Source organism: Ruegeria discodermiae, assembly GCF_030758345.1.
Classification (GTDB): Bacteria; Pseudomonadota; Alphaproteobacteria; order Rhodobacterales; family Rhodobacteraceae; genus Ruegeria_C.
On the sequence record NZ_JAVAMO010000001.1, the window covers coordinates 1,172,589 to 1,228,030 of the forward strand.

The 55,442-nt window shown below is 62.1% G+C and carries 54 protein-coding genes and 1 riboswitch (2 of these 55 cut by a window edge); of the genes, 25 read left to right on the forward strand and 29 right to left on the reverse strand.

Features of this window, described 5'->3' with window-relative positions:
- The 3 genes from Q5Y75_RS05975 to Q5Y75_RS05985 form a co-directional block, all read left to right on the forward strand.
- Nucleotides 1–581, forward strand: the 3' portion of a protein-coding gene (locus tag Q5Y75_RS05975; RefSeq protein WP_306195275.1) for a pyrimidine 5'-nucleotidase. It extends 64 nt beyond the left edge of the window; the window shows 581 of its 645 coding nt (coding positions 65–645); its start codon lies off the left edge, out of view; its stop codon occupies nucleotides 579–581.
- Nucleotides 582–670: 89 nt separating this feature from the next.
- Nucleotides 671–919 carry a hypothetical protein gene (locus tag Q5Y75_RS05980; RefSeq protein WP_306195277.1) on the forward strand — a complete coding sequence of 83 codons (249 nt, stop codon included), beginning with the start codon at nucleotides 671–673 and terminating at the stop codon, nucleotides 917–919.
- A gap of 73 nt (nucleotides 920–992) precedes the next feature.
- The gene (locus Q5Y75_RS05985; protein WP_306195278.1) at nucleotides 993–2,189 is read left to right on the forward strand and encodes a UbiH/UbiF family hydroxylase; all 1,197 of its coding nucleotides are present in this window, start codon (nucleotides 993–995) and stop codon (nucleotides 2,187–2,189) included.
- On the opposite strand, the gene Q5Y75_RS05990 is transcribed toward Q5Y75_RS05985, so the two are convergent.
- A complete protein-coding gene (locus tag Q5Y75_RS05990) occupies nucleotides 2,186–3,313 on the reverse strand; it encodes an aminotransferase class V-fold PLP-dependent enzyme (RefSeq protein WP_306195280.1) in 1,128 nt (375 codons plus the stop codon). The genes Q5Y75_RS05985 and Q5Y75_RS05990 overlap by 4 nt on opposite strands.
- A gap of 305 nt (nucleotides 3,314–3,618) precedes the next feature.
- Here Q5Y75_RS05990 and hutC point away from each other — a divergent pair, with 305 nt between their 5' ends.
- Complete coding sequence (hutC, locus tag Q5Y75_RS05995; RefSeq protein ID WP_510769688.1) at nucleotides 3,619–4,278, forward strand: histidine utilization transcriptional repressor HutC; 660 nt, start codon at nucleotides 3,619–3,621, stop codon at nucleotides 4,276–4,278.
- Here the strand turns inward: hutC and Q5Y75_RS06000 are convergent.
- Entirely contained in the window at nucleotides 4,223–4,735 is a 513-nt protein-coding gene (locus Q5Y75_RS06000; protein WP_306195284.1) for an Lrp/AsnC family transcriptional regulator, read from the reverse strand. The two genes, hutC and Q5Y75_RS06000, sit on opposite strands and share 56 nt — an antisense overlap.
- Complete coding sequence (locus tag Q5Y75_RS06005) at nucleotides 4,732–5,187, reverse strand: Lrp/AsnC family transcriptional regulator (RefSeq protein ID WP_306195286.1); 456 nt, start codon at nucleotides 5,185–5,187, stop codon at nucleotides 4,732–4,734. The genes Q5Y75_RS06000 and Q5Y75_RS06005 overlap by 4 nt, the downstream gene beginning before the upstream one ends.
- A 132-nt stretch (nucleotides 5,188–5,319) precedes the next feature.
- Here Q5Y75_RS06005 and ilvC point away from each other — a divergent pair, with 132 nt between their 5' ends.
- Entirely contained in the window at nucleotides 5,320–6,342 is a 1,023-nt protein-coding gene (gene ilvC / locus Q5Y75_RS06010) for a ketol-acid reductoisomerase (protein WP_306195287.1), read from the forward strand.
- A 149-nt stretch (nucleotides 6,343–6,491) separates the two neighbouring features.
- A complete protein-coding gene (locus Q5Y75_RS06015; RefSeq protein ID WP_306195289.1) occupies nucleotides 6,492–7,409 on the forward strand; it encodes a DMT family transporter in 918 nt (305 codons plus the stop codon).
- Here the strand turns inward: Q5Y75_RS06015 and glmM are convergent.
- The 9 genes from glmM to Q5Y75_RS06060 form a co-directional block, all read right to left on the reverse strand.
- Nucleotides 7,406–8,767 (reverse strand): phosphoglucosamine mutase, encoded by a 1,362-nt coding sequence (gene glmM, locus Q5Y75_RS06020; protein WP_306195291.1) that lies wholly within the window; start codon nucleotides 8,765–8,767, stop codon nucleotides 7,406–7,408. The genes Q5Y75_RS06015 and glmM overlap by 4 nt on opposite strands.
- A 39-nt stretch (nucleotides 8,768–8,806) precedes the next feature.
- Nucleotides 8,807–9,805 carry a dihydropteroate synthase gene (folP, locus tag Q5Y75_RS06025; RefSeq protein WP_306195293.1) on the reverse strand — a complete coding sequence of 333 codons (999 nt, stop codon included), beginning with the start codon at nucleotides 9,803–9,805 and terminating at the stop codon, nucleotides 8,807–8,809.
- Nucleotides 9,802–10,722, reverse strand: a complete 921-nt coding sequence (locus Q5Y75_RS06030; protein ID WP_306195295.1) for a dihydroneopterin aldolase — start codon at nucleotides 10,720–10,722, stop codon at nucleotides 9,802–9,804. The genes folP and Q5Y75_RS06030 overlap by 4 nt, the downstream gene beginning before the upstream one ends.
- A 180-nt stretch (nucleotides 10,723–10,902) precedes the next feature.
- Entirely contained in the window at nucleotides 10,903–11,538 is a 636-nt protein-coding gene (locus Q5Y75_RS06035) for a cell wall hydrolase (RefSeq protein ID WP_306195297.1), read from the reverse strand.
- A 185-nt stretch (nucleotides 11,539–11,723) separates the two neighbouring features.
- The gene (locus Q5Y75_RS06040; RefSeq protein WP_371933226.1) at nucleotides 11,724–14,354 is read right to left on the reverse strand and encodes a putative PEP-binding protein; all 2,631 of its coding nucleotides are present in this window, start codon (nucleotides 14,352–14,354) and stop codon (nucleotides 11,724–11,726) included.
- Nucleotides 14,355–14,363: 9 nt separating this feature from the next.
- Complete coding sequence (glyS, locus tag Q5Y75_RS06045; protein ID WP_306195300.1) at nucleotides 14,364–16,565, reverse strand: glycine--tRNA ligase subunit beta; 2,202 nt, start codon at nucleotides 16,563–16,565, stop codon at nucleotides 14,364–14,366.
- A 7-nt stretch (nucleotides 16,566–16,572) separates the two neighbouring features.
- Nucleotides 16,573–17,775, reverse strand: a complete 1,203-nt coding sequence (gltS, locus tag Q5Y75_RS06050; protein ID WP_306195302.1) for a sodium/glutamate symporter — start codon at nucleotides 17,773–17,775, stop codon at nucleotides 16,573–16,575.
- Nucleotides 17,772–18,302 carry a DUF6446 family protein gene (locus Q5Y75_RS06055; protein WP_306195304.1) on the reverse strand — a complete coding sequence of 177 codons (531 nt, stop codon included), beginning with the start codon at nucleotides 18,300–18,302 and terminating at the stop codon, nucleotides 17,772–17,774. Before Q5Y75_RS06055 ends, gltS begins: the two co-directional genes overlap by 4 nt.
- A 75-nt stretch (nucleotides 18,303–18,377) precedes the next feature.
- Nucleotides 18,378–19,307: a glycine--tRNA ligase subunit alpha gene (locus Q5Y75_RS06060; protein ID WP_306195306.1), complete on the reverse strand. Its 930-nt coding sequence runs from the start codon at nucleotides 19,305–19,307 to the stop codon at nucleotides 18,378–18,380.
- A gap of 218 nt (nucleotides 19,308–19,525) precedes the next feature.
- On the opposite strand from Q5Y75_RS06060, the gene Q5Y75_RS06065 reads away from it, so the two are divergent.
- Both Q5Y75_RS06065 and Q5Y75_RS06070 read left to right on the forward strand, forming a co-directional pair.
- Entirely contained in the window at nucleotides 19,526–21,256 is a 1,731-nt protein-coding gene (locus Q5Y75_RS06065) for a serine protease (RefSeq protein WP_306195308.1), read from the forward strand.
- Nucleotides 21,257–21,433: 177 nt separating this feature from the next.
- Nucleotides 21,434–22,129 (forward strand): carbonic anhydrase, encoded by a 696-nt coding sequence (locus Q5Y75_RS06070; protein ID WP_306195311.1) that lies wholly within the window; start codon nucleotides 21,434–21,436, stop codon nucleotides 22,127–22,129.
- A 19-nt stretch (nucleotides 22,130–22,148) separates the two neighbouring features.
- On the opposite strand, the gene Q5Y75_RS06075 is transcribed toward Q5Y75_RS06070, so the two are convergent.
- The 5 genes from Q5Y75_RS06075 to metZ form a co-directional block, all read right to left on the reverse strand.
- Nucleotides 22,149–23,723: a thiamine pyrophosphate-binding protein gene (locus Q5Y75_RS06075; protein WP_306195313.1), complete on the reverse strand. Its 1,575-nt coding sequence runs from the start codon at nucleotides 23,721–23,723 to the stop codon at nucleotides 22,149–22,151.
- The gene (locus Q5Y75_RS06080; RefSeq protein WP_306195315.1) at nucleotides 23,723–25,171 is read right to left on the reverse strand and encodes a TrkH family potassium uptake protein; all 1,449 of its coding nucleotides are present in this window, start codon (nucleotides 25,169–25,171) and stop codon (nucleotides 23,723–23,725) included. Before Q5Y75_RS06080 ends, Q5Y75_RS06075 begins: the two co-directional genes overlap by 1 nt.
- Nucleotides 25,172–25,222: 51 nt before the next feature.
- Nucleotides 25,223–25,951, reverse strand: coding sequence for a hypothetical protein (locus Q5Y75_RS06085; protein WP_306195317.1), 729 nt, complete (start codon nucleotides 25,949–25,951; stop codon nucleotides 25,223–25,225).
- A gap of 279 nt (nucleotides 25,952–26,230) precedes the next feature.
- A complete protein-coding gene (folE2, locus tag Q5Y75_RS06090; RefSeq protein ID WP_306195319.1) occupies nucleotides 26,231–27,334 on the reverse strand; it encodes a GTP cyclohydrolase FolE2 in 1,104 nt (367 codons plus the stop codon).
- A gap of 185 nt (nucleotides 27,335–27,519) precedes the next feature.
- On the reverse strand, nucleotides 27,520–28,710 hold the full coding sequence (gene metZ, locus Q5Y75_RS06095; RefSeq protein WP_306195321.1) for an O-succinylhomoserine sulfhydrylase: 1,191 nt from the start codon (nucleotides 28,708–28,710) through the stop codon (nucleotides 27,520–27,522).
- A gap of 66 nt (nucleotides 28,711–28,776) precedes the next feature.
- Nucleotides 28,777–28,854: riboswitch (SAM riboswitch) on the reverse strand.
- Between the two features lie 134 nt (nucleotides 28,855–28,988).
- Here metZ and Q5Y75_RS06100 point away from each other — a divergent pair.
- Nucleotides 28,989–29,924 (forward strand): lipase family protein, encoded by a 936-nt coding sequence (locus tag Q5Y75_RS06100; protein ID WP_306195323.1) that lies wholly within the window; start codon nucleotides 28,989–28,991, stop codon nucleotides 29,922–29,924.
- Nucleotides 29,925–29,951: 27 nt separating this feature from the next.
- Nucleotides 29,952–30,647 (forward strand): glutathione S-transferase N-terminal domain-containing protein, encoded by a 696-nt coding sequence (locus Q5Y75_RS06105; RefSeq protein WP_306195325.1) that lies wholly within the window; start codon nucleotides 29,952–29,954, stop codon nucleotides 30,645–30,647.
- Between the two features lie 6 nt (nucleotides 30,648–30,653).
- Here the strand turns inward: Q5Y75_RS06105 and Q5Y75_RS06110 are convergent, their stop codons facing one another.
- Nucleotides 30,654–31,256 (reverse strand): pyridoxamine 5'-phosphate oxidase family protein, encoded by a 603-nt coding sequence (locus Q5Y75_RS06110; protein WP_306195327.1) that lies wholly within the window; start codon nucleotides 31,254–31,256, stop codon nucleotides 30,654–30,656.
- A gap of 72 nt (nucleotides 31,257–31,328) precedes the next feature.
- On the opposite strand from Q5Y75_RS06110, the gene Q5Y75_RS06115 reads away from it, so the two are divergent.
- Complete coding sequence (locus Q5Y75_RS06115; RefSeq protein ID WP_306195329.1) at nucleotides 31,329–32,093, forward strand: AraC family transcriptional regulator; 765 nt, start codon at nucleotides 31,329–31,331, stop codon at nucleotides 32,091–32,093.
- A gap of 25 nt (nucleotides 32,094–32,118) precedes the next feature.
- Here the strand turns inward: Q5Y75_RS06115 and Q5Y75_RS06120 are convergent, their stop codons facing one another.
- Nucleotides 32,119–32,565: a nucleoside deaminase gene (locus Q5Y75_RS06120; protein ID WP_306195331.1), complete on the reverse strand. Its 447-nt coding sequence runs from the start codon at nucleotides 32,563–32,565 to the stop codon at nucleotides 32,119–32,121.
- A gap of 241 nt (nucleotides 32,566–32,806) precedes the next feature.
- Here Q5Y75_RS06120 and Q5Y75_RS06125 point away from each other — a divergent pair, with 241 nt between their 5' ends.
- Together Q5Y75_RS06125 and Q5Y75_RS06130 are read left to right on the forward strand one after the other, a co-directional pair.
- A complete protein-coding gene (locus Q5Y75_RS06125) occupies nucleotides 32,807–33,130 on the forward strand; it encodes a 2Fe-2S iron-sulfur cluster-binding protein (protein ID WP_306195333.1) in 324 nt (107 codons plus the stop codon).
- On the forward strand, nucleotides 33,130–33,918 hold the full coding sequence (locus Q5Y75_RS06130; RefSeq protein WP_306195335.1) for an FG-GAP repeat domain-containing protein: 789 nt from the start codon (nucleotides 33,130–33,132) through the stop codon (nucleotides 33,916–33,918). The genes Q5Y75_RS06125 and Q5Y75_RS06130 overlap by 1 nt, the downstream gene beginning before the upstream one ends.
- A 116-nt stretch (nucleotides 33,919–34,034) precedes the next feature.
- On the opposite strand, the gene purD is transcribed toward Q5Y75_RS06130, so the two are convergent.
- Complete coding sequence (purD, locus tag Q5Y75_RS06135) at nucleotides 34,035–35,297, reverse strand: phosphoribosylamine--glycine ligase (protein ID WP_306195337.1); 1,263 nt, start codon at nucleotides 35,295–35,297, stop codon at nucleotides 34,035–34,037.
- An 85-nt stretch (nucleotides 35,298–35,382) separates the two neighbouring features.
- On the opposite strand from purD, the gene xseA reads away from it, so the two are divergent.
- Both xseA and Q5Y75_RS06145 read left to right on the forward strand, forming a co-directional pair.
- The gene (gene xseA, locus Q5Y75_RS06140; protein ID WP_306195339.1) at nucleotides 35,383–36,870 is read left to right on the forward strand and encodes an exodeoxyribonuclease VII large subunit; all 1,488 of its coding nucleotides are present in this window, start codon (nucleotides 35,383–35,385) and stop codon (nucleotides 36,868–36,870) included.
- A 4-nt stretch (nucleotides 36,871–36,874) separates the two neighbouring features.
- Nucleotides 36,875–37,516, forward strand: a complete 642-nt coding sequence (locus Q5Y75_RS06145; protein WP_306195341.1) for a glutathione S-transferase family protein — start codon at nucleotides 36,875–36,877, stop codon at nucleotides 37,514–37,516.
- A gap of 12 nt (nucleotides 37,517–37,528) precedes the next feature.
- Here Q5Y75_RS06145 and Q5Y75_RS06150 read toward each other — a convergent pair whose 3' ends face one another.
- Nucleotides 37,529–37,924, reverse strand: a complete 396-nt coding sequence (locus tag Q5Y75_RS06150; protein ID WP_306195708.1) for a hypothetical protein — start codon at nucleotides 37,922–37,924, stop codon at nucleotides 37,529–37,531.
- Between the two features lie 158 nt (nucleotides 37,925–38,082).
- On the opposite strand from Q5Y75_RS06150, the gene ftsY reads away from it, so the two are divergent.
- From ftsY to Q5Y75_RS06175, 5 genes are all read left to right on the forward strand, one after another.
- Nucleotides 38,083–39,207 carry a signal recognition particle-docking protein FtsY gene (ftsY, locus tag Q5Y75_RS06155; RefSeq protein ID WP_306195343.1) on the forward strand — a complete coding sequence of 375 codons (1,125 nt, stop codon included), beginning with the start codon at nucleotides 38,083–38,085 and terminating at the stop codon, nucleotides 39,205–39,207.
- Nucleotides 39,200–39,592 carry a GNAT family N-acetyltransferase gene (locus Q5Y75_RS06160; RefSeq protein WP_306195345.1) on the forward strand — a complete coding sequence of 131 codons (393 nt, stop codon included), beginning with the start codon at nucleotides 39,200–39,202 and terminating at the stop codon, nucleotides 39,590–39,592. Before ftsY ends, Q5Y75_RS06160 begins: the two co-directional genes overlap by 8 nt.
- Complete coding sequence (locus Q5Y75_RS06165; RefSeq protein ID WP_306195347.1) at nucleotides 39,589–40,491, forward strand: EamA family transporter; 903 nt, start codon at nucleotides 39,589–39,591, stop codon at nucleotides 40,489–40,491. The genes Q5Y75_RS06160 and Q5Y75_RS06165 overlap by 4 nt, the downstream gene beginning before the upstream one ends.
- Nucleotides 40,492–40,507: 16 nt before the next feature.
- The gene (locus Q5Y75_RS06170) at nucleotides 40,508–41,134 is read left to right on the forward strand and encodes an inner membrane-spanning protein YciB (protein ID WP_306195349.1); all 627 of its coding nucleotides are present in this window, start codon (nucleotides 40,508–40,510) and stop codon (nucleotides 41,132–41,134) included.
- Between the two features lie 74 nt (nucleotides 41,135–41,208).
- Nucleotides 41,209–41,877 (forward strand): Crp/Fnr family transcriptional regulator, encoded by a 669-nt coding sequence (locus tag Q5Y75_RS06175; RefSeq protein WP_306195351.1) that lies wholly within the window; start codon nucleotides 41,209–41,211, stop codon nucleotides 41,875–41,877.
- 263 nt (nucleotides 41,878–42,140) lie between these two features.
- On the opposite strand, the gene Q5Y75_RS06180 is transcribed toward Q5Y75_RS06175, so the two are convergent.
- From Q5Y75_RS06180 to rpiA, 7 genes are all read right to left on the reverse strand, one after another.
- Nucleotides 42,141–43,598, reverse strand: coding sequence for a Do family serine endopeptidase (locus Q5Y75_RS06180; protein WP_306195710.1), 1,458 nt, complete (start codon nucleotides 43,596–43,598; stop codon nucleotides 42,141–42,143).
- A 169-nt stretch (nucleotides 43,599–43,767) separates the two neighbouring features.
- Nucleotides 43,768–43,965 carry a DUF2065 domain-containing protein gene (locus Q5Y75_RS06185; protein WP_306195353.1) on the reverse strand — a complete coding sequence of 66 codons (198 nt, stop codon included), beginning with the start codon at nucleotides 43,963–43,965 and terminating at the stop codon, nucleotides 43,768–43,770.
- 121 nt (nucleotides 43,966–44,086) lie between these two features.
- On the reverse strand, nucleotides 44,087–44,962 hold the full coding sequence (hflC, locus tag Q5Y75_RS06190; protein WP_306195355.1) for a protease modulator HflC: 876 nt from the start codon (nucleotides 44,960–44,962) through the stop codon (nucleotides 44,087–44,089).
- Nucleotides 44,962–46,104, reverse strand: coding sequence for an FtsH protease activity modulator HflK (gene hflK, locus Q5Y75_RS06195; protein WP_306195357.1), 1,143 nt, complete (start codon nucleotides 46,102–46,104; stop codon nucleotides 44,962–44,964). The genes hflC and hflK overlap by 1 nt, the downstream gene beginning before the upstream one ends.
- Before the next feature lie 73 nt (nucleotides 46,105–46,177).
- Nucleotides 46,178–47,536, reverse strand: a complete 1,359-nt coding sequence (gene gor, locus Q5Y75_RS06200) for a glutathione-disulfide reductase (protein ID WP_306195359.1) — start codon at nucleotides 47,534–47,536, stop codon at nucleotides 46,178–46,180.
- Between the two features lie 37 nt (nucleotides 47,537–47,573).
- Complete coding sequence (locus tag Q5Y75_RS06205; protein ID WP_306195361.1) at nucleotides 47,574–48,098, reverse strand: hypothetical protein; 525 nt, start codon at nucleotides 48,096–48,098, stop codon at nucleotides 47,574–47,576.
- Between the two features lie 2 nt (nucleotides 48,099–48,100).
- A complete protein-coding gene (gene rpiA, locus Q5Y75_RS06210) occupies nucleotides 48,101–48,889 on the reverse strand; it encodes a ribose-5-phosphate isomerase RpiA (RefSeq protein ID WP_306195363.1) in 789 nt (262 codons plus the stop codon).
- 244 nt (nucleotides 48,890–49,133) lie between these two features.
- On the opposite strand from rpiA, the gene Q5Y75_RS06215 reads away from it, so the two are divergent.
- From Q5Y75_RS06215 to Q5Y75_RS06225, 3 genes are all read left to right on the forward strand, one after another.
- Complete coding sequence (locus Q5Y75_RS06215) at nucleotides 49,134–49,835, forward strand: glutathione S-transferase family protein (protein WP_306195365.1); 702 nt, start codon at nucleotides 49,134–49,136, stop codon at nucleotides 49,833–49,835.
- Nucleotides 49,836–51,209, forward strand: coding sequence for an L-serine ammonia-lyase (locus Q5Y75_RS06220; protein ID WP_306195366.1), 1,374 nt, complete (start codon nucleotides 49,836–49,838; stop codon nucleotides 51,207–51,209).
- Nucleotides 51,210–51,438: 229 nt separating this feature from the next.
- A complete protein-coding gene (locus Q5Y75_RS06225; RefSeq protein WP_306195368.1) occupies nucleotides 51,439–52,353 on the forward strand; it encodes a DMT family transporter in 915 nt (304 codons plus the stop codon).
- Here Q5Y75_RS06225 and Q5Y75_RS06230 read toward each other — a convergent pair.
- Nucleotides 52,298–52,996 (reverse strand): thiamine diphosphokinase, encoded by a 699-nt coding sequence (locus tag Q5Y75_RS06230; protein ID WP_306195369.1) that lies wholly within the window; start codon nucleotides 52,994–52,996, stop codon nucleotides 52,298–52,300. The two genes, Q5Y75_RS06225 and Q5Y75_RS06230, sit on opposite strands and share 56 nt — an antisense overlap.
- 133 nt (nucleotides 52,997–53,129) lie before the next feature.
- On the opposite strand from Q5Y75_RS06230, the gene Q5Y75_RS06235 reads away from it, so the two are divergent.
- Complete coding sequence (locus Q5Y75_RS06235; protein WP_306195371.1) at nucleotides 53,130–55,007, forward strand: hypothetical protein; 1,878 nt, start codon at nucleotides 53,130–53,132, stop codon at nucleotides 55,005–55,007.
- A 178-nt stretch (nucleotides 55,008–55,185) separates the two neighbouring features.
- Nucleotides 55,186–55,442: the beginning of a GNAT family N-acetyltransferase gene (locus Q5Y75_RS06240; protein ID WP_306195372.1), read on the forward strand. 319 nt of this gene lie beyond the right edge of the window; the window shows 257 of its 576 coding nt (coding positions 1–257); the start codon lies at nucleotides 55,186–55,188; its stop codon lies off the right edge, out of view.

Genomic DNA, 55,442 nt, shown 5'->3' on the forward strand with positions numbered 1-55,442 from the left:
CGCCGCACATGAAGCTCTTCGATCAGATCGAAGTGCTGATGACGCAATATGTGATGGAGGCGCTGTCCGTCTCTCAGGCCGAAGCCGACCGGTTGCGCAGCCACTACTGGCACACTTATGGCACCACGCTGGCAGGGCTGATGCGCGAGCATGATCTGGACCCTGATCCCTACCTGCACGCTGTCCATCAGATCGACACGGGCCATATGGAGCCAGATGCCGAGCTTGCCGCGCATATCGCGGCGCTGCCCGGGCGGCGCATCGTCTATACCAATGGCTCGGCCCCTTATGCCGAACGTGTGCTGGCCGCGCGCGGGCTGAGTGGGCTGTTTGACGCCATCTATGGGGTCGAGCATGCGGAGTATCGCCCCAAACCCGAGCGCGCCGCGTTCGAAGCGGTGTTCACGCAGGACGGGGTAACGCCCGACCGGGCCGCTATGTTCGAGGATGATCCGCGCAATCTGGCCGCGCCCTTCGATATGGGGATGCGCACGGTGCATGTGGCACCCGAACCGCTAGATGCTAACCATATCCATCATCATACGGATAACCTGACGGCATTTCTGGCCCAACTGGTCTGAAGCGGGCCCGCTGCGACACTCTGCGCAGGGGCGGCGGCTTGGCAAAACGCTATGTCACGCCAGACAAAGATACATCCAAAAGGTTCCTAATGAGCAACGTCGCCATTCCCGCCAGGCTGCCCTTCTGGCAGCGCCTGTTCTTTGCCATCCCGGTTCTGGGATGGATGGCCAAAGAGGTCGCCTATGGCGATCCCGAGAACATTTGGTACGCGATCATTGCGGGTGTCAGCGCCTGGGGCTGCGCGATCCTGCTGTTTGGTTTGCCCGGTCTCTACCTGCCGGCGCTGGCCATGGTCCCCGTCATCTGGTTCATCCTGATCCTGATCACGCTGGGCTGACCCGCGAGACAGGATGTCGCTTGGCCTCTTCCCATCGCTCGGATTACAGTCCGCGCGAATGGAGGGCAGCGACATGACCCAGACCTGTGACATCCTGATTTCGGGCGGTGGCATTGCCGGGCTGACGGCGGCGGCGGCCTTTGGGACTGCCGGATTCGAGGTGATCTGCGTCGACCCCACGCCCCCGGTGACAGAGCGCGACGCGGCAGGTTCAGATCTGCGTACCACCGCGTTCCTGCAACCGGCACAGGCGCTGCTGGAGCAATGCGGCCTCTGGGCGCGGCTGTCGGATCATGCCGCGGCACTTCAGATCATGCGGATCGTCGATGCGGGCGGCGAGGTATCTGAACCCCGCATCATCCGTGATTTCAACGCCGCCGATATCTCTGAGCAGCCCTTTGGCTGGAACCTGCCGAACTGGCTGCTGCGCCGCGAGATGACCCTGCGGCTGGATGAGTTGCCGACTGTCGATTTCCGCCCCGGCACCGGCACCAGCACGCTGTTCACCCGCACCAGCGAGGCGCGGGTGGGCCTGAGCGATGGCAGCCGTGTCCGCTGCAAGCTGGTGATCGCAGCAGACGGGCGCAACTCGCCCATGCGCGAGGCGGCAGGAATCGACGTGAAAACCACCCGCTACGGGCAGAAGGCGCTGGCCTTTGCCGTCACCCATCCAAAGCCGCATGACAACGTCTCGACTGAGATCCACCGCTCCGGCGGGCCGTTCACCATGGTGCCGCTGCCGGATTGGCAGGGATCGCCCTCCTCCGCGATTGTCTGGATGGAGCGGGGACCGATCGCGCAAGACCTGCTTGCCCTGCCCGATGAGAAATTCGAGGCGGCGATGACCGAGCGATCCTGCGGCTTGCTCGGGGACCTAAAACTGGCCTCGCGCCGCACCATCTGGCCGATCATCAGCCAGTCGGCGACTCACCTGTCGGGGGAACGGATCGCTCTGATGGCCGAGGCGGCCCATGTGGTGCCGCCCATCGGCGCGCAGGGGCTCAACATGTCGCTCACCGATCTGCGCAGCCTGCTGGATCTGGCCGAGACGCATCGCGGCGATCTTGGCAATGCCGCCATGCTTGAGGCCTATCACAAGGCCCGTATCCGCGATGTGGAATTGCGGGTTACGGGCATCGACCTGCTGAACCGCGCCTCAATGGTCGAGGCGCAGCCGCTGCGCGATGCCCGCGCGATGGGGCTGGACGCGCTTTACGCCCTCCCCGCCATGCGCCGCACGCTGATGCAGATGGGGCTGGGTGTGCGCTAAAGCACCTTGTCCAGCACCCGTTTCAGCCGCGCGATGGTGCCGTCCACATCATAGAGCTTGTCGAGCCCGAACAGGCCCAGCCGGAATGTGCTGAACCCTTCGGGCTCGTCACATTGCAGCGGCACGCCCGCGGCGATCTGCATGCCTTCGGAGGCGAATTTCTTGCCGCTCTTGATATCGGGATCACCGGTATAGCTGACCACCACCCCCGGCGCGCCGAACCCGTCACCGGCCACCGAGGTCACGCCCTTGTCCTTGAGCATCGCCCGCACGCCATTGCCCAGCGCCCATTGCGCCTCGCGCAGTTTCTCAAAGCCATAGTCTCGGGTTTCAACCATCGTATCGCGGAACGCCTTCAGCGCGTCGGTCGGCATGGTGGCGTGATAGGCATGTCCGCCATTCTCATAGGCCGCCATGATCTCGCGCCATTTCTTCAGATCCACCGCGAAACTGTCCGACGTGGTCTCCTGCAAATGCTGTTCGGCCCGCTCCGACAGCATCACCAGCCCGGCGCAGGGCGAGGCGCTCCAGCCCTTTTGCGGGGCCGAGATCAGCACGTCGACACCGGTGGCTTTCATGTCGATCCAGATGCAGCCCGAGGCGATGCAATCCAGCACCATCAGCGCGCCCACCTCATGGGCGGCTGCCGCCAGCGCGGAGACGTAGTCATCCGGCAGGATTACCCCAGCCGAGGTTTCCACATGCGGGGCAAACACCACATCAGGCTTCTGCTCACGGATCGTAGCAACAACCTCTTCGATCGGTGCGGGCGCAAAGGGCGACGGGCTGGTATTGCCGGTCTGGCGTGCCTTCATCACCGTGGCGCTCGCCGTCAGCCCGCCGGTCTCGATGATCTGGCTCCAGCGATACGAGAACCAGCCATTGCGCACCACCAGCACATTGGCGCCGCGCGCAAACTGCCGCGCAACGGCCTCCATGCCATAAGTGCCGCCGCCAGGGATCACCGCCACGCCATCAGCATTATAAACCGATTTCAGCAGATCCGAGATGTCGCGCATCACCTGCTGAAAATCGGCAGACATATGGTTAAGCGAGCGGTCCGTGAAAACAACGGAGAATTCCTCCAGCCCGTTCGGGTCGACGCTATCAAGCAATGCAGGCACGGCAGCTATCCTTCTGATTTTGTCAGCCTTGTAGTTATCGGCTGATTGACGTTAGGGAAACCGGGAAACATGATAAGCAACCGGCCAATCCCACTTTCCCCTATCATCTTGGCAGCGGAAAAAATCTGACAAAAACGTCAAAATCAACCGATAAAAAGGGGCTTCCCCAACGGCATGACGCCAATTAGTGTCAATTTCACTTTACACCATAAGATGTTTGCGAACAGATTAGCACACGCAAAGAAAGATAAGGTCGTAGCCAGTTGCAGGAACGTAAGAGAACCAGCTTTCAAGCGGTTCGCCAGTTGGTACAGAGCAGGATCGAAAAGGGTATTTGGCCGCAGGGCACATTGCTTCCCACCGAGTCGGAATTGGCAGAAGAATTCGGCTGCGCCCGCGCCACGGTGAACCGGGCCTTACGAGAACTCGCCGATGGCGGCTTTGTCGAACGCCGCCGCAAAAGTGGGACGCGGGTGACAACCGCACCCGTCAAGCTGGCGAAGTTCGAGATCGCGCTGGTGCGCAAAATGGTCGAAGAGCAGAACGCGGACTATCGCTATACGCTGGTCAACCGCTCGATCGATCCCGCACCAGCCTGGCTTAGCTCGCGGCTGGGCCTGCTGCCTGACCGCCGTGTCCTGCACGTGCTCTGCATGCATTATGCCAATAACCACCCCTTCCAGTTCGAGGAACGCTGGGTCAATCTGGACGTGGTGCCCGAGATCGAACAGGCCGATCTGTCGCAGGCCGGTCCGAATGAATGGCTGCTGGCCAATGTGCCCTTCACCGATGCCGAGATGATCCTGTCCTCGGTCCCAGCGGATGCGCGGTTGGCCGAGTTTCTGGCGACCTCGGCGGGCACCTCGGTCATGCAGATCGAACGCACCACCTGGAAACAGGGCATTCCCGTCACCTTTGTGCGGATGACCCACCATCCGGGGTTTCAGGTCCGGGCGCGCTACTGACGCCGATCGGGCCGGGCAGTCGTTCTTCGCTCAGCAGAACATTTGCCTCGACATCGCCTGCCCCGGGCAGCGTCATGATCCGGCGGCGCAGCACCCGTTCGAAATCGGCCAGATCGCGCGCTACGACCCGCAGGCGATAATCATAAAGCCCCAGAACATGTTCCACGGTCTGCACTTCGGGGATTGCAGAGACCGCGCGCTCGAAATCCTCCAGGCTGACCTGACCCTTGCGCGCCAGCTTGACCCCCAGAAAAACCGTCACGCCAAACCCCAGCGCTTCGGCATTGAGCCGCAACCGGCGGCCCTTGATTGCGCCGCTGTCCTGCAACCGCTTGATGCGACGCCATGAAGCCGGCTGCGACAGCCCAAAGCGCCGCCCCAACGCGCCAGCGCTTTGGGTGGCATCCTGCGCCAGCGCCTGCAGCAACTTGCGATCGATATCGTCCAACTCGATCATACCGGCAGCGCCTCGTCCCGCTTCACCCGCGCGATATGCATCAGCGCCTCGATATCGGCGATATGCGGCAGGGTCAGAATACGGTCGCGATAGATCTGCTGGTAATGCGACATATCCCGCGCGATGACAGAGAGCCGCACATCGACCCGGCCCAGAAAGGTCTGGATCTCGATCACTTCGGGCACTTTGCGCGCCTGTGCGGTGAATTCATCAAAGGCCCGCGCCTGTGTCTTGTCCAGCGTCACCCGCAGCGACACCTCGACCGCATATCCCAGCGCCGCCCAATCGATGACCGCCTCCTGCCCCTGAATGATGCCGCTTGCCTCCATCTTCTCGATCCGTCGCCAGCAGACGCCCGAGGTAATCCGGCATCGCTCTGCCAGTTCAGAGGTCGACAGGCTGGGATCGGCCTGCAGATGGCGAAGGATGCGTCTGTCGATATCATCAAGCATGAAATTTTCATTATCACTTACGTTTTCGAATGAAAATCTCTCACGATGCAAGAAATTGCAACCAAACGCTCTCACACTGCACGGCAATGTGGCTTAGAACGCCCCCAGACAAACTCATGGAGGAACGCCGAGATGCGCGTCTACTACGATCGTGATTGCGACATTAACCTGATCAAGGACCTGAACGTGGCCATTCTGGGCTATGGCAGCCAGGGCCATGCCCATGCGTTGAACCTGCGCGACAGCGGCGCCAAGAACCTTGTTGTCGCCCTGCGCGAAGGGTCCGCCTCGGCCAAGAAGGCCGAAGCCGAAGGTCTGCAGGTCATGGGCATCGCCGAGGCTGCCGCCTGGTGCGACGTGATCATGTTCACCATGCCCGACGAATTGCAGGCTGAGACCTACAAGAAATACGTGCATGACAACATCAAGCCCGGCGCCGCCATCGCATTCGCCCACGGCCTGAACGTGCATTTCGGCCTGATCGAGCCGAAAGACGGCATCGATGTCATCATGATGGCCCCCAAAGGCCCCGGCCACACAGTGCGTGGGGAATATGTCAAAGGCGGCGGCGTGCCCTGTCTGGTGGCCGTGGACAGCGACGCAACCGGCAAAGCGCTGGAAATCGGCCTGTCCTACTGCTCGGCCATCGGTGGCGGTCGCTCGGGCATCATCGAGACCAACTTCCGCGAAGAATGCGAAACCGACCTGTTCGGCGAGCAGGCGGTTCTGTGCGGCGGTATTGTCGAGCTGATCCGCATGGGCTTTGAAACTCTAGTCGAGGCCGGTTACGCGCCGGAAATGGCCTATTTCGAGTGCCTGCATGAAACCAAGCTGATCGTCGACCTGATCTATGAAGGCGGCATCGCCAACATGAACTACTCGATCAGCAACACCGCCGAGTATGGCGAATATGTCTCGGGTCCGCGGGTTCTGCCTTATGATGAGACCAAGGCAGCTATGAAAGGCATTCTGCGTGACATCCAGACCGGCAAATTCGTGCGCGACTTCATGCAGGAAAACGCCGTGGGTCAGCCCTTCTTCAAAGGCACCCGCCGTCTGAATGACGAGCACCAGATCGAAGTTGTCGGCGAAAAGCTGCGCGGCATGATGCCGTGGATTTCCGCAGGCAAACTGGTGGATCAGGAAAAGAACTGATCTCAGCCCCATATGCTGATTTTCAGACGGGCGGGCCTATTGGTCCGCCCGTTCTGTTCGTATCGCATGCTTCGACATAGAACGAACTATAGACAATTGACCACCATCCCATAGCAGTTCAGCATCCGCCAAACCCCACAGGAGCACAGATGACCCAATCGCCCGAAATCACCGCAAAAAGCTGGCTGATGGTCGCCACGCTGGGGTTGGTCTGGGGCGCGACCTTCATGGTGATCGAACTGGCCCTGCGCGGGATCACCCCGTTCTGGCTGGCCACAGCACGGATCGGCTTTGCAGCGCTTCTGACACTGGTGATCTGGCGTCTGATGGGCGGGCGGATCTGGTTGGGCGAAGGCACCGCCTGGGCGGCGCTTGCGGTGACCGGTCTGCTGAGCACCGCGCTGCCCTTCATGCTGCTCAGTTGGGGGCAGCAATATGTGACCAGCGGGTTCGCAGGCGTGTCGATGGCAGCGGTGGTGCTGATGGTGCTGCCGCTGGCACATGTCTTCGTTCCCGGAGAACGCATGACGCCGCGCCGGGTTTTGGGTTTTCTGATCGGCTTTGCCGGAGTGGTGGTTCTGATCGGCGGGCAGGCGTTTGACACCACCGGTGCTCGGCTGGAGGGCTGGGGCCGCCTCGCCTGCCTGTCGGCTGCTTGCTGTTATGCAACCAGTTCGGTGATGATGCGCAAACTTCCCGCGATCGATCCTTACGCGCTGGCTACATTGCAACTGAGCATCGGGACCTGCATCGTCTTGCCCGCAGCCTTGCTGGTCGAAGGCCCACCGCCGCTGCCTTCCTCCGAAACCCTGTTCTATCTGGCCCTGCTGGGCCTTGTGCCGACGGCAGGCGCAAACCTGTTGCGCGTGCTGGTGATCCGCAGCGCGGGGCCTGTCTTCATGGGGCTGACGAACTATCAGGTACCGCTCTGGTCGGTGATCCTGGGGGCCGTCTTTCTGCACGAACCCCTGCCCCACAGTCTGCTGTTGGCAATGATCCTGATCCTTGGCGGTATGGGGCTCAGCCAGTATGGCGCGCTGAAACGGCTGTTCTTCGCTGGGCGTTAAGCCACCGGAGCGGCGGACCCGACCGCCAGTTCAACCGCATCCACAACCGCCCCGACGCTCGCCTCCAGCAGCGCCTCATCCTCGCATTCGGCCATCACCCGGATCAGCGGCTCGGTGCCCGACTTGCGGATTAGCAGGCGGCCCTGACCGTTCAGCGCCGCCTCAGCGTCGCTGATCGCGGTTTTGACGGCCGCCAATTCCAGCGGTGTCTGGCCCTCGGCAAAGCGCACATTGCGCAGCAATTGCGGCACCGGCTCGAACCGGCGCGCGAGTTCGGATGCCTTTTTGCCGCTGCGCACCATCTCAGCCAGGAAATGCAGCCCCGCCATCAGCCCGTCGCCGGTGGTGGCAAAATCGCTCATCACGATATGGCCGGATTGCTCGCCACCCAGGTTGAAGCCCCCTTCGCGCATGCGTTCCACCACGTAGCGGTCGCCAACCGCTGTGCGTTCCAGCCCGATGCCCAGCCCCGCCAGATGCCGTTCCAGCCCCAGATTGGACATCACCGTCGCCACCAGAGCGCCGCCCGACAGCATTCCGTCGGCGCTCCAGCGTTCGGCCAACAGCGCCATCAACTGATCGCCGTCAGCCACAGTCCCAGCCTCATCCACCAGAATCACCCGATCCGCGTCGCCATCCAGCGTGATCCCCACATCCGCGCCATGGGCCACAACGGTTTCGGCGGCTGCCTCGGGATGGGTCGAACCGCAACCGTGATTGATGTTCAGACCATCCGGCGACACGCCGACCGGGATTACCTCGGCCCCCAGTTCCCACAGGATTTCAGGTGCGGCCCGGTGCGCGGCCCCATTGGCGCAGTCGATCACCACCTTGAGCCCGTCCAGACGCAGCGCGCGGGGCAGCGAGGATTTCACCCGCTCGCCATAGCGGAACCTTGCGTCATCGACGCGGCGCGCGCGTCCGATATTATGCGCCTGTGCCGGTTGCACACCGGCCTCAAGCAGCGCCTCGATCTCTTCCTCGGCCTGATCGGAGAGTTTGAACCCGTCCGGGCCGAAGAATTTGATGCCATTGTCTTCGGCCGGGTTGTGACTGGCCGAAATCATCACGCCCAGATCGGCGCGCATCGAGCGGGTCATCAGACCCACAGCAGGCGTGGGCACCGGCCCCAGCAGCAGCACGTTCATGCCGGTTGAGGTCAGCCCGGCGGTCAGCGCATTCTCGAACATATAGCCCGACAGCCGCGTATCCTTGCCGATCACCACACGGTGCACGCCCTTTGCATCGCGCCGAAAGTAGCGACCTACAGCGGCCCCGAGGCGCAGCGCCAGATCGGCGGTCATCGGGTGGGTGTTGGCCGTACCCCGCACCCCATCTGTTCCAAACAGCTTCCGCATCCTGCCCCTCGCCGATTGTTATTGGTTCTCTGCCGCAAATTAGCGGACCGCAGACCAGAGGCGCAAGGCCTGAGCAGTCTCGGCCACGTCATGCACGCGAATGATCTGCACCCCCTGCGCCAGCGCCGCCAGCGCAACCGCGATAGAGCCCGGCGCGCGCGCATCGGCGCGCGGCTCCTGCGCGATGGTACCGATGAACCGTTTGCGCGATGCGCCCAGCAGGATCGGCACGCCCAGATCTTGAAACAGGCCAATATTGCGCAGCAGCGCCAGATTATGCTCCAGCGTCTTGCCGAAACCGATGCCCGTGTCCGCAACGATCTGTGCACGCGGTATGCCTGTGGTCTCCAGATGGTCGATCCGGTCTTTCAGAAAGTCGAACACATCCAGCAGGACATTCTCGTAATGCGGATCGTCCTGCATGGTTTCGGGATCACCCTGCGCATGCATCACGCAGACCGGAACGCCGCGCGCCGCGCTCAACGGCGCGAGATCGGCATCGAAGGTGAAGCCCGACACGTCATTCACCATACCCGCCCCCGCATCCAGCGCCGCAGCCGCAACCTGCGCCTTACGAGTATCGATGGAAATCAGCGTGTCACTTTCCGAGGCGATGGCAGAGATGATCGGCGCGGTCCGCTCGATCTCGACCTCTGCCGGTACAAAATCTGCGCCGGGACGCGTGGATTCGCCTCCCACGTCCAGAATGCGCGCGCCATGGGCCACCATCTGGCGGGCGGCCGCGCGGGCCGCTTCGACGGTGGCGTGACGACCGCCATCGGAAAAGCTGTCCGGAGTGGCGTTGAGGATGCCCATGATATGGGGCTCATCCATCTTCAGCCCGGCAATGGGCGCGCGCGCATCACTCAGTCGCGCCCGAGTCACATCAGGCAGTTCTCCGACATGCGAGACGCGAGGGGCAGTATCGCGCGACAGGATCTCGACATGGGTAAACCAGAGCGGGCCGCCAGCCAGCGGCAGCGCCTCCGCCGGGCGGGCCTGCCCGTGCTGGACAATCGGCCGGTGATAGTCGGTCACAGTTCTGCCCGTTCCACCGATTGGTGACGCAGCAGCACACCGGCTTCAGTCGGCAGGTCGGCCCCGATCACCAGCATCTCACCCGCCTCGAAAGTGGCGGCAAACCAGGCGGCCAGCGCAACCGCGTCCGAGGGATGCGCCGAGGGGCCATCCACCGCATCCAGAACCACTTTGGAGGGCGCCCAGACACAAATCTGACCATTCTTCATCGCCCAATCCAGCTCGGTCCGGGTCGAGACCACGACACAGCGCGGATCGCGCGCCGCCAGCACCCAGGCGTTCTGTTCGATGGCCAGCAGATCGATCCGCCGCTGGGTCATGGCATGGCCCGTCTGAGGCGCCGCCAGATCGGACGCCCCGACGCACAGGATCAGCGGGCGCGTGCGCGCCTCCAGTTGATCGATCCAGCCCGGCAGATGCGGCGAGGCAATGGCCGCATTTGAAAGATAGACCAGACGCGGATGCGGGCGGTCCTCTTCCAGCGGTTCGTGTTGCACGGTATCGCGGGCGCGCACGATCTCGACCCCAAGCGCACCAGAGCCACGGTCGAGCTTTTCGATCCGAACGAAAGCGCGCACAGCCTGTGGTTCCAGCAGGATACGTTCGGCAACCCGTTCGGCCAGTGTTTCCAGCAGGTTCAGCCGTTCTTCGGCCAGTTCATGCGCGATGGCTTCGGTGACACGATCATAAGACAGGATGCGGTCAACATCATCGTCGATCGGCCCGGTTAGAGGCGTCACCTCGACCACGACGTTGAAGCAGATACGCTGCGTGCTGCCACGTTCGGCCTGAAACGCCCCGATCTCGACCTCGACAATATGGTCGCGCAGGGAAATCCGATCGAGCGGGCCACGCGCTGCCGTGGCTTCGGACCGCTCCGAAGGATGCGCAAAGGCAAGACGAATTTCAGAACTCATATGCAGGCCCTTCGGCTAACGGCAATCGCCAGTGCGCCGGGCTATAGCAGCCCGTGCCGCATGACGCCAAAGGAAATCCGCCCGGCAATGGAATTTGCGACCCGTCGCTTGCGGGTCAGCGCTGCCCGCATTCATAATCCACATCAGCAAGCCGTGACAGCCTGCTGATTTCAAGACATTTTAGTTGCTTGCGGTGCGATAGTTGTGGCGATAGAACAGATGCACACCGATTTTTGCGGTCCGCTTATAGACGCGCGCCCACTTCGGGCTGACAGAGGTGGTGTGGTAGTGCGTCGCGCCATCGGTCAGATCGCCTGACACGCCATCAATCGCGGCGCGCGCAATCTTGCCGACACGCTGGTAAGCCTGCTTTTCCGCGATGACTTCTTTATGCCCGTCACATGTATAGGTGAACTGGCACTGGTATTTGCGGCCCGTGCCCTGATTGATCACACCACAGAGCGTATCGGGAAAGCGACTGCTTTTGACTCGGTTCAGGATGACCTCGGCCACGGCGAACTGGCCTTTCACGGTCTCGCCGCGCGCTTCGAAATAGAGCGCCTCGGCCAGGCACTGCCAATGTTCGTCACCCTGAGGCTCGGGACGCTGGTCCACCCACGCGCGGGAATAGGTCACCTCGACCGGGCGCGCCTTGGGCTGCACATAGTTCAGGTACTTGCGAAATTCGGCTCCGGGCATCGCGCCGAGGGACGCTTGTTCATGTTCAATCAACGAGGACAGCCCCGTATCGGACGCAGAAACAGTAGGCAGCAGCACAGCCACCGCTAAAGCGGCCGTCTTAATTAATCGGTTCATTTCTAAAACCCCACCAGGTTTGTTCGCGCGCTTACCGATCCCCCCGAAAAGCAAGCGCAGGCTGCCCTCTAGCCCAGAGTTCGCCGTAGGTCCAGTTCGCCAAAAATTGCAAGTGCAAAAGCAGTGGATTCTTGCCGATGGCAAGAATCTTCCGACCCCACGTCAGTCTACATCTTGTGGGATTCTTAAGGGTCAGCCCCCACCTGATGAGATATAGCCAATTGCGCTGCAGCCAATCGCGCCACCGGCACCCGGAAGGGCGAACAGGAGACATAATCGAAGCCTGCAGCCCGGCAAAAGGCAATCGATTCGGGATTTCCGCCATGTTCGCCACAGACTGACAGGGTGATTCCCGGTCGCGATTCGCGCCCCCTCTGCACCCCGAGCTGCAGCAATTCGCCCACACCGTCCGTATCCAGAACATGGAACGGATCTTCGGAGAAGACACCCTGATTGACATAGGCCGACATGAACCGGCCCGCATCGTCGCGTGACAGACCATAGGTCATCTGGGTCAGGTCATTGGTGCCGAAGCTGAGGAAGGCGCAATGGGGCGCGATCTCATCGGCACGCAGACAGGCGCGCGGGGTTTCGACCATCACGCCCAGCCGGTAATCGAAATCCCGGCCCTGCTCCGAGGCGACAGACGCCGCGACCGCATCGATCCGTGTCTTGACCAGCTCGACCTCTCGGCAGGCCGAGACCAGCGGGATCATCACCTCGGGCACCACCGGCTCGCCTTCTTGGCTGGCCTCCAGCGTGGCCTCAAAGATGGCACGTGCCTGCATGTCATAGATTTCGGGCACGGTGACGCCCAGCCGCACGCCGCGCAGGCCCAGCATGGGGTTATATTCACTCATGGCGGCCACCCGACGCTCCACATCCGACACTGGCAGGTCCAGCGCCTCGGCCAGTTCGCGCTGGCCCGTTCGGTTGGTGGGCAGAAACTCATGCAGCGGCGGGTCAAACAGGCGGATGCAGACCGGCTTGCCGCCCATGATGCGGAAGAGCTGCACGAAATCCTTGCGTTGGATCGGCAGCAACCGCTCCATCACCGCGGCACGGCCCTTGGGGGTCTGGGCAAAGATCATCTCACGCATCACCGTCAGGCGGCCCGGCTCAAAGAACATATGCTCTGTCCGGCACAGGCCGATGCCTTGCACATTGAAGTTTTGCGCGGTTTGCGCGTCCGCAGGCGTATCGGCATTGGCGCGGATGCCGATATCACATTCCGCCTCGGCCCAGGTCATCAGGGTCTGGAAACTGTCATCCAGCGCCGCCTCAAGCATCTGCGGCTGCCCGGCCAGCACCTGCCCCGAGGTGCCGTCGATGGTCAGCACATCGCCGGTCTGAAAAACGCGCCCGTCCTGCGCCATCAATTGCCGCTTCTTGGTGACGAAACGCAGCCCCGAAGCCCCGACGATGCAAGGCAGACCAAGACCCCGGCCAATCACTGCTGCGTGGCTTGTCATTCCGCCTTTTTCGGTCAGCACAGCCGCAGCAGCGTGCATTCCGCGCACATCTTCGGGCGAGGTCTCGCGGCGCACGAGGATACAGGGCTCGCCCCGCGCGGCACTGGCCTGCGCCTCGGCGGCGGTGAACACGATCTGTCCGGTAGCGGCGCCGGGGCTGGCGGCGATGCCGGTGGTCAGCACGTCGCGTTCGGCGTCCGGATGGACCTGCCTGTGCAGAAGCTCGTTCAGCGCATGCGGATCGACCCGCATCAGCGCCTCTTGCGGCGGGATGATACCGTCCTCAGCCAGCCGCACCGCGATCTGAACCGCCGCGCGCGAACTGCGTGGCACGCGTACGCCATCGAGAATATGCGCATGGCCGTTTTCGATGACGAACTCGACCTGCATCTCTTCGCGCAGCTTGTGGCGCATCAGTTTTGCATGCTGCTGCAGCTCAGCATAGGCCTCAGGCGCAACATCTTCCAGCGAGGGGCCGCGCTCATCACGCGCCAGATACAGCGCGCCGGTGCCCGCCCCCAGCGCATCCCGGCCCTGGCTCTGGCTCAGATAGCGCCCGGTGATCTGCGGCTGGCCTGTGGTCGGATCGACCAGTTGCATCACGCCCGAGCCACATTCACCGCGCCCCAGACCCGGGATCATCTGCTGCACGACAAGGCCCAAACCGGCATCAGCGGGCGCGCCTTTCGCTTGGCGTAAAAGCCGCGCGGTGGTGCCATCCCAGGCGCGCGCCATGGACTGAAGCACCGCCGCCAATTGCTCGCCCGGGTCCTGCGGGAAGGGTTCGTCAGTTTCCTCCTCATAGGCACGCAAAGTGTCGCTCAAACCCTGCTGGCCGTCTTCCAAGAGATCGTCAAACACATCCGGGTCCAGTCGCGCCACGTGCAGCGCATAGGTCTGCACAAAGCGCAGATAAAGCGCCGCCGCCGCATCCGCCCCCATTTTGTCGCTCAAATCCACATAGCGGGCATCGTTCATGCCCACATTCAGAACCGCCCCTGGACCGCCCCAATCGGGATCCTCAGAGGACGGGCGCACGCAGAGCAAGACCGTGGGATCGAACTGTTCGAGAATGCGTTCAATATCAGGCACATGGCCATCTGCGATCGCCTGCACGGTTTCAAAGGACAGGGCAACCGTGCGCGGTACCGGCATATCCAGCCGCACCAGCCGCTGCAAACACTTCGCCCGCCCGCCATGGGTGATGGTCGCCACCGGCGCATCTGGTGTGATCAACGTGGTATGCGGATTATTCTGCACTGCGGCACCTTTTTGTTTTGCCGCAGCATAAGAAGGAATTGGATCGACGCAAGGGAGAGGTTGGGGATGCGTATTTCTACGCATCACCAGCTGTTACCCCTCGATCCGGGTCAGATCGGCCACGCTGGAGCAGATCGCACGGATCTGGCTGAGCAGGTTCAGACGGTTGCGGCGCAGCACGTCATTGTCAGTATTGACCTGTACGTCTTCGAAAAACGCATCAACCGGCGCGCGCAACTCGGCCATGGCTGCCATCGCTGCCGGGAAATCCTCAGCCTCCAGCGCGGGGGCGATTTTCGCCTGCCCGGCATCAAGCGCGGCAAAGAGCGCCTTTTCGCCGTCGGTTTCGGCAAACTTGGGGTCCGCGCCGTAGGAGTATTCGACCCCATCCTTCTCTTCGGCTTGCGTCAGGATGTTATTGGCCCGCTTGAAGCCCTGCACGAGGTTTTCGCCATCTTCGGTGGCCAGCACCTCATTCAGCGCGCGGGCGCGTTTGACCAGCAGGGTCAGGTCATCATTCCCCTCCATCGCGATACAAGCGTCGATGATGTCATGACGAATGCCCTCATCGCGGAGGAAGACTTTCAGGCGGTCGTGGATGAAAGAGAGGAGGTCAATTGATCGACTGTCAACTTGCCGGCCATCCACCAGAGAGGAGACCGTAATTGATCCCGCAAACCCCATTGATACACCGCCACCAGTCTTTTCTTTAAAAACTTTGGCAGCTTCCTTCGCGATCTTAGCAGAAGCACTCCCTATCGACTCGTTGCAACGCTTCAACTGGTTCGATTGATAATCATGCAATTGACAACGTAGGTTAGCCTCCAACATCAATCGAATAACCCCCAACGCCGCGCGCCGCAGGGCAAACGGGTCTTTAGACCCGGTCGGCTTTTCGTCAATCGCCCAGAACCCGGTCAGCGTGTCCAGCTTGTCGGCCAGAGCCACCGTAACCGAGAGCGGCGCGGTGGGGACGTCGTCGGAGGGGCCGAGGGGAGAGTAATGCTCCTGCGCCACGGCGGCCACGGCGGCGTCTTCGCCCGCGGCTTCGATGTAATAGCGGCCCATAAGCCCCTGAAGTTCCGGGAATTCATAGACCATCTCGGAACTCAGATCAGCCTTGGCCAGCCGCGCCGCTTTCTCGGCCTGATCTGCATCCGCACCTGTCACTGATGCCAATTCGCGAGCCAGCGCGGCGATGCGGTCGATCCGTTCGGCCTGCGTGCCCAGCTTGTTATGGAAGGTCACGTTTTTCAACGCATCAGTCCAGGCGCTCATGTCCGATTTGGCGACCCGCAGGTCGTTCTCCCAGAAGAATTTCGCATCCGCCAGACGGGCCGAGAGCACCTTCTGATTGCCCGCCAGAATGGTCGCGCCATTATCCGCCGTTTCGCGGTTGGCCACGGTGATGAAGCGTTCGATCCGGCCCGTCTTGGGGTCCTTCACCGAGAAAAACTTCTGGTGTTCCTTCATCGAGGTCTGCAGGACTTCGGGCGGCAGGTCGAGGAACTCTGCACCGATCTCTCCCATCAGCACCACGGGCCATTCCACCAGCCCGGCAACCTCACCTAGCAGGCCCTTGTCGTCCACCACTTCAAGACCTGCGGCGAAGGCCATGTTCTGGGCGTCAGCCCAGACATGGTCGGCCCGCTCCGTTGGGGACAGAACCACATGCGCGCGCTTGAGCTGCGCCTCGTAATCCTCAAAAGAGGTGACAGAAAACCGGCCCGGCGCCATGAAGCGGTGACCCTCGGTGCTATCACCTGTCTTGATCCCGTCGATCTCCATCGGCACGACCTCTGCGCCCGCCTCATCGGTGAGGATACACAGGATCGAATGCAGCGGTCGGACCCAGCGCAAGGCACCGCCGCCCCAGCGCATTGATTTGGGCCAGGGGAAATTGCGGATCGTCGTTTCCAGCACTTCGGCGATGATGTCGGCTGCCGGGCGGCCCGGCTTTTCGATGCTGGCGAAATAGACCGTGCCTTTGGGTGTGTCGCGCTCTTCCAACTGATCGCGGGTCAGGCCCGCGCCGCGCAGGAAGCCTTCGATGGCCTTGTCCGGCGCGCCCACTTTCGGGCCCTTGCGTTCTTCGCGCACCGTCGGGCTTTCCCCCAGCAGCCCCTGCACCGTCAATGTCAGGCGGCGCGGCGTAGTAAAGGCCGCCGCCCCGGCATAGGTCAGACCGCCCTCGACCAGACCATCGGTGATGCGCTTTTTCAGATCCTCACCGGCGCGGGTCTGCATGCGCGCGGGGATTTCCTCGGAAAACAGTTCGATCAGCAGGTCGGGCATGGGGTCCTCAGAAATTCACGATCGTCTGGATGACGATGGCGTTGGCAATGTCCACAAAGAAGGCGGATACAAGTGGGAGCACGATAAAGGCAATAGGCGACGGGCCATATCGCTTGGTGACGGCGGTCATGTTGGCGATGGCGGTGGGGGTCGCTCCCAGCGCAAAGCCGCCGAACCCCGCCGCCAGAACCGCGCCGCGATAGCCCGAGCCCATCACCGGGAACAGCACATAGATCACGAAGAGCACGGTAAAGAGCGTCTGCGCGGTCAGCACCACGAGGATGGTCATGCCCAGATCGGCAATGGTCCAAAGCTGCAGGCTCATCAGCGACATGGCCAGAAACGCGCCCAGCGCAAATTCCGAAACCAGCGCCAGCGCGGGCGTCCGGCTGACGGCGACCGCATCCGGGGCAAGCCAGCTGCGCAGATTGGCGATCAGGATGGCGACGATCAGGCAGGGCACGAAGAGCGGCAGTTTCAGCCCCGCCTCGGCGATTGCGACATTTGCAGCGTAGCCGAGGATGATTGCCAGATGTAGATAAAGCACCACGCGCATCAGGCCGATGGGCGTGATCGCCGCATCGCGTGCTTCCTCTTGCGGCACGCCCACCGTCAGTTCCTCATCCGGGCGGTCGGGTGTGAGCTTGTGGCGTTCTACCAGGTATTTCGCCACGGGACCGCCCACCAGCGCGGCCAGCACAAGACCCAGCGTCGCCACGGCAACGCCCAGCTCGGTCGCACCTTCAAGCCCGGTCACCGCGCCCACATCAGGTGCCCAGGCGATCGCCGTGCCATGCCCGCCAATCAGCGCGGCAGAGCCGAACAGCACGCCCGATTGCGCCGGAAAGCCAAAGGTGACGGCCCCAAGCGCGCCGATGATGTTTTGTGCCAGGATGGTTGCAAGTGTCAAAATTAGAAGCAGAACCAGAGGCTTACCGCCTCTGATCAGGTCAGAGAACCTTGCGTTCAACCCGATGGCGGCAAAGAATACCACCAGCAGATAGTCGCGGGTCTCCATCTCGAACTCGAATTCGATCCCGGCAATCAGATAGACCGCCAGCGACAGCGTCGCGGCGACCAGACCGCCGCTCACCGCCTCGGGGATGTTGAACCGGCGCAGCACCCCGACCCGCGTGTTCAGCTCGGCCCCCAGCAGGAAAACCGCCAGCCCAAGGGTGGCGGAGATCATATCGGGGACAAAAAGGTTCATTGCCCGCGCTCCCCGCGCGGCGGGCATGCCTCGCCGATCACCGTGCCGTCATAGGCTTTCTTTCCGCAATCGTTCAGCACATGCCAGACATAGCCCCGCCCGTCATCTGTCACAGCAATGACTCGGTCTACTCCGAAATGGATGTTCTTGGTGCCCAGATAGGTCCGCGCGCTACCCGACGCGAGCGCCTCACCCAGCGCGAGAGCATCGTAGCACTCGAACCAGTCCGGGGCGGTCAGAGGTTCAGCCCCCTCTGCCGGTCGGTAGGCCGCGCTCAACTCATCAAGGCTCATATCGGTGTTGAAACAGGCCCTGTAACGGATCGGGGAGCTATCGGCATCAATCGCCTGAAAGCTGCTATAAGAAATGGGCTCCGACGTCTCAGCCTCAAGCGGGACCAACGCAACATCCTGACCCGGCTGTGGCTCGACATCATAGTAAAAGCCATAGATCTGCATGTAGTAGAGCAGCCCGCCCGCAATGGCGGCGCTGGCAAGAATGACGATGGCGAGCAGTTTTCCCTTCATCTCCGGTCCCTCAGTTCGCGCAACCTGTGTCACCCAACGGGGTGGCGGGTTTTGGGTTCGCCAGAAGCGGCGGCATCAGGCCGGGTGCCCACCGGCTGTGGTCTGAACAAACGCATCGGCGCATTGCTTGGCCAGTGCCCGGACACGTCCGATATAAGCCTGCCGTTCAGTGACCGAGATCACGCCGCGCGCATCCAGCAGGTTGAAGATATGGCTGGCCTTGATGCATTGGTCATAAGCCGGGTGCGCCATCACGATGCGCTTGCCGGTCTTGGGGTCGTCATGCTCCTGCGCCAGAATGGTGGCGCATTCGGCCTCGGCCTCTTCAAAATGGCGCAGCAGGACCTCGGTATTGGCGACGTCGAAATTCCAGCGGGCGTATTCCTCTTCGGTCTGATTGAAGATATCGCCATAGGTCAGCGGGCTGGGTGATTGCGGATCGTTGAACGGCATGTCCATCACATGATCAATGCCCAGCACATACATCGCCAGACGCTCCAGACCGTAGGTCAGCTCACCCGAGACCGGGATACAGTCATGGCCGCCGACCTGTTGGAAATAGGTGAACTGGCTGACCTCCATCCCATCACACCAGACCTCCCAGCCCAGCCCCCACGCGCCAAGCGTGGGGCTTTCCCAGTCATCCTCGACGAAGCGGATGTCATGCAGGTCCATATCGATGCCGATTGCTTCCAGAGACCCCAGATAGAGCGCCTGCAGATCGGGCGGGCTGGGTTTGATCAGCACCTGATACTGGTAATAATGCTGCAAACGGTTGGGGTTCTCGCCATAACGCCCGTCGGTCGGGCGGCGCGAGGGCTGCACATAGGCCGCAGCCCAGGGGTTCGACCCAAGCGCGCGCAAGGTGGTGGCCGGGTGGAACGTGCCGGCGCCGACCTCCATATCGTAGGGCTGCAAAATAGCGCAGCCCTTCAAGGCCCAATAGGTCTGAAGCCGCAGGATAATCTCCTGAAAAGAGCGCGGTGCGCTGGATGTGTCACTCATGGGCCTGCCTTCACGAACACGGGTATGGGATCAGAGCTTTCCTATGCAAGCAGCCGGGGAGGGTCAACGGCCCTTCTGAACGCAGTCGCGGGCGCATCCCGCAGGTCTGTCGTGCGAAGATCACACCCGCAGCATCGCATCATTGCAGGCATGGTGTTTGGGGTGGGTTCGCGCGTATGTTGCGCAAAACAGACATGAGTTAAGGCAAGAGTTCCCCAATGACACGGTTTTTCGTCGCATTCCTCCTTGCGGTCACCTTCGGCCTGCGCGTCGTTTCGGCCCAGCAATCCGCCGAAGGCGCCTGGGTTCAGATCGAGGCCCATCCGGATATACCGGTGGCTGAGCAACGCGCGCAGTTTTTTGCCAGCAGCCTGCCCGATGTGCAGGGCTTTGCGCTTGGCGGGGGCTGGTACGGGATCGTGCTTGGCCCCTATACCCGCGCTGACGCCGAACAAGTGCTGCGTGTCTACCGAGCCGAGCGTCAGATCCCCAGCGACAGTTTCATCACCTTCACCCGGTCACTGGGGCGGCAGTTCTGGCCGCCGGAGGGCGCAAGCGCTGCTTTGACAAGGCCGTCTCTGACCCAGCCTGCGGCGGTCCCTGCCCCCCAGGCGCCCGCCGTGGCCGCCGACGAGACGCCCGCGCAGGCGCGGCGCAGCGAGCGGGCCCTGAGCCGCGAGGAACGGCGCGGGCTGCAGACCGCGTTGCAGGCTGCGGGGTTCTACAACGCGACAATCGACGGTGCCTTTGGTCCGGGCACCCGCCGCTCCATGGCCGATTGGCAGAGCTTCAACGGCTACGAGCCCACCGGCATCCTGACCACCAGCCAGCGCATTGTCCTGATGGATCAGTATAACGCACCGCTGCTGAGCGTCGGCATGGAACGTCGTCTGGATGACAAGGCCGGAATCTCCGCCGACCTGCCGATGGGAGAGGTTGCCTTCAGCCGCTATGATCCGCCATTTGCCCATTACGATGCCCAAAGCGACCTTGGCGCGCGGGTGCTGCTGATAAGCCAGAAAGGCGAGCGGGCCGATCTGTTCGGGCTTTATGACGTGATGCAGACGCTGGAGATCGTGCCTCTGGACGGCCCGCGCCAGCGCAAGAAAGACAGCTTCACCATCGAAGGGCGCGGCAATGGCATCGTATCTTATACCGAGGCAGCGCTGCGCGATGGGCAGATCAAGGGCTTTACCCTCGTCTGGCCCGATGGCGATGAGGGCCGTCGCGCCCGCGTGCTGCAAGCCATCAAGTCCAGCTTTGCCCGCACCGATGGCGTGCTTGACCCGGCCGAGGGGTCCGGCGCGTTGCAAAGCGTCGATCTGGTCTCGGGGCTTGAGATCCGCAAACCCCGCATCTCGCGTTCGGGCTTTTATGTGGACAGGTCGGGCGCGGTTCTGACCGTGGCCGAGGCGGTACAAAGCTGCACACGGATCACGCTCGACAACACCTATCGTGCTGATCTCGTCTCGCAGGATGCAGGGCTTGGCGTCGCGGTCTTGCGCCCGACTCAGCCGCTGGCCCCAATGGCGGTGGCGGAACTGCATCTGAGCGAGCCCAAGCTGCAATCGCAGGTCACCCTGTCGGGCTATTCCTACGAAGGGGTGCTGGGCGCGCCGACGCTAACCTTCGGGACGCTGTCCGATGTGGCCGGATTGCGGGGCGAGACCGAGTTGTCGCGCCTTGCCCTGGCCCCGCAGGACGGTGATGCCGGTGGTCCGGTCTTTGACGCAGGTGGGTCGGTTGTTGGCATGTTGCTGCCCGATCCCACAGACGGCCAGCAATTGCCCCGTGATGTAAGCTTTGCCGCTGACGCGCAGGCACTGCGGAACGTGCTCGAAGCATCCGGTCTGACGGTGGAAAGCGCCCCCGAAGCATCTGATATCACACCCGATGAGTTGAACCGCCGTGCAAATGGCATGACCGTCCTGGTCAGTTGCTGGGACTGATCCAAACGGGTGGTTAGGCGCTCAGGCTTAACGAAACAGACAAACGCGCCGATCTTCGGCGCGTTTTTTCGTTTCGCTGCGTGCTGGGATGCGCCGGGCTGGAGCGTCAGACACATTGACGTCGCCCCTATCCGATAGGAAAGTCCGGACAGGCGCGCAGGAACACAGGACAGACAGATGGCTGAGAAAGACAAATCAACCGCATGGAACCGGCGCGGTGTGATCGCAGGTGGCGCGGCAGCCGTTGCTGCACCGTTTCTGCGGCCCGCCCGTGCCGACACTCCGCTTGTGTCACCGGACGAAGCGCTGGAGCGGTTGATGGAAGGCAATGCGCGCTATGTGGCAAATACGCCGGTCAACACCGATCATTCGGTTGGTCGCAGCGCCCGCGCGCTGGGTCAGCAGCCCTTTGCGACAATCGTAAGCTGCGCCGATTCCCGCGTCGCCCCGGAGCTGATCTTTGATCAGGGGCCCGGTGAGCTCTTCGTTATCCGCGCTGCAGGTAACGTGATCAGCGATTACGGGCTGGCGAGCCTGGAATACGGCGCGGCGGTGCTTGGCATCTCGACGATCCTGGTTCTGGGGCACAGCTCCTGCGGGGCGGTCAGCGCCACGATCTCTGCGGTGGAGGATGCCACCATGCCCGGCGGGCATTTGCCGGGTCTGGTTAATGCGATCCGCCCCGCTGTCGAGGACGTTATGGCCGAAAACCCGCCCGACCTGCTGGCCGCCGCCACGGCGCAGAACGCGCGCCTTGGTGCCCAGAAGGCACGCTCAACATCGCCGATCCTGTCTGATCTCTCCCAGAGCGGCAGGTTGAAATCCGCCGCGGCGATCTATGACATCGCCACTGGAAAGGTCGAGTTCCTTTAGCCGGTCCGTTGCGGCAGGTTCACACGATATCGGGCGTCAGATAGATCAGGGTCGGACCCTTTGCCGTGAAAGCGGCGCGCACGGCCTCCTGCATCTCTGTCAGCGAGGCTGGCGCGGCTGAGGCGGCCCCGAAGGCGTTGGCCATGGCGCAGAAATCTGGGTTGCGGGCGATCACCGCGTTCGGGGCGATCTGCGCCCGCTGCATGCTTTCCTCGATCTCTTTCAGCTTGCCATTGTCCCAGATGATGATGGGCAGTGACAGGCCAAGTTCCACAGCAACGCCAAGCTCTTGCATCGTGTAGTGAAAGCCGTAATCGCCGGCAATCACCATGGTGGGTTTTCCGCCACGCGCAACTGCACCGCCAATCCCGGCGGGCAGCGCATATCCCAGCGTTCCAAACCCGGTGGGGTGATGCCAGTGATGGGGATAGTGCATGTCCCAGACCTCTTTCGCGAGATAGGCGAATTGGGTCATGTCGGAATAGATCATCGCATCGGGGGGCACCGCAGCGCGCAGGGCGTCAATTACTGGCAGGATGCCGGGACGCTCTGCATCCGCCTCGGCGCGCCAGCGGGCGCGGGTCTTGGTCACCTCCTCCGCCGACCAGCCGGTGGCGGGTTTAACCCCTTCGGTGGCAGACCAGAGCGTCTTGGCAAAGCTCGTGCCATCGGCCTGCAGCTTAATCAGCGCACGCTGCCCGTCGGACAGCACCTGCGGATCCAGATCGACCCGCACCAGCGTTGTGCTATGGCCGAGATCTTCGCGCCAGAGATCCACCTCGGCCAATTCGGTCCCCACCGCGATCACCAGATCGGCACTGCCGATCACCGCCGCGCTGCCGGGCCGCGCCAGCGTCGCCCCGAAATTGAGCGGATAATCCGCGCCAACCTGACCGCGCCCGGCATATGTGGTGAAACAGGCCGCCCCAAGCTGCGTCACGATCTGACGCCAAAGGTTCGAGCGCGCCCCGCCGCCCAGAATGAACAGCGGGCGCCGGGCCAGGTTGAGCAAGGAAAGCACTGGCGCAATATCAGGGTCCTGCGCCGTGAGGCGCAGCGCGGGCTGGTTGGGAAAAGGTGCCGGGTCGGCCAGTGCTTCGAGCTGGGCAATCGGCACCTGAATGGCTTTGGGTCTGGGCCGCGCCAGCTCGAATTCTTCGAAGGCGCGCTCGATCAGACCATAAGCTGCAGCCGCAGTATGGGCCGTCTCGGACCAGTCGCAGACGGTTGCGGCGGCGCCTTCCTGATCGCGCATCTGGTGCAGCTGGCCTTTGCGGGAGGCGGTTTCATCCAGACAGGACGAGATCGCCAGAACCGGCACGGAATCGGAATAGGCCTGCGCCAGCGGCGTCAACGTATTCAATAGCCCCGGACCGGTGATCACATAAGCCACGCCGGGCTTGCCAGACGCACGCGCATAGCCATCCGCCATGAACCCCGCCCCCTGCTCGTGACGGGCAAGAACGTGGCGGATGCCGGCCTCTTCTATGCCGCGATACATCTCCTGATTATGCACGCCTGGTATCCCGAAAATCACGTCGACGCCCCGGTCGCTCAGCATGTGGGAAATCTGCGCCCCAAGGGGTTTCTTCATCAGGCTCTCCAGAATTGCACGGTCAGGATCACATAGACGGCCATCAGCTCAAGCCGACCGATCAGCATGCCTATGGTCAGCATCCATTTGGCGGTGTCGTTAAGATTGGCAAAATTGCCTGCCGGGCCGATCTGATCGCCCAGACCGGGGCCGATATTGGCGAGCGCCGCGGCGGCCCCGGAAATCGAGGTCACGAAGTTCAGACCGGTCAGGCCGAGCCCCCAGGACAGAATGCCCATGGTCACGATGAAAAAGACGAAAAAGCTCATCACCGAACTCAACACGTCCTGCCCTACGGCACGCCCGCCATAGCGCGGCGTGAAAACACCGCTGGGCTGGCGAATGCGCTGCAACTGCGCCTTGATCGAGGCAAACAGCAGTTGATAGCGGAAGATCTTGATCGAGCAGGCGGTTGATCCCGCACAGCCGCCGATCAGGCCGATAAAGAACAGCATGGTGACCGGAAAACCGCCCCAGCTCATGTAATCGGTGCTGGCATAGCCGGTTCCGGTCATCAGCGACACAGTGTTGAACAGGGTCTTACGGATGACGCCTTCGCCGGTTGCCGGGGTTTGCAGCAGGTTCCAGAGCGTCAGCACCGCCACCAGCACCAGCGCGGTTCCGATAAACGCCCGCACCTGGCTGTCGCGATAAAGCGGCTCGGCGGTGCCCGCGATCATCTGCACGTAGCGCACAAAGGGCAACGCCGCGAGGATCATGAACAACACCGCCACATATTCGGTCGCTGGCGGGAAGCCTCCAAACGAGGCGTCGTAATTGGCAAAGCCGCCAGTCGCCACGGTGGTCATGGCATGGACCGAAGCATCGAAGGCGTCCATGCCCGAGGCGGCATAAGCCAGCGCGCAGGCCATGGTCAGCGAGATATAGACGACGGAAATCCGCGACGAAATCTCGGTCGCGCGGGGCAGGATTTTTCCAAAGGTATCAAACCCTTCCGAGCGGAAGATCTGCATGCCACCGACCCGCAACTCGGGCAGGAACACCATCGCCACAACGATGATGCCGATGCCGCCCAGCCATTGCAGCAAACCGCGCCATAACAGCAAACCGCGCGGTAACTCGTCGAGCCCCGAGATCACGGTCGAACCGGTGGTGGTCAGGCCCGACATCGATTCGAACAATGCATCGACAAAGCGCAGCTCGGTCTCGCCAAACATGAAGGGAATCGCGCCAAAGATCGGCAGAGCCACCCAGACGCCGGTGGTCAGAAGGAAGGTCTGCTGGATGGTCAGGCCCTCGCGCACGCCATTGGCGCAGCTCATGGCCATCAAAGCGCCCACTAGGGTAGTGATCAGGGCACTTTGCAAGAAGACGTGCCATTCGCCCCGCCCTTCGGCAAAATCCGACATCATCGGCAACAGCATGGTCAGGCCAAGAATGGCGACCAGCAGGCCGATCACATATCCGACGGGGCGAAGGTCTAACATGACGCGCAGCGTTGGCGCGCCATGGCTTCGCTGTCAAGCGCTGGCGCGGGGTCAGCTCTTGGGTTTGGGCTGCGCCTTGGCTTTGGTTGCGGGCATTGCCGGCGGCGTGGAGGGCGCCCTTGTGCCGTTGCGGGCCGGGGCGGGCTCGGCCGTTGCCGCAGCGGCGGCTGGTTTTGCCTCTGCAACCGGTTTGGCCGCAGCTTTGGCCGGGGCCGGTTTTGCAGCGGGCTTGGGCGTTGCCGCCTTGGCCGCAGGTGCTGCGGGCTTGGCCGGAGCGGCAGCAGGCTTGGCAGGAGCTTTGGCTGCCGGGGCTGCCGCTTTGGCTGCGGGCTTGGCCGGGGCTGCCTTGGCTGCTGGTACAGTCGCTTTCGCGGCCGGTTTCGCGGCTTCGGCCTTCACAGGGGTCGCTTTTGCCTTGGCTGCGGGGGCGGGCTTGGCCGGGGCGACCTTGGCAGGTGCGGGCTTGGCCGGTGCAGGCTTGGCAGGAGCCGCTTTGGCAGCGGGTGCTGCAGCCTTCGGGGCCGGTTTCGCGGTTTTGGCTTTGGCCGGAGCGGCTTTGGCCTTGGGCGCAGGCTTGGCAGGCGTTTTGGGCGCGGCTTCGGCAGCCGGTGCCGGGGCAGGCTCAGCTGCGGCGGACTGCAGAGCACGCACCTGGCAGAACGGCGCCTCCATCGCGGTTTTGCTCATGACCTCGATGATCCGAAGCTGATTCGCGATAATCTCGCCGGTCACGCGGATGGCTGCGGCCTGGATTTCCAATGGTGTCTTGATGAAGCTCATTTCAGGGCTCCCCTATCTTTGACTGTCGGGAAAAGTGAAGACATAGAGGGCGTTAAGAGAGCCTTCCAAAGCCCATGGGCATTTCTGCCCGGCTCCGAATGTGTGACACGCATAGTCGTCCTCTGCCTGTATCGGTCCGCCCGTTGAACATTCTGTTCACCGGCGTCGGACCTGATCTGGCTCTGAACATACAGACAAAACCGAGCAAGCGCAGCAAGAAATGCTGCGCCGCGGCGTCACAGGCGGAATGCCGACCGGGAAAGGGCTTTGCCGAAGGTGTTATCCGGTGTGGACCAGCGAGTTGAACAGACGCGGCTCCAGACTGTCAGTGGCAAAGGTATCGCCTTCGGTCAGCACCGACACAGCGTCATGGCTGTGCAGGCTTTCCTGATGGCTTGCCACCACCCGGAAGTCACCGATGCGATGATCCGACTGCAACTCGGCGCAAAAGAGCCGCACCGCGTCTTCGACAAAGATCGGATTGGCCGCGTTCAGCTCAGCGAAAGCCTGCTCATCCTCGCGTTTGACCATCACCTGCGTCTCGGTGGGAACCGCCTGCCGACAAAGCCTGAGCAGGTCCTCAAACCACAGGCAGCGGGCGTTGGGGTCCAGAACCACGGAAATCCGCGCCACGGATCGTTGTGAATGCGGCGTTGCCAGCTGGCCGCGCATCACGCGCGCATGTTCGGACAGTTCCAGCGAGCAGGGACAGGTGGAGGAATAGACATAGTCCAGATGCATGATCTTCTTGCGTTCCCCCGCAACCTCGATCAGCTCAAGCGCAAAGTCGTAATACTGATAGCCTTCCAGCCCCGAGCGCAGGCTTTGTACCTTTAGCGGATAGGAAAACCGCATCTGGATGCGGGCATCGAAGCTGTCCAGATCGGATTTATAGTCGTCCAGCGCCGCCTCGATGGTCTCGAAACTGAAGGTCCGCTCGGCATGTTTGTAGAACGAACGCATGATCCGGGACATGTTGATGCCCTTCTTTTCGGCATCAAGGCTCACGGTTCCGGTCACCGATGTTTCCAGCGTCAGATCGGTTCCGCCCTTGGCATGGAACCGCACCGGCAGACGGAAGTTCGAAATCCCCACATGCTGAATATGCTGTTGGGCACCACGGATCAGGCTGGAGGGGCCGTTTTGCAGATCAGGCAGCGTCGCGCGATAGGCGGCGTCGACCTCGAAATTCTCGGGATAGTCCCGCGAGAGCGCCGGATAATTCACGTCGCTCAGCCCCGGTATCAATCGTGCGACAGCCGGGTCCAGCGCCGCAATCTCGGCGTCGCTTGCGCCTTTGGCCCAGGCGCGCAAAACCTCAAGCGCCGCTTCGGCAGCCTCGCGGTTCGGCGCTTCTTCAAAATCGCGCGGTTGGAAATTCATGGGTCTGTCCCCTGTCTCTCGCCTGCGGCTTGGGGCGGTTTGCGCCGCCGACAGCCTTCAATCTAGCTTCTATACGGGGGCGATAGCAAACCGGATCGCAGAAAATCGTCAGAATTCGCAGATTTGCGCCCCGATGCAATCTCAGATGAGGCTGGCAGGGCGCATATCTTCGCGCCCTGCCCTCATTAGGACTGCGACGCCGCCAGAGCTGCCTGAAGATCAGCGATCAGATCTTCGCTATCCTCAAGCCCGACTGACAGGCGGATCAAACCCGGTGTGATACCCAGCGCCGTGCGCTGGTCGTCCGACAGGCGCTGATGGGTCGTGGTGGCCGGATGGGTGGCGATGGATTTGGCGTCGCCCAGATTGTTCGAGATCACCGGGATCGTCAACGCGTTGAGGAAGGCAAAGGCCCCATCCTTGCCACCGCGAATGTCCAGCGACAGAACGGTACCGCCCTTGCCGCCCAGCTGGCTCTGAACCAGCGCGTTCTGCGCGTGGGTTTTGAGACCGGGATAGAGCAGACGTTCCAGCGCCGAATGCCCCTCAAGCGCTTCGGCGATCTTCAGGGCGCTGTCGGCCTGCGCATTCACCCGCAGAGACATGGTTTCAAGCCCTTTGAGCATGACCCACGCATTGAACGGGCTGAGCGCGCCGCCGGTATGTTTCAGATAAGGCTCGACCGTGCCGCGGATGAAGTCACGCGTGCCCAGGATGATTCCGCCCAGCGCGCGCCCCTGCCCGTCGATATGTTTGGTGGCCGAATAGATCACCACATCCGCGCCCTGTTCGATCGCTCGCGAAAAGACCGGGGTCGAGAAAACGTTGTCAACCACCACGGTCGCGCCAACCGCATGGGCCAGCTCGGAAACCGCTTCGATGTCAATGACTTCCAGCGTGGGGTTCGACATGGATTCAAAGAACACCGCCTTGGTGTCAGGCCGCAGCGCCGCCTTCCATTGCTCCAGATCGGTGCCATCCACGAAAGTAACTTCGACCCCGTAGCGGGTCAGGATGTTTTCAAGAATATAGAGGCAGGACCCGAACAGCGCGCGCGCCGAAACCACATGGTCGCCTGCCTGCAACATCGCACACAGCGCGCCGTTCACCGCCGCCATGCCGCTGGCGGTGGCAAAGCCGTCCTCAGCCCCTTCCAGAGCGGCGATGCGTTCTTCGAACATGCGCACGGTGGGGTTGCCGTAGCGGGCATAGATGAACTCGTCATCGCCAGCCTGAATGAACCGGGCCTCGGCCTGTTCGGCATTGTCATAGACAAAGCCCTGGGTCAGGAAAATCGCCTCGCTCACTTCGCTGTATTGGCTGCGGCGGATGCCGCCATGAACCGCCTGCGTGCGCTTGTTCCAGCTTTTGCTCATCTTGTCCTCTTCCGCGCCGATCCAGCGGCGCCAATAAAAAACCCCCGAACGCGGTCAAGCGAAAGGGGGGCTTTCATCCTGACCTTTTAGCGGTGTTGTTTAGCGTGGCCCGCAATCCGGTAACAAATCGCCACGTGTTCTGAGCGTTGCCTTTACGCCGCACCCGGCGGGGCGTCAAGCCCGCAACGGGGATCGTCACAGCGCTGCAATCATTTGTTCACGCTTGCGTCATATGCTTCGAGCAGAACGCAGCCACAACATCTTGTGTGAGGCGACGTATGCCGGTGATCAGGATCAATGCGATTGGGGACAGGCCCGTGCTGCATGGCAGCCCGCAAGCCCCGACAAAACTGCTGCAACAGGCGCAAGGCGGGGCTGGTCCCGTGATTGTGATGACCCATGGATGTAAATACCAGCCCGGCCACGCGCGGCACTGCCCGCATGAGGCTGTGCTGGCCCTGCCGCATGACAGGCGGGGCGCGGCTATAGCGGCCTGGCCCGAGAAGCTGGGTTTTGGACAGGGCAACCCCGATGAGGGGTTGGCCATCGCCTTTGGCTGGGACGGGTTTGGCGGGTTGTGGCAGGCACGGCAACGCGCGATCGCGGCTGGGCGCGCCATGGCGGCGATTATCCGGCACCTGCGCCAAATTGCGCCGCACAGGCCGGTGCATTTCATCGGCCATTCCATGGGGGTCGAGCTGGCGCTTGAGGCGCTGCATCATCTGCCACCGGGCGCGCTGTCGCGGATCATCTCGCTGACCGGCGCGGCCTATCGCCAGCGGGCCCGCGCGGCGCTGCAGACAGAGGCGGGGCACGCCGCATCCTTCATCAATGTCACCAGCCGCGAGAACGATCTGTTCGACTTTCTGTTCGAATGCCTGATCGCACCTCCTGAATGCGGCGACCGCGCCCTAGGTTTGGGGCTGGAGGCGCACAATGCGGTCACGCTGCAACTGGATTGCCGCCGTACCCTTGAGCATCTCTCGCGCTTTGCCGGGCCGGTTGGCGGCCCGGAACGCCGGATCTGCCACTGGTCCAGCTACCGGCGCCCCGGCGCGCTGGCGTTCTACAATGCATTGTTGCGCGCCCCCGAGGGATTCGACCTGTCGCTGCTGCGCATGGGCCTGCCCGCCACATCCGCACCGCGCTGGTCCCGATTGCTGAGCCTGCCGCAGCCCCAGTTCTCCTTGCCGTTCACACAGAAAGCGTCATGATCGCCGTCCAAAGACAGAGGATTGCGGATGCTGCCCATCGATTTCTACTACTGGCCCACTCCGAACGGCTGGAAAGTCTCCATCGCGCTGGAAGAGATGGGGCTGCCCTATGACCTGCATCTGATCGATATCGGCAAGGGCGACCAGTTCGAGGCGGGATTTCTGGAAATCTCACCCAACAACCGGATGCCCGCGATCACCGATCCTGACGGGCCGGATAGCGCGCCCATTTCACTCTTCGAAAGCGGTGCGATCCTGATGTATCTGGCGCGCAAGACCGGGCGGTTTTATGGCGAAACAGAACGTGACCGGATCGCGGTCGAGCAATGGCTGATGTGGCAGATGGGCGGAGTTGGCCCGATGGCCGGACAGGCGCATCATTTCCTGAAGTACGCCCCCCAAATGGAGCCGCCGCAGGACCTTCCCTATGCCAAGGACCGCTACCGCGCCGAGGTCGGGCGGCTTTATGGCGTGTTGGACCGGCAGTTGGCCAAGACAGAGTTTGTGGCGGGCGATTTCTATTCCATCGCGGACATGTCGATCTGGCCCTGGGCCAGCCTGTGGGAAGGGCAGCAGCAGGCCCTGCATGACAAACCCCACTTCGCGCGCTGGCTCCAAGCCGTTGGCGACCGTCCCGCCGTGCAGGCGGGACAATCGTTAAAAATCGAACTGCGCAGCGGGCATCAGGATAAGCAGGCCCAATCGGTATTGTTCAAGCGCTGACGCGCGTCACCACATGCGCTCCTTTGCATATTCAGCGTAACCCGCATCAAAGGCCGCACCGTCAAAGCCCTCATCTTCTTCCTGCACGAATTGCCCGGCTGTCGGAACGCGATGCCCGTCATGATCCCGTGTCCAAAGCCCCGACCGCAGCAGAGCCTTGGCACATTGGAAATAGACCTCATCCACGGTGATCACCGCCACCGAGCGCGGGCGCCTGCCGTTTTTGTCGTAGCTCTCAAGCACCGCTTCATCCGCCGTCAGGACAGCGGTCCCGTTGATACGCACCACATTGTTGCTGCCCGCCACCATGAACATCAGGCTGAGGCGCCCGTCCCGCACGATATTGCGCAGGGTGTCGATGCGGTTGTTGCCCATCCAGTCGGGGAGCTGGACCGTCCGATCATCGACAATCCGCACCACTGGCCCGTCCTCGCCCCTCGGGCTGGCGTCAGTGCCTTCGGGCCCCACACTGGTCAGCACCACGAAACGCGCGGTTTCGATCCATTGGCGGTAAAGCGGGGTCAGCCGGGTGCGGACCTTGCTCAGCGAATGCGGCATCGCCGCGCCGTAAAGAGCCTCAAGATCTTTGATATCGGTGATGGTCTGCATGGGGTGCTCCGCCTGTTTTTTCACCCTGACATAGCTTGTCTCATTTGGCCGATGGGGTCATAAATTTGCCAGATGGGCCAATTTTCGACATCCCCGCTCAGGGCGACCTCTGCCGACGCGTTGCAACACCTGCCGCAACCGGTGGTCAGCATGCGGCGGCAGTATCAGGCGGGCTATGTCTCGCGCTGGCATAGCCATCCACGCACCCAGCTTATCTATGCAGTTTCCGGTCTGATGATGGCCGAAACGCAGGAGGCGCGGTGGACGGTGCCCGAACGCCATTGCCTGCTGGTGCCCGCCGACCTGCCGCATGAGGTGCGGATGGTCGGCGCGGTCGATCTGCAATCGCTCTATATCGCGCCGGACAGCTTTAACGAGGGCGGTGCCCGGTTCTGCCAGGTGCTGGCGGTCTCGGACCTGCTGGCGGCGCTAATCGCGCGCTTTTGCGATCTGGACAATCCCTGGCCGGTCAGCGAGCACGCCCATCACCTGAGCCGGTTGATCCTGCTGGAACTGGCAGAGGCACAGGCAGCACCACTAGCCCTGCCCTTCCCCGACCACCCCGGATTGCGGCGCGCCTGCGAAACGCTCGTTTCAGACCCCTCGCAGCCGCTGACTATTGATGGCTGGGCCACTGAGGCGGGGTTGAGCCGGCGATCCTTCACCCGGCTCTTCAAGCACCAGACCGGACTCAGCTTTGGTGAATGGCGCCAGCGGTTGCGCTGCCAGGCGGCCTTGCAGGCGGTGGCGCGGGGCATGCCGATGGCCCGGGTCGCAGCTTCGGTGGGCTATGACAGCCCCTATTCGCTGACGGCGATGATGCGGCGACTGCCCTGAAGCAGAAAACCAGCGCGCGGATCACCTATTCAGCAATGTCTTCGGCCCAGAGCTCGGGTTTTTCGGCAACGAACCGTTTCATCAACGCGATACAGTCGGGATCATCCGCGATGATCACCTCGACGTCGCGCTCGCGCAGAAAATCCTCGTTGCCGCCAAAATTGACCGCCTCGCCGATCACCACACGCGGAATACCGAACTGAACGATGGTTCCCGAACACATCATGCAGGGTGACAATGAGGTATAGAGCGTGGTGTCGCGATAGGTTTTCTGCCGACCCGCCTTGCGCAGCGCATCCATCTCGCCATGGGCAATGGGATCGCCGCGCTGTACCCGCTGGTTGCGCCCCTGCGCCACCACTGCGCCGCCGCGCGCCAGAACCGAGCCAATCGGGCAGCCGCCCTCGTCAAACCCGGCCTTGGCCTCCTCATAGGCAATGCGCAGCAACTGCCGATCCTCATCCGTCATCATCTGCACCGCTCCTCTGCTGGTTCCGCGATCCCGGCTTCGGCATCCTGGTCCAAGCCGACGCTGGCCGTCCCCGGCAAAACAGTCAAGCACGTGGGTGCATGAGCAGCGGGAAAAGAGAACAAATATGGAAAATCCATAAAGAAACCGCGTCGATCAGCACCGGATCGAAATTGAGGCTGGAAAGGCGGCACCGCCTTGTCTAAGGACTCTGCCGAAACACCGCCGCAGGAGGGGAGCGTCCATGGCCAAGATTACCTATATCGAGCATAACGGGACAGAACATGTCGTTGAGGTCGCCAACGGGCTGACCGTGATGGAAGGCGCACGCGACAACAACATTCCCGGCATCGAAGCCGATTGCGGCGGTGCCTGCGCCTGTTCCACCTGTCATGTCTATGTCGATCCGGCCTGGGTCGAGAAAGTGCCTGCAAAGGACGACATGGAAGAGGACATGCTTGATTTCGCCTATGAGCCCGACCCGGCTCGCTCGCGCCTGACCTGCCAGATCAAGGTCACCGACGCGCTGGACGGTCTGGTAGTGCAGATGCCCGAAAAACAGATCTGATGGCGCACAAAGCGCCGCGACGACCGCTGCGCCTGTGGCAAGACCGATCGCGCGGCACGCTGATAGCTCTGAGCCTGTGGCTGGCGGCGCTCGGGAGCGGTGGAGAGGTCCGTGCCCATGACCAAAACGTAGCAACAGATGAGATTGTCGGCGCGCGCTATATCGGGCCGACCCGCCACTACGCGCACGCAGTACTTGGGGACGATATCGAGTATTCCGGCTTGCTGGTCGAACGCTCGGCAAGCGATCCATACCTGATTGGGTTCAGTGAGGGCGGCCGCGTCTTCGAAGACCTCGCACCGCGCCTTTGGGACGTCACCGGCGATGGGGCACCCGAAGTGGTCGTGATCGAAACCGACCCGGCACAGGGCGCGCAACTCGCCATTTATGGACTCGATGGCAACGCGGTTCGAAAAATCGCCGCAACGCCCCATATCGGCACCCCATTCCGCTGGCTTGCCCCTGTCGGCGCAGCTGATCTGGATGGCGACGGCCATATCGAGATCGCGTATATCGACCGCCCGCATCTGGCCAAAACCCTGCGCATTTGGCGCTACAGTGACGGTGCATTCAGCGAAGTCGCTGCGATACCCGGCCTCACCAATCACCGCATCGGTCAGGATTTCATCTCCGGCGGTTTGCGCGATTGTGGGAACGGGCCCGAGTTGATCCTGGCCAGCGGCGACTGGTCCCGGGTTGTTGCCCTGTCCTATCGCGAGACCTGGATCGAAACCGACCTTGGCCCTTTCACGGGGCCAGAGAGCCTCACCTCCGCTCTGGCCTGCTGACCTTGGTCCAGACAGAAATACCCCGGGGGTGAATTGGCCGCAGGCCAAGAGGGGCACAGCCCCTCATCCAAATAAACAGAGACGGGCGCTAGCCCGGCAATTGGATCAAACCCGGCCTATAGCGCCCGCCAGCCGATATCGCGGCGGAAATAACCGTCCTGCCAATCCACACGATCTGCCATCTCATAGGCCCGGCGATGCGCTTCGCTCAGCGTCTCTCCCCGTGCTGTCACGTTGAGAACGCGCCCACCTGAGGCCAGCACCGCCCCGCCCTCAGCCTTTGTCCCGGCATGGAACACGATATGGCTGCTGTCTTCGGGCAGATCGTCCAGTCCACCGATCTCGGTTCCCTTGCGATAGGCACCCGGATAGCCCTGTGCCGCCATCACCACGGTCATGGCGTGATCGTCCGCCCAGTTCACCTGCATCTCGCCCAGACGCCCCTCGGCGGCGGCATGCATCAGGTCCATCGCCTGCGCGCCCAACCGCATCATCAGCACCTGACATTCCGGATCGCCAAAGCGCACATTGTATTCCACCAGCCGCGGCTGACCGTCCTTGATCATCAGCCCGACATAGAGCACGCCTTGAAACGGCATGCCGCGCTTTGCCATCTCAGCGATGGTGGGCCGGACGATCAGGTCCATCGCCCGCGCCTCGACCTCGGGGCTCAACACCGGCGCGGGGGAATAGGCCCCCATACCGCCCGTATTCGGCCCCGTGTCGCCCTCACCAATGCGCTTGTGATCCTGCGCCGTGCCGACCGACAGGATGTCACTGCCATCACAGAGCACGAAGAGCGAGGCTTCCTCGCCCTCCATAAACTCCTCGATTACGACCTCGGCCCCGGCGCTGCCAAAGGCACCGCCCAGCATGTCATCCACAGCCTCCAGCGCGGCATCGACATCCATCGCCACGATCACGCCCTTGCCCGCAGCCAGACCGTCGGCCTTGACCACGATGGGTGCGCCCTGCGCGCGGATATAGGCCTTGGCCGGTTCAACCTCGGTGAAGCGCGCATACCCGGCTGTGGGCGCACCAGCCGCGTCGCAAATCTCCTTGGTGAAACTTTTGGAAGCTTCCAGCCGCGCCGCCGCTGCTGAGGGGCCAAAGACCAGCACGCCCGCCTCGCGCAACCGGTCGGCGACGCCAGCGGCCAAGGGCGCTTCGGGGCCGACGATGACGAACTCCACCGCGTTTTCTTCGCAAAACCGCGCCACCGCGCCGCCATCCATGATGTCGAGATCGGCGCATTCGGCGATCTGCGCAATGCCCGCATTACCCGGCGCCACGATCAGCTTGTCGCATTTGGGGTTCTGCATCACCGCCCAGGCCAGGCTGTGTTCGCGCCCGCCGCCGCCGAGGATGAGGATATTCATGAAATGCGCTCCGATCTGCTTGGCCCTGCTGTCGCGGCGTTCTAAGCTGGCCAGAGCAGTGACACAAGACCAACAGGCGCGCGCAATGTCCGACCTTCTCGACGACCCGCTTCCCGGCCAGAACATGCCCGAATTCACCGTCTCGGAAATCTCGGGCGAGGTGAAACGCACGCTGGAGGGCACGTTTGGCCGCATCCGCGTGCGCGGCGAGGTGGGTCGCGTGTTCAAGGCGCGATCCGGGCATCTCTATTATGACGTGAAAGACGACCGCAACGTGCTGGCATGCACCACCTGGAAGGGCCAGATCGCTGGGCTGTCCGTGGTGCCCGAGGAAGGGCTGGAGGTGGTTGTCACGGGCCGCCTGACTGCCTTTGGGGCGCAGTCGAAATACAACATGAATGTCGATGAGGTGGCCGTCGCGGGACAGGGCGCGCTGATGGCGCTGCTGGAAAAACGCAAGAAGCAGCTTGAGGCCGAAGGGCTGTTCGCGCCCGAGCGCAAGCGGCCCCTGCCCTATCTGCCGCAGATCATCGGTGTGGTCACTTCGCCCTCGGGCGCGGTGATCCGCGACATCCTGCACCGGCTGCGGGACCGATTCCCGCGCAAGGTGCTGATCTGGCCGGTCGCCGTGCAGGGCAATGCCTGCGCCGCCGAAGTGACTCGTGCCATCGATGGCTTCAACCGGCTGACCCCCGGCGGCGCACTGCCGCGACCCGACCTGATCATTGTGGCTCGTGGCGGCGGCTCCATTGAAGACCTCTGGGGCTTCAACGAAGAAAGCGTGGCGCGCGCGGCGGCGGCCTCGGAGATCCCGCTGATCTCGGCAGTGGGGCATGAGACCGACACAACCCTGATCGACTATGTCTCGGATCAGCGCGCACCCACGCCGACCGCTGCTGCTGAACTGGCGGTCCCCGTGCGGCTGGACCTGCTGGCCTGGACCGGCGAGCAAGGCGCGCGCCTGAGCCGGGCCGCCAGCGACGCGGTGCAGCGCCGCGCGCAAAGGCTGGCCGATCTGGCCCGCGCCCTGCCCCGCCCCGACACGCTGCTGGACGGCCCGCGCCAGCGGCTGGACCAAAGCACCGAGCGTTTGCCCAACGCGCTGATTCGGGGCGTGCAGAACCGGCGGGTGAAACTGCTGGACATCTCCGCCCATCTGCGCCCCGCCACCCTGCGCGGCATTGTCGAGACCCGCCGGGACCGCTGGACCAACCTGTCCTCGCGCCTCTCGACCCGCCCCATCCGGCGCGAGATCGCAACGCAAACCGACCATTTGCAGCGGTTAGCCGAGCGGCTGAACGCCGCACAGTCCCTGCGCATCGACCGGCTGCGCCAGCAGCTCAACGCCACGGACCGGCTGCGCGAGACGCTCAGCTACAAGGCCACGCTGGAGCGCGGCTATGCCGTCGTGCGGGCCGAGGGCAGCGTCGTGACGCGCAAGACACAGGCCGAGAAACATGCCATCCTTCAGATCGAATTCGCGGATGGTGAGATCGACATTGGCGGCGCAACCACAAAACCGAAAACGAAAAAGCCCCAAGACCCGCCGCCCTCACAGGGGTCATTGTTCTGAGCCGATGCTGACCATCTGGGGCCGCAAGACGTCATCGAATGTGCAGGCCCTGATGTGGTGTGTGGGCGAGTTGGACCTACCCTATCAGCGTCACGATGTCGGCCATCGTTTTGGCGGCCTCGACACGGAGGCTTTCGCGGCACTCAACCCGAACCGGACCATCCCGGTGTTACAGGATGGCGAGGCCGCCCCGATCTGGGAAACCGGGGCGATCCTGCGCTATCTGGCCGCCCGGTATGGCGATGATGCGTTCTGGCCTGCCGATCCGGTGCAACGCGCCGAGATCGACAAATGGGCCGAATGGGCAAAGCTCAATATCGCCATGGGGTTCACCGTTCCGATCTTTTGGCATGTCGTGCGAACCGCGCCGGATCAGCGGGACGCCAAGGCCATCAGGCACGCGATCGAGTCTCTGGAACAGAATTTGATCATCGCCGAGGCCCAGCTTGCCGCGCAGCCGTTTCTGGCGGGACAGACATTCTCTCTGGCCGATATCCAACTCGGCCATATTCTGTTCCGCTATTATGATATCGATATAGACCGCCGCGCCCTGCCCGCCCTCAGCGCGTATTACGACAGGATGACGCAGCGACCGGCCTATCAGGAGCATGTCATGATTTCTTATGAGGAGTTGCGCGTGGTCTGATCGCGATCGGTCTCAGACCCCCACATCCGACCCGTAACACAGCATCTCTTCGCCGATATCCTCGGCTTCATAGAGTTCCGTGGCCTCCGGGTTGTTCTCGAACCGGGCGATCAGGCCTTGCGGGCCCTGGCTGAAGCTCCAGCATTGCGGGTCCAGCCGGTCTTCATAGAGAAAGCAGATCTGGCTGTCCTCGCGCTCATACCAGATGCCTTTCTTGCAATCGCCATCCAGGAACGACCAGATCACCCGACGGTCGGGCAGATAGCGCTCGACCCCATAGGCCTGCCCTTGCTGCCCGTAAAACAGGGTCTTACCCTTCGTGTAGCGGTCGAACTCTTCCCCGGACATGGCGGTCTGGCCAAAGGCCGGAAGGCTGACGAAACAGGCGAGAATCAGAAACAGGCGCATCATGGCCCGATCTTTGCAGATCAGAGGAAGGCCCGCCACTCACAGGATGGTGCAGCACCGATTTGCGCGGCTTCCCGTTCGGTCCAGCGCGCGTGACCCTTTGCAACCCGGCACGATCCGCATTAGGTGAGGGAAAACCAAAGCAAGGACCCGGCCGCATGGCGTTATTCTCAAAGCTCAAGGACCGCCTGTTCAAATCCTCCTCCAAGCTGGAAGAGGGGCTGGACGCGATCGTCGAGGATGGCGGCGAGGTCGACACCACGCCCGAGCCGGTTGCACCCCCGCCACCGCCTGCGCCCAAACCTGCCCCCGAGGCCGCCGCCCCGGTCCCGCCCGCCCCGGCCAAGGCTCCGCCGCCGCCGCCCGAACCCGCCCCGAAACCAACAGAGCCCGCCAAGCCGGGCCTGCTGGGCCGCCTGTTCAAAAAGGCGGATGACACCCCCGTTATTCGTCGCACGCTGGATGATGACATGCTGGAGCAGCTCGAAGAGCTGCTCATCGCCTCGGATATGGGCGTCGACACCGCACTGCGGGTAACCGCCAACATGGCGGAGGGCCGCTTTGGCAAGAAGCTCTCGACCGAAGAGATCAAGCAATTGCTGGCGCAGGAAGTGGCCCGGGTGATGGACCCTGTGGCGCGGCCGATGCCGCTTTATCCCAAACGTCCGCAAGTGGTGCTGGTGGTGGGGGTCAACGGCTCTGGCAAAACCACCACGATCGGCAAGCTGGCCAGCCAGTTCAAAGCCGCCGGCAAGAAGGTGGTGATCGCGGCGGGCGACACGTTCCGCGCCGCTGCTGTCGAGCAGTTGCAGGTCTGGGGCGAGCGGGCCGGTGTGCCGGTGCTGACCGCGCCCGAAGGTTCTGACCCCGCCAGCCTTGCCTTTGACGCGATGACCCGCGCGCAGGCGGATGGCGCCGATCTGTTGATGATCGACACTGCCGGGCGGCTGCAGAATCGCGCCGACCTGATGGAGGAGCTGGCCAAGATCGTGCGCGTCATCCGCAAGAAGGATGAGAGCGCCCCGCATAACACGCTGCTGGTGCTGGATGCCACCACCGGCCAGAACGCGCTGCGGCAGGTGGAAACGTTCCGGGCGATCTCCGATGTCTCGGGGCTGGTCATGACAAAGCTCGACGGCACTGCCAAGGGCGGCGTTCTGGTGGCGCTGGCCGACAAGTTCGGCCTGCCGATCCACGCCATCGGGGTGGGCGAGCAAATCGACGACCTCGCGCCCTTCGACCCCGAAGAATTTGCCGCCGCGCTGACCGGGCTCGATGCCTGAGTTCTCGACCGCGCCGCCCAGCATCGCCGAATTCCGGGCATTGAGGGACGCGGCGGGCCTGGGAAGCTTTTCTATCGCCGCCACTGAGATTGCGCTGGCCAACACGCTGCATGGCGTTTGGCTGCGCGAGCGCGATACGCTTATCGGCATGGCGCGGCTCATCGGCGATGGTGGCTGTTTCGCGCAGGTGACCGATGTCACGGTGCATCCCCGGTTTCAGGGTCGCGGACATGGTGGCACGATCATGCGGCGGCTGATGACCTGGGCGCATGAACATTTGCCGCCTGACTGCTATATCAGCCTGATTGCCGATCCCGGGGCCGAGCGGCTTTACGCGTCAGCCGGTTTCTCGCCGCGCACGGGAATGGCCCGCACCGCCGGATGAGCGACTGGCTGATCTCCCTCGAAGGCACCGAAGCGGGCCATGATCTGGCACTGGGGCTGGCGCTGATGGCTGCCTTCCTGCATGCGGTCTTTGGCGCGCTGCAAAAGGGCCGTCATGATCCCTGGCTGTCGCGCGGGGCAATCGATGCCTCCTACATGCTGATGGCCGCCCCCTTCGCGCTTTTCGTGGTGCCCTGGCCCGAGCCGCATATGTGGCCGATCTTCGCCACCGTCTGGGTCATTCATATGGGCTACAAGCTGCTGCAGGCGCAGGCCTATACCAAGGGCTCTTACACTGTCGTCTACCCGGTAGTGCGCGGCACCGGGCCGCTTTTCACTGTGATCGGGGCCTATCTGCTGTTCGGAGAGGTCTTTACCGCGACGCAATGGCTTGGCGTTGCCGTGCTGCTGGCCGGGATTTTCGGCCTTGCGATCTACAACCTGCTGCGTCTTGAAGCCAACCGCGAAACCCTGCCGACCGCTCTGGCGCTGGCTTTTGCCACCGGCCTCTTCGTGGCGCTCTACACCACCTATGATGCTTATGGCATCCGGGCCACCGCCGATCCGTTCACCTTTCTGGCCTGGTTTTTCATGATCGACGGGATGGCAATGCCTGTCATCGCCTGGTTGCGCTGGCGTAGTATGATCGACCGACCCACCCCCGGCCCGCTGATGCTGCGCGGGGTGGCCGGTGGCCTGACCGCATTCATGTCCTTCGGGGCGATCATGCTGGCCACAAGGCTTGACAAGGTGGGCGAAGCGGCGGTGCTGCGCGAAACCTCGACCGTGTTTGCCGCCCTGATCGGCTGGCTGGTGCTGAAAGAAACGGTCGGGCCGCGCCGCATTGCGCTGATGAGCTTGATCGCGCTGGGAGCCGTGATAGTTGAGATGGGCGGATAACGGAGCAAGACGCAACATGACGCAAACCAAAGACATCAACCCGATCCTGAAACAGGTGCTGGAACTGGGCCCGACCCTGGCCTTTTTCTTTATCTATCTGCGCATCAAGGACGACGTCTTTGTCATTGGCGGCACGGAATATTCCGGCTTCATCATCTCGGCGCTGATCTTTGTGCCGATCCTGTTGGTGGCGATGGGCATCCTGTGGATGCTCACCGGCAAGCTGAGCCGCTTGCAGATTTTCACCGCCTTCATCGTGATCTTTTTTGGCGGGCTCACGGCCTATTTCAACGACAAGCGATTCTTCATGATGAAGACCACGCTTGTTTACGGCACGTTCTGTGTGCTGCTGGGCGTCGGGCTGCTGCGCGGCAAGTCTTATCTGGCCTATATCCTGAACGATATGCTTCCGATGGAGCAGGAAGGCTGGATGATCCTGACGCGCCGCCTCTGCGGCTGTTTTGCGGTGCTGGCAGCCGCCAACGAATATGTCTGGCGCACCATGTCGGAAGAAGCCTGGGTCAAGATCGAGACCTTCGGTTTCCCGCTGGCGCTGATGGCGTTCCTGATGATGCAGTTCTCGCTGTTGCAACGGTTCCTTATCGAAACAGAAAGCGATAACGCCAGCAAATCCGAAGACTGACTGTTTCCGTCGCTCAGCACAGTTGAGTTTTGCGCGATTGCCCCTTAGACCGGTGGGCAAGGGAGGATCTGCGCATGGTTTCACTGCCCGAAGCGGGTTTTCTGGCCGAGGCATCCGATCGCCTCAAGACGATGCTGGAAGAAGAGGCGATCGAGGCGCGCCTTGGTGCAGGTGATGTGCTGTTTCAGCACGGCGATACCGGCGATGCGCTCTATGTCATTCTGCAAGGCATGATGGAGGTTTCGATCCTCTCTCAGAACGGTCGCAAGCTGTCGATGGACCTGATGGGCCCGGGCTCGGTCTTTGGCGAGATCGCGCTGTTCGACCCCGGTGAGCGCACCGCAACGATCACCGCAACCCAACCCTGCCGTGTGCTCAAGGTGCAGAATGCCGACGTCATGCGCCAGGTCCGGCGCGACCCGGAACTGGCGGTTGATCTGACAAGGCTGGCCGGGCAGCGGATGCGCTGGATCAACATGCAATTGCACGAGCAGGTCTTCCTGACCGTTCCAACCCGGTTGGCGCGTAAATTGCTGCATTTGGCCCAGTTGCAAAGCGAGGATTGCAGCTCTGTCAGCCTCAGCCAGAGCGAGTTGGCCGAATATGTAGGCGCCACCCGCGAAGCGGTGTCAAAGACGATCTCGGTCTGGAAAAAACAGGGCATCATCGAAGCGACGCGGGGCGGGTTGGAAATCCTTGATATCGACACGATGGAAGATCTGGCCGATCCCGAGCAGATCTGAAACTTTCAAAAAATCACGATTAAGACTCCGGGTGGGAAAAAGTTCACAGACCCCCGCACCTATACCGTGTGACCTTGACTTTGGTTACCCGGCGGACCGGATACGATCCCAGTCGCTCGGTACGTCCGAGTACCAAACCCTAGAGCCATGCGCCCCCGCGCATGGCTCGCTTCTTTTGAGATCAGCTTCGCGGATCACAGCCACTCCTGCGCAACGAAAAACGGCCGGGCAATGCCGGCCGTTTTGCAGATATTTCAGTTGGTTCAGCCTTCCAGGTTCAACGCCACAAAGCGCGGCTCGCCATTGCGGCGGACCAGCAGCAGCAGCGACTTGCGCCCCGCTTCCTTGGCCTCCTCGATGCGGGCATCCAGATCGGCGAGCGAGGTCACCTTTTGCTGGCCCGCCTCGGTGATCACGTCGCCCGCGCGCAGGCCCTTTTCGAACGCTTCCGAGGTTTCATCGACATTGGTCACCGCCAGCCCGGTCTCATCTTCACCGACGCCCAGTTCCGAGCGCAGATCGTCATTGAGCACCTGAAGCGTCAGACCCAGCACATCCTTCTCGCTAACGCTGGGCGCGCCGTCCTCGGTGGTTTCCTCTTCGGTTTCCTCGCGCTCTGCATCTTCGCGACGGCCCAGCGTGACCAGAACCGTCTGGGTGCCGCCATCACGATAGACCACCACTCGCACCGCCTTGCCGACTGTGGTTTCACCGACCTGCCGTACGAGCCCGCGCGTATCGTCCACCTCGACCCCGTCAAAGCTGAGGATCACGTCCCCGGCCAACAACCCGGCATCCTTCGCGGGACCATCCGGCACATCGGTGATCAGCGCGCCCTTGGCTTCATCCAGCCCCATCGCCTCGGCCACATCTTCGGTCACGTCCTGAATGCGCACGCCAAGCCAGCCGCGGCGGGTTTCGCCGAACTCGCGCAGCTGATCGACCACCTTGGTGACCACGTTCGAGGCCATCGAGAACCCGATGCCGATCGAGCCGCCATTGGGGCTGAGGATCGCGGTATTCACGCCCACAACCTCACCATCCATGTTGAAAAGCGGCCCGCCCGAGTTGCCCCGGTTGATCGCCGCATCGGTCTGGATGTAGTCGTCATAGCTGCCACTCAGCGCGCGATTGCGGGCCGATACGATCCCGGCAGAGACAGAAAAGCCCTGCCCCAGCGGGTTGCCCATGGCAATCACCCAATCGCCAACCTTGGCGGTGTCGCTATTGCCGAATTTCACGAATTTCAACGGGCTCTCGGCCTCGACCTTAAGAAGCGCGATATCGGTTTTGGGATCGGTGCCCACGACGGTTGCTTTCAGCTCTTCCGGCTGGCCGTTGCCGGGGAAGAACTCGATCACGATCTCGTCAGCGCCTTCGATCACATGGTTGTTGGTGACGATATAGCCATCCTCGGAGATCACGAAGCCAGAGCCAAGCGCGGAGGATCGGCGTGGCCGGGGCGTGCCGTTTTCGCCGTCATTGTTGCGGTCCTGAAACTCGCGGAAGAAATCCTCGAAAGGTGAGCCCTCGGGCACGATCCCCTGCGGACCGGTGCGCCCCTCGACCAGGGTCGAGGTGGTGATATTGACAACCGAAGGGCTGATCCGTTCGGCCAATGGCGCCAGGCTTTCGGGCCGCGCCTGCGCAATCAGCGTCTGCGCCAGCACGAACAGCACGCTCAGAAGCGCCATCCACATCAGGCGGCTCCTTGTGATCATGCTGCTTTTGTCGAGTGATACGGTACGGGCCTCGGCCTTCACGGGCGCTCTCCTTGTCCTCACGCACTTTCCCCCTCCGGTCGCGAAACCGGTGGCTTGGGCAGTAATGTAGTCAGTTTGTGCCGACCCGCAATGTATGATCGCGCGGTTTTCATCTGATGCGACGAACTCAGCCGAAACCAAGCTGATATGCGCCCCAGACAAGGATCAGCCCCAGGACCATGGACAGGATGCCCACCTGCCGCCGCCCCGCCTCGGGCAAGGTGCGCAGCATTTCCAGCATCCGTTCAACAAGGGACGGGGCCAGAGCATAGACCAGCCCCTCGACGATCAGCACCAGCCCGAGGGCCATCAGAATCATGGTCATCCGCATACCTCATCCAGAAGAAACGGTTGAATTGTGCCGGTTGATGACCGGTTTGCCCCATCCAAAAGAAAAAGGGCCAACCCGTGGGTCGGCCCTGTGTTCTTCTGCTGCGGCGACCCGGTCACTGACCAGCGCCATTGGGGGATTTCAGGTAGTTGAAGAAATCCGAATCCGGGCTGAGCACCATCGAACTGTTGCCGCCCTGGATCGCACGGCCATAGGCGGTGAGCGAGCGGTAGAATTCGAAGAATTCCGGGTCCGCGCCATAAGCTTCGGCAAAGATCAGGTTTCGTTCGGCATCCGCCTCACCGCGAATGATCTCGGCCTCACGGCCTGCCTCGGACACAAGCTCAACCACGGTCCGATCAGCCTGGGCGCGCACGCGCTGCGCCGCCTCGTTACCGCGGGCGCGTTCATCAGTCGCTTCCCGCTCACGTTCGGCGCGCATCCGGTCGAAGGTGGCCTCAAGGTTCTGGGTCGGCAGGTCGGTGGCCTTCAGACGCACGTCAATCACCTCGACACCCAGCGCGCGGGCTTCGGCAATCGCGGCGTTACGGATTCGCAGCATCAGTGCGGCACGGTCCGAACTCAGGATATCCTTGGAGCTGACCGAACCCAGCACCGCGCGGGTTTCGGCACGCAGGATGCTGTCCAGGCGATTTTCGGCGGTGGCAATGCCGCCGACCCCAACCGCTTGCCGGAATTGTTCGACATCGGTGATGCGATAGCGTGAGAAGGCATCCACCACCAGACGGCGGTCATCAAGCGGTGTGACCTCAAGGGGCTGCACATCGATCGACAGGATGCGGTCGTCATAGCGCACAACTTCCTGAATGAGCGGGATTTTGAAGGCCAGGCCCGGCTCTTCTTTCACCGCTGCGACGCGACCAAATTGCAGCACCAGCGCCTTCTGTCGCTCGTCCACGATGAAGATCGACGACAGGCCTATTACCGCTGCGATCACCAGAATCGGAATGAGAAAGGTTGTTTTCCGCATCAGTTCGCCCCCTGCTCGGTCTGGTTGCGACGCAGTTCATTGAGCGGCAGATAGGGAACAACCCCCTGCCCGCCACCAGCGCCCTGCTCGTCCAGAATAATCTTGTCCACGTCTCCCAGAACCTGCTCCATCCGTTCCAGATACAGACGTTTGCGCGTTACTTCGGGCGCTTTGACATATTCTTGAAGGACCGCGCTGAAACGGCTGGCTTCACCTTGTGCTTCGTTGATCTGCTGGGCGCGATAGCCTTCGGCCTCCTCCAGCAACTGCGCGGCTTCACCGCGCGCCTCGGCCAGAACCCGGTTGGCATAGGCGTCTGCCACGTTCTGCAGCCGGTCACGCTCCTGCGCGGCGGCCTGAACGTCGCGGAAGGCGTCGATCACCGAGGGCGGCGGGTCGGCCTTGTCAAAGTTCACGCGGATGATGTTCACCCCGCTGCCATAGCTGTCGAGCGTCAGCTGGATCAGGTCCTGCAGCTGTTCAGAAATGATACCGCGGTCGCGGTTCAGGATCGGCGCCAGATCGGATTGCGCGATGATCTCGCGCATGGCCGATTCCGACACGGCCTGAATCGTCTGGCGCGGGTCGCGCAGATTGAACAGGTAGTTGGCCGGATCGTTGATATTCCAGACCACCTGATAATCGATATCAACCACGTTTTCGTCACCGGTCAGCATCAGACCGTCATTGCCGCCACGGGCACCGCCCATCGCTTCGGTCCGTTCACTGGTAACCGGGATCACCTCGGCGGTCACAAACGGCCAGGGGGCAAAGTTCAGGCCGGGATTGCCGATGCCCGAAAACTCGCCCAGGAACAGTTCAACCGACTGCTCTTCGGGCTTCACCGTATAAAAGCTGGCAAAAAGCCAGACGCCAATCGCGGCTACGATGCCCAGACCGATCGTGCCTTTCGAAAAAGCCGGGCCACCGTTTCCGCCGGTGCCACCACCGCGCCGGTTGTCGCCGCGACCGCCCATCAGGACGCGCAGCTGCTCTTGGCCCTTCTTCATCAACTCGTCGATCTCGGGGATCTGCGGGCTATCGCCTTCGGGCGGCTTCTGCCCGCTGCCATTGTTTCCCCGGTTTCCTCCGCCGCCTGAAGAGCCTCCGCCCCCCCAGGGGCCACCGCTGTTGCCCGCCATATGAGTTCAATCCTCGTCTGTTGTGCCGCGTCTTTGCGGCGTCAGTCATAACCTGTGTGCGCGCCCGTGCAAATCAAGCGCTGCGCACAGGCGTTCGCATGGTTACCAGTTCTTCGGCCATAACGGGGTGTACTGCAACCGTACGGTCGAAATCTTCCTTGGTTGCCCCCATTTTCACGGCGATCCCGGCCAGTTGAATCATCTCGCCCGCGCCGGGCGCGACAATATGACAGCCCAGCACCTTACGGGTCGCCTTGGAGATGATCAGTTTCATCAGCACCCGCGCGGTCTGGCCTGCAAAAGCCGATTGCATCGGTTTGAACGAAGTGGCGTAGATCTCGACCGGTTCCTGCTCGGCAGCCTCTTCTTCGCTGAGACCCACTGTGCCCATTTCCGGCTGGGTGAAGATGGCCGTCGGGATCAGCTCGTGATCGACCGGTGTGGGTTTGCCCCGGAACACCGTATCGACAAAGGCCATCCCCTCGCGGATCGCCACCGGGGTCAGGTTGACCCTGTCGGTTACATCGCCAATCGCATAGATTGAGGGAACCCCGGTCTGGCTATATTCATCAACAATGATCTGACCCTTGCGGCCCAGTTCGACGCCTAGAGCTTCCAGTCCCAGATCATTGGTATTGGGCGCGCGACCCGTGGCATACATGACCACGTCAAAGAGGTTTTCGTCGCCATTGGTGGCCTTGACCCGGATCTGATCGCCTTCCTTGCGCATCTCAAGCACGTTGGTGCCCAGATGCAGGCCGATCCCGTTCTGGCACATCTCTTCGCTGACCAGCCCGCGCGCCTCGTCATCAAAACCCCGCAGGATCTGTGCGCCACGGTAATACTGCGTCACATCGACGCCCAGCCCGTTCATGATGCCCGCAAATTCGCAGGCGATATAGCCGCCGCCGACGATCAGCATCTTGCCGGGCAGTTTGGGCAGGTGGAACACCTCGTTCGAGGTGATGGCCAGTTCCGAGCCGGGAAAGTCCGGCACCACGGGGCGGCCGCCGGTGGCGATTAGGATATGCTTGGCGGTCTTGCGGGTGCCATCGGCCAGTTCCACCGTATGCGGATCGACCAGTCTGGCACGCTGATCGAAGCTTTCGACGCCATTGTTCTTGAGGATATTGCGATAGATGCCTTCCAGACGATCCAGTTCTGCGGCAAGTTTGCCGTGGAACATGTCCCACTCGAATCCGCCCTGGCTGACATCCCAGCCATAGGCGCGCGCCTCGTTGATCATCTCGGGGTATTCGCTGGCAAAAACCATCAGCTTTTTGGGCACACAGCCCCGGATCACGCAAGTGCCGCCATAGCGATCCTCTTCCGCCAGCGCCACCTTGGCCCCGGTCTCGCCCGCGGCCACACGCGCCGCCCGCACGCCGCCCGAGCCGCCGCCGATGACAAAGAGGTCGTAATCAAAGCTCATGGTCCTGCCTCATCCTTGGTTCCGCAAGGGGTGTATCTTATCCCGCGCCACTGTCCAGCCCGTTCCCGGCCTTGATCTGCTCCCGCCAGGGCCTGTCCAGATCGGGCCAGTAGTGGCGCAGCGTTGCAATAAATTGCTCAGATATGTCCGAGGGCATTGATTTCAATGGCACTGCAGAACGCCTTAGTTTCCCGTTTTTCTTGTAGATAATCGTGTTCTTGAAAGAGCGTCCAAAACGCCCTTCGAAGACCTGAACAGCCTCTACTTTTTCCCATTTCAAATGAAAGGGTTTTCCGGTTCCGGTGCGCACATCTATTCCGGAGACACCAACTGCTGCCTTCACATCAGTGAACTTTCTCGCACTTAAGTATTCCCCGACGGCCCAAGCGAGCGCGACAATGCCACCAACAAACAAAAATGCGTTGGGATCGACCAACAGGCTGTGAGCCAGCAACCAAATCCCCACAACAAGTAGAAAGGTACCATCCAAAATTCTCAGACCCCGCCTTAGATTAAGGCGAAATTGGCTTTCTCTGAAAACCAAACTGGGTTCTTCGCTCATCCTCAATCCGCGATATCGCTGAACAGGTTTTCGTTCTCTTCAAGGTCCAGCCGGTCATGTTCCACCGTGCCTTCATTGATGTCGCGCAGCTCGACCCGGCCATCGCCATAGCCCACCACGACGATATCGCAGATATCGATGAACAAGCCGTTTTCCACGATGCCGGGTACCTGATTGAGAGCCAGCGCCATCTGGCGCGGGTTGCCGATGCGGCCAAGATGCAAATCGAGGATGTGATTGCCCTCATCGGTCACAAACGGCGCGCTGCTATTCATCCGCAGGCTGGACTTGCGGCCCAGAACATCCATCGAGACTAGCATCTCTTCGATCAGAGCTTGCGTGGTCTGCCAGCCAAAGGGGATCACCTCGACCGGCAGCGGGAAAGCGCCCAGCGCCTCGACCTCTTTGCCGACATCGGCGATCACCACCATCTGATCCGAGGCGGTTGCCACGATCTTTTCCTGCAACAGCGCGCCGCCACCGCCCTTGATCAAATTCTGCTCGCCATCGAATTCGTCAGCACCATCAATGGTCAGGTCCAGCCAACGCGCCTCATCCAGCGAGGTGACCTCGATACCGACCTCACGGGCCAGTTCCGCCGTGCGGGTCGAGGTGGGGACGCCGCGAAATCTCAGGCCCTGATCGCGCACCTTCTCGCCCAGGCAACGCACCAGCCATGCGGCGGTCGAGCCGGTGCCCAGCCCCACGCGCATCCCGTCCTCGACCAGATCAGCGGCGCGCTTTGCGGCAACGAACTTGGCTTTTTCGATGGGTGACAATTCTCCGATCATGGTTGCATCCCCTGAGTGATCCCAAGGGATTTATAGGCAAGTCCCCCACCGCTTGCGAGAGGGATTCGGCGGCCCTGACCTGCGAGCTGTGGCAGGGCGCGCAACTTGTCCTGCGTGGGTGAGGTGTCGTGGCCCGGTCTACTCCGACCCAGGTCAGCGCGTGGCCGAAAAATTTTGCGTGTTTCCTATCGGAAACGTCGGAAACGGTGTATGGGGAATCACCCAAAGCCCCTAGAAGCCGATCATGACCGAAACACTGCGCCTCCATTACGCCCCCGACAACGCCTCGCTGGTGATCCGGCTGGTGCTGGAAGAGATGGGCCTGCCCTATGAAAGCGTGCTGATCGACCGATCGGTCCGCGAGCAGGACGGCGCCGCCTATCGCAAGCTCAACCCCAACGGGCTGATCCCGGTACTGGAGACGCCGCAGGGGCCAATCTTTGAGACGGCGGCGATCCTGCTCTGGCTCGCCGACACATATGGTCAGATGGCACCTGCGGTGAATGATCCTGAGCGCGGGCCATTCCTGAAATGGTTGTTCTTTGCCTCCAATACCCTGCATGCAGACCTGCGCATCCTGTTCTATCCATATGTCTATATCGACCCCGAACAGGCCGAGACCTTGCGCGCAGGTATCCGACCCCGCCTGCACCGTCATCTGCAGTTGCTGGACAGTCAGGCGGCGGCAGCGCCGAGTTGGCTCAGCCCGGACAGCCCCTCGGTCTTGACCTATTATCTGGCCTGTATGCTGCGCTGGATGGCGATTTATCCCTCAGATGGCGACCAGAGCTGGTTTCGCCTGACCGACACGCCCTATCTGCAACGCATGCTCGGCGCGCTTGAGGCGCGCGATGCCACCCAAGCGGCAATCACCGCCGAAGGGCTGGGGGCTACTCCGTTTACCTCACCCACCCATCCCACTCCGCCGGAAGGGAGCGCGACCTGAATGTTTCTTTCGATCTTCGACATGTTCAAAGTGGGCGTCGGCCCATCCTCGTCCCACACGATGGGACCGATGGTGGCGGCCGCCCGGTTTCTGGACCTGATGCGGGCCTCTCCGTTCGAGTTTCACGGAGTGCGCGGATCGCTGCACGGTTCACTGGCCTTTACCGGCGTGGGTCATGCCACCGATCGCGCCACCATCCTGGGCTTGGCCGGATTCAGCCCCGACAGCTATGACCATGACAAGGCCGAGGCGGAGCTGGCGCGGATCAACGCGGACAAAACCGTGCAGCCAGACAGCTTGCCGAAGCTGCGCTTTGATCCGAAACAAGATCTGATCTTCGATTATGACCAGCCCCTGCCCGGCCACGCCAATGGCATGGTGCTGATGGCCACGGATGCGCAGGGCGACGTGATCCTGCGGCAGGTCTATTACTCGATCGGTGGTGGTTTCGTACTGACCGAAGAGGAACTGGCCAACGGCAAGGCCACCGAAGAGGGCGCACCGGTCCCCTACCCGTTCAAATCCGCCGCCGAGATGCTGGAGATGGCAAGCGCCTCCGGCAAGAGCATCGCCGCAATGAAACGCGGCAACGAGGTCGCGCGCGGCTGTGAAATGTCGTTGAAGACGGGCACTGCGCGGATCTGGGACGTGATGAATGCCTGTATCGAACGCGGGTTGCACACCGATGGTATCCTGCCCGGCGGTCTCAGCGTGCGCCGCCGCGCCAAGGGCATCCATGATGCCCTGCAGGCCGAACGTGGCATGAACCTGACCGCGCCGCATACGATCAACGACTGGATGAGCGTCTATGCGATGGCGGTGAACGAGGAAAACGCCGCAGGCGGTCAGGTGGTCACCGCGCCCACCAATGGCGCGGCGGGCGTGCTGCCTGCGGTGCTGCGCTATTATCTCGACCACGTGCCGGGTGCCGCGCCCAGCCATGTCGAGGATTTCCTGCTGACCGCCGCCGCCATTGGCGGGCTGGTGAAATACAACGCCTCGATCTCGGGCGCCGAAGCCGGGTGTCAGGCCGAGGTGGGCAGCGCCTCGGCCATGGCCGCCGCCGGTCTGTGCTCGGTGATGGGTGGCACGCCGGAACAGGTGGAGAACGCCGCCGAGATCGCGTTGGAGCACCATCTGGGCATGACCTGTGATCCGATCAAAGGGCTGGTTCAGGTGCCCTGTATCGAACGCAACGGGCTCGGGGCCATCAAGGCGGTCAGTGCCGCCTCGCTGGCGCTGCGCGGAGATGGCAAGCATCTGGTGCCGCTGGATGCGGTGATCGAGACCATGCGCCAGACCGGGCAGGACATGCATGAGAAATACAAGGAAACTTCGCTGGGCGGTCTGGCAGTGAACGTGCCGAACTGCTGAGCGCGGCGCCGCTTTCTCGGAAAGAAAGCGGTCCGAAATCTTTGTAAGATTTCGGCGCGGACATTGCCAATTGCGCGACAGACTCGCTGCCGGACTTGGTAATCTTGTCCCGGCTTTAGCCCTGCCAACATCAATTTTGACCATGCAGACCTCGTCGGTGGGGGACTCCCTGGCAGAGCCGCGGGGGTTTCGTCTTTCCCCTTGTCGAGCGACCGGTTAGCGTCGCGCCATGACACAGGATCGCCCGGTTCTTGGCATCACGTTGATGCTTGGCTTTTGCGTGCTCGCTCCGATGGGCGATGCGATCGCAAAGCTATTGTCCGAGAGTCTGCCGATCAGTCAGCTGGTCTTGGTCCGCTTTGTCGTTCAGGCAATCATTCTGGTGCCAATCGTCTGGCTGACCCGGCGGCCCTGGCGCATGCGCAGGCGTTTCTGGGTGCTGGCGGCCTTGCGCACGCTGCTGCATATCCTGGGGATAAGTGCGATGTTCACCGCTCTGAAATTCCTGCCACTGGCAGATGCCGTTGCCATCGCCTTTGTGATGCCTTTCATCATGCTGCTTCTGGGCAAGCTCTTTCTGCACGAGGAGGTCGGCAGGCGGCGCCTGATCGCCTGCAGCGTCGGGTTTGCGGGTACCCTGATGGTGGTGCAGCCCAGCTTTGTCGCCGTTGGCTGGAACGCACTCTGGCCACTGGCTGTCGCGGTGATTTTTGCCTTTTTCATGCTGGTGACCCGGCAATTGGCGAAAGACACCGATCCGATCTCGCTGCAAGCCGTGTCGGGCGTGATGGCGACGCTGGTCATGGTTCCAGCGCTGCTGCTGGGAGATGCCATCGGTCTGCATGATCTGACAGTGACCTTCCCTGAGCAGTGGGAGGTCTGGCTGCTGCTCTCAATCGGCATTCTGGGCACGATTGCGCATCTGCTGATGACGTGGTCGCTGCGCTTTGCGCCCTCGGCCACGCTGGCACCGATGCAGTATCTGGAGATCCCCATGGCCACCCTGATCGGCTGGCTGATCTTCCGGGACCTGCCAAATGGTTTGTCAAGCCTTGGTATCGCAATCACCGTCGGCGCGGGGCTCTATGTCATCCTGCGCGAGCGGGCCATCGCGCGCGATCCGGGGCTAGAAACGCCTGCCTGACCTGCTCGAATGCGGCGCGCGGTACCATCACGATCATACCCGGATCATCGAAGCGCAAATGCACCGGGCCAGTGACCTCGTTCGAGGTTCCGACCGGCCCGTCAGGTGCAAATGCGATCCCGTCAATGGGCCAGCGCAACCCGTCAGAGCGCCCCATTACCGGCGCCAATGGAAACAGTGACAGTGTGGCACCCGGATCCAGCGGCAGCCGGATCTCGGGCGGGGCATGGAAGATCACTTCGCGCGCCCCGATCAGAATGCAAGGCGATGTTTTCCGCCTGACCAAAGTGTTTAGGACGGCAAGTTGATGGTCCACGCGACCGCCCAGAAACCCGGCAGCCTGAACAAGGGGGGCCGAGATATGGCGCAGCGCCTTGTCGAAATCGGTGCTGTCCTGTTCACGTATCGGAAACAGGCGATCGGCGGGGAGTCGCGCCTCTGTTTCCGCGTCCAGCGAATCGAAATCACCGATCACCGCATCCGGTAAATGCCCGTGATCAAGCGCCGCCCGCGCCCCGCCATCCGCCGCGACAAGCGCCGTGCTGTCCGTGCGCGCCAGATCGATATCGCTCGCATCAATCTGTCCGCCACCAATCAAGGCAACCACGCCCTGTCGGGAAACAATATCTGTTTTTTTGCCCATATTGTTTCCCAAATTGGAAGTTGGCCACATTCTGGCCACGAAATGATACTTTCATTTGCACAGATTCGGGCCGAAATTGACGCTACGCCGATGGTAAACGGGTAGCCACAAGTATGTGGAGGGCGAGCAACCCATGGTACAGAATAACAAAGTCTTGACGGTCTCTTACGGAACCTTCTCCTGCACGCTGGAAGGGTTCGACGACTCGTTTGACACCATGAAGGCCATCGCGGAGTATTTCCGCGATCTTGCCTCGGATGACCGTTATTTCGGGGCCGAACCTCCGCAGCCTGACGCCGAAATGCTTGCCCGTATTGCCCAACGCGAAGTCTCGCGCCAGGTCGAGGCACGAACCGAACAGCAACATATCGTCCTGCGTGCGGCCGAAACCGAAACGGCACCTGTCGCCCCGGCAGCGCACTCCGAAGCCCCACCGCAGGTGGTAGCCACACCAGCGCCGCAGCCGGAACTCGTTGCCCCGCCTGCCGCTGCGCATACAGCGCCCGAGCCGACGCGGCCCGAGACTGCCGCGCCTGCGCCGAACGAAAACACTGCCCCTGCGACACCCGCAACACCACCGCAGCCCGAAGAGCAGCCCATCCCCGTTGCGGAACCTGTCGCGCACGGCGAAATCGTCCCCGCCGCAGACAGCATCGCCGCCAAGCTCAAGCGCATTCGCGAGGTTGTCTCGAACGCGGATGAGCAGACCGCCAGCCTGAGCTATTCCGAAGACGAACACGCCGAAGACACCACCCCCAAGGCTGTGGCCAAAGAAGCGGCTGCGAATCTTTCAGAAGCCTTCGAAGAGGACACATCGTCGGTAGAAGCCTTCATGTCGCAGAGCGTCGAGACGGCAGGGTCCGACTATGAGGAAGAGGTCGAGGAGCCCGCCGCGCTGAAACCCGCCAACGTCAAGGCGCTGTTTGATGATGCGGAAGACGACGCCGAGGATGACAACGCGCTGTTCGGGGATCTGGATGACGAGGATGGCGACGACTTTGCGGTCGAGGACGACCTGCCGAACATCCTGATGGGCAATGACGGCCCGGAAAAGGTCGATTCTGCTCCGGTCCATGTTCTGAGGGCCAGCACTGAAATGTCCGAGGCGCAGACCGGTGCCGCGTCAGGCGGACCCGACTTTGCCTCCGCTCTCTCACCCGATGATGAGGCCGACCTGCTGCGTGAGCTGACCGCAGTTGAGGCCGAGTTGAAGGCCGCTGCCGGGGAACCCGCCGAGGACGAAGACGAAACACTGACCGACGCCATCGCCCCGCGCGATGAGGCCCCCGAGACGACCCCTTCCGAGCACGCAAGCCTGTCGCCGGTCACCCATGAGGGCGCTGATGACAATCTGTCGCGCCTGATGGCCGCAGCCGATGAGCGGCTGGACAATCCAGAAGCCTCGACCAGCCGGGACACGTATTCGCATCTGCGCGCCGCTGTCGCTGCCGCCGAGGCAGAGCGGTCGGAGGATGACACGTCGGACCTGTCAGATCAGACGGAAGAACCCGATCAGGTTTCCGACGATCTGAACCATGTGGTGCGCCCGCGTCGGCCGGTTGTGACGGCAAGCGCACCGCGCCCCCGCGCAACCAACGACCGCCCCGCACCGCTGAAACTGGTGGCCGAGCAACGCGTCGATCTGGCGAGCGAGACCAACAACGCTGGCCCCGTCCTGCCCCGCCGCGTCGCCAGCGTCACCGGCAACGAGAATGACGGGGAAAACAGCGGTTTCGCAGAATATGCCTCGGAAAACGGCGCCGTTTCGCTGCCTGATCTGCTTGAGGCCGCCGCTGCCTATATGTCCTTTGTCGAAGGCCGCGAGCAGTTTTCGCGCCCGCAACTGATGAACAAGGTGCGCCAGCTCGACAATCAGGAATTCAACCGCGAGGACGGTCTGCGCTCGTTCGGCCAATTGCTGCGCGACGGCAAGATCGAGAAAACCAGCGGCGGTCACTTCACCGCTTCAGGCGAGATAGGGTTCCGCCCGGACAATCGCGCCGCAGGCTGAACGCCTCTTTCATAACTGATTGAAAACGGGCCATTGCGGCCCGTTTTTTATGCGCGGCCGCCACCTGCTGATGCAATTATGCCGCACCTGCAAAGTCGCCTCTTGCCGCATCGCAGCATGCCCCCCATCTAAACCCGGCAACCTCGTCAGACAGATCCCTTATCAGAGGTAGAAGTCGATGCCGGATACAACGATACGTCAATTGCGATCCTTCGATCAGCACCAGATTGAGAATCATTTTCAGAGACTTAACACCGAAAACCTGATTTCCCGTTTCAGCGGAGAAGTCTCCCACAAACATGTGCAGACATATGTGTCCAAGATTCTGAGCAATGACGCCTATGTCTATGGCGCGTTTCCCGACGGCGAATTGCGCGGTCTTGGCGAATTGCGCCGGATTGCGGATAGTTCACCTGTCGCCTACGAGGCAGCCCT

Excerpts from the sequence above, each read along its gene's own strand:
- Q5Y75_RS05985 (WP_306195278.1), top strand. The coding sequence starts at position 993 with ATGACCCAGACCTGTGACATCCTGATTTCGGGCGGTGGCATTGCCGGG.
- Q5Y75_RS06005 (WP_306195286.1), bottom strand. The coding sequence starts at position 5,187 with ATGCTTGATGATATCGACAGACGCATCCTTCGCCATCTGCAGGCCGAT.
- xseA (WP_306195339.1), top strand. The coding sequence starts at position 35,383 with ATGTCCGACCTTCTCGACGACCCGCTTCCCGGCCAGAACATGCCCGAA.
- Q5Y75_RS06015 (WP_306195289.1), top strand. The coding sequence starts at position 6,492 with ATGACCCAATCGCCCGAAATCACCGCAAAAAGCTGGCTGATGGTCGCC.
- Q5Y75_RS06120 (WP_306195331.1), bottom strand. The coding sequence starts at position 32,565 with ATGATGACGGATGAGGATCGGCAGTTGCTGCGCATTGCCTATGAGGAG.
- Q5Y75_RS06215 (WP_306195365.1), top strand. The coding sequence starts at position 49,134 with ATGACCGAAACACTGCGCCTCCATTACGCCCCCGACAACGCCTCGCTG.
- Q5Y75_RS06150 (WP_306195708.1), bottom strand. The coding sequence starts at position 37,924 with ATGCGCCTGTTTCTGATTCTCGCCTGTTTCGTCAGCCTTCCGGCCTTT.
- Q5Y75_RS06175 (WP_306195351.1), top strand. The coding sequence starts at position 41,209 with ATGGTTTCACTGCCCGAAGCGGGTTTTCTGGCCGAGGCATCCGATCGC.
- Q5Y75_RS06160 (WP_306195345.1), top strand. The coding sequence starts at position 39,200 with ATGCCTGAGTTCTCGACCGCGCCGCCCAGCATCGCCGAATTCCGGGCA.
- purD (WP_306195337.1), bottom strand. The coding sequence starts at position 35,297 with ATGAATATCCTCATCCTCGGCGGCGGCGGGCGCGAACACAGCCTGGCC.
- Q5Y75_RS06220 (WP_306195366.1), top strand. The coding sequence starts at position 49,836 with ATGTTTCTTTCGATCTTCGACATGTTCAAAGTGGGCGTCGGCCCATCC.
- Q5Y75_RS06085 (WP_306195317.1), bottom strand. The coding sequence starts at position 25,951 with ATGAGCTTCATCAAGACACCATTGGAAATCCAGGCCGCAGCCATCCGC.
- Q5Y75_RS06040 (WP_371933226.1), bottom strand. The coding sequence starts at position 14,354 with ATGCGTAGAAATACGCATCCCCAACCTCTCCCTTGCGTCGATCCAATT.
- Q5Y75_RS06205 (WP_306195361.1), bottom strand. The coding sequence starts at position 48,098 with ATGAGCGAAGAACCCAGTTTGGTTTTCAGAGAAAGCCAATTTCGCCTT.
- Q5Y75_RS06130 (WP_306195335.1), top strand. The coding sequence starts at position 33,130 with ATGGCGCACAAAGCGCCGCGACGACCGCTGCGCCTGTGGCAAGACCGA.
- rpiA (WP_306195363.1), bottom strand. The coding sequence starts at position 48,889 with ATGATCGGAGAATTGTCACCCATCGAAAAAGCCAAGTTCGTTGCCGCA.
- ilvC (WP_306195287.1), top strand. The coding sequence starts at position 5,320 with ATGCGCGTCTACTACGATCGTGATTGCGACATTAACCTGATCAAGGAC.
- Q5Y75_RS06055 (WP_306195304.1), bottom strand. The coding sequence starts at position 18,302 with ATGAAGGGAAAACTGCTCGCCATCGTCATTCTTGCCAGCGCCGCCATT.
- gltS (WP_306195302.1), bottom strand. The coding sequence starts at position 17,775 with ATGAACCTTTTTGTCCCCGATATGATCTCCGCCACCCTTGGGCTGGCG.
- glyS (WP_306195300.1), bottom strand. The coding sequence starts at position 16,565 with ATGCCCGACCTGCTGATCGAACTGTTTTCCGAGGAAATCCCCGCGCGC.
- Q5Y75_RS06000 (WP_306195284.1), bottom strand. The coding sequence starts at position 4,735 with ATGATCGAGTTGGACGATATCGATCGCAAGTTGCTGCAGGCGCTGGCG.
- Q5Y75_RS06225 (WP_306195368.1), top strand. The coding sequence starts at position 51,439 with ATGACACAGGATCGCCCGGTTCTTGGCATCACGTTGATGCTTGGCTTT.
- metZ (WP_306195321.1), bottom strand. The coding sequence starts at position 28,710 with ATGAGCAAAAGCTGGAACAAGCGCACGCAGGCGGTTCATGGCGGCATC.
- hflC (WP_306195355.1), bottom strand. The coding sequence starts at position 44,962 with ATGCGGAAAACAACCTTTCTCATTCCGATTCTGGTGATCGCAGCGGTA.
- Q5Y75_RS06230 (WP_306195369.1), bottom strand. The coding sequence starts at position 52,996 with ATGGGCAAAAAAACAGATATTGTTTCCCGACAGGGCGTGGTTGCCTTG.
- gor (WP_306195359.1), bottom strand. The coding sequence starts at position 47,536 with ATGAGCTTTGATTACGACCTCTTTGTCATCGGCGGCGGCTCGGGCGGC.
- Q5Y75_RS06115 (WP_306195329.1), top strand. The coding sequence starts at position 31,329 with ATGGGCCAATTTTCGACATCCCCGCTCAGGGCGACCTCTGCCGACGCG.
- Q5Y75_RS06065 (WP_306195308.1), top strand. The coding sequence starts at position 19,526 with ATGACACGGTTTTTCGTCGCATTCCTCCTTGCGGTCACCTTCGGCCTG.
- ftsY (WP_306195343.1), top strand. The coding sequence starts at position 38,083 with ATGGCGTTATTCTCAAAGCTCAAGGACCGCCTGTTCAAATCCTCCTCC.
- hflK (WP_306195357.1), bottom strand. The coding sequence starts at position 46,104 with ATGGCGGGCAACAGCGGTGGCCCCTGGGGGGGCGGAGGCTCTTCAGGC.
- Q5Y75_RS06185 (WP_306195353.1), bottom strand. The coding sequence starts at position 43,965 with ATGACCATGATTCTGATGGCCCTCGGGCTGGTGCTGATCGTCGAGGGG.
- Q5Y75_RS06070 (WP_306195311.1), top strand. The coding sequence starts at position 21,434 with ATGGCTGAGAAAGACAAATCAACCGCATGGAACCGGCGCGGTGTGATC.
- Q5Y75_RS06080 (WP_306195315.1), bottom strand. The coding sequence starts at position 25,171 with ATGTTAGACCTTCGCCCCGTCGGATATGTGATCGGCCTGCTGGTCGCC.
- Q5Y75_RS05980 (WP_306195277.1), top strand. The coding sequence starts at position 671 with ATGAGCAACGTCGCCATTCCCGCCAGGCTGCCCTTCTGGCAGCGCCTG.
- Q5Y75_RS06030 (WP_306195295.1), bottom strand. The coding sequence starts at position 10,722 with ATGAGTTCTGAAATTCGTCTTGCCTTTGCGCATCCTTCGGAGCGGTCC.
- Q5Y75_RS06145 (WP_306195341.1), top strand. The coding sequence starts at position 36,875 with ATGCTGACCATCTGGGGCCGCAAGACGTCATCGAATGTGCAGGCCCTG.
- Q5Y75_RS06110 (WP_306195327.1), bottom strand. The coding sequence starts at position 31,256 with ATGCAGACCATCACCGATATCAAAGATCTTGAGGCTCTTTACGGCGCG.
- Q5Y75_RS06060 (WP_306195306.1), bottom strand. The coding sequence starts at position 19,307 with ATGAGTGACACATCCAGCGCACCGCGCTCTTTTCAGGAGATTATCCTG.
- Q5Y75_RS06035 (WP_306195297.1), bottom strand. The coding sequence starts at position 11,538 with ATGAACCGATTAATTAAGACGGCCGCTTTAGCGGTGGCTGTGCTGCTG.
- Q5Y75_RS06170 (WP_306195349.1), top strand. The coding sequence starts at position 40,508 with ATGACGCAAACCAAAGACATCAACCCGATCCTGAAACAGGTGCTGGAA.
- Q5Y75_RS06235 (WP_306195371.1), top strand. The coding sequence starts at position 53,130 with ATGGTACAGAATAACAAAGTCTTGACGGTCTCTTACGGAACCTTCTCC.
- Q5Y75_RS06125 (WP_306195333.1), top strand. The coding sequence starts at position 32,807 with ATGGCCAAGATTACCTATATCGAGCATAACGGGACAGAACATGTCGTT.
- Q5Y75_RS06180 (WP_306195710.1), bottom strand. The coding sequence starts at position 43,598 with ATGATCACAAGGAGCCGCCTGATGTGGATGGCGCTTCTGAGCGTGCTG.
- folE2 (WP_306195319.1), bottom strand. The coding sequence starts at position 27,334 with ATGAATTTCCAACCGCGCGATTTTGAAGAAGCGCCGAACCGCGAGGCT.
- glmM (WP_306195291.1), bottom strand. The coding sequence starts at position 8,767 with ATGCGGAAGCTGTTTGGAACAGATGGGGTGCGGGGTACGGCCAACACC.
- Q5Y75_RS06075 (WP_306195313.1), bottom strand. The coding sequence starts at position 23,723 with ATGAAGAAACCCCTTGGGGCGCAGATTTCCCACATGCTGAGCGACCGG.
- Q5Y75_RS06165 (WP_306195347.1), top strand. The coding sequence starts at position 39,589 with ATGAGCGACTGGCTGATCTCCCTCGAAGGCACCGAAGCGGGCCATGAT.
- Q5Y75_RS06100 (WP_306195323.1), top strand. The coding sequence starts at position 28,989 with ATGCCGGTGATCAGGATCAATGCGATTGGGGACAGGCCCGTGCTGCAT.
- Q5Y75_RS06105 (WP_306195325.1), top strand. The coding sequence starts at position 29,952 with ATGCTGCCCATCGATTTCTACTACTGGCCCACTCCGAACGGCTGGAAA.